The organism is Serratia sp. HMSC15F11 (assembly GCF_001808215.1).
GTDB lineage: Bacteria > Pseudomonadota > Gammaproteobacteria > Enterobacterales > Enterobacteriaceae > Serratia > Serratia nevei.
Genome location: NZ_KV792467.1, coordinates 67482 through 125152, shown reverse-complemented (window position 1 = coordinate 125152; position 57671 = coordinate 67482). Strand labels below are relative to the sequence as shown.

The window sequence follows — 57671 nt, the reverse complement described above, 5'->3', positions numbered from 1 at the left end:
GGCGCCACCAACCAGCTGCGCTTTGACTTCGATTACACCACGCTGCTGGCCAGCGGCGCGGAAGGGCGCTGCGAAACCTACTCCTTCACGCAAAACCACGCGGTGATCGACGGCGCGTCCACCATCGATTTCTCCGGCTACCGCCACTTTATGGCGATGCCGGACCTGCGCGCCTTCGCCAACGCCGGCTTCCCGTTCAGTCGCCTGGCGGATCTGTCGCAAACGCTGGTGTTGGTGAACCAGAAACCGCAGCCGGCGCAGGTCAGCGCGTTGCTGAACGCGCTAGGGGTAATCGGCGCGCAAACCGGCTACCCGGCACTGGCCTTCACGCTCAACGACGACTGGTCGCAGGCCAAGGATCGCGACGACGATATCCTGATGGTCGGCACCATCCCGCCGGAGCTGCGCGATGACAAGAAAATCAGCCTGCTGGTGGACGCGACCCAAAGCTGGGTGAAACAGCCGACGCGGCAGCCGCCGCTGCCCACTGCGGAAGTGCTGGCGGAAGATACCAAACCGGACAGCAAGACCACCGTCAGCTCCGAGGGGGCGATGTCGGCGATCATCGGCGTGCAGTCGCCGTTCAACGACCAGCGCAGCATCGTGGCGCTGCTGGCGGACAGCCCGCGCGGCTATGAGCTGCTGAACGACGCCCTGCTGGACAGCGGCAAACGCGCCGCAGTGTTCGGCTCGGTGGCGGTGATCCGCGAATCGGGGGTGAATAGCCTGCGCGTCGGCGATATTTACTATGTCGGCCACCTGCCGTGGTGGGAGCGGCTGTGGTATGCCCTCTCAACCCATCCGGTGCTGCTGGCGGTGATCGCGGTGGTGCTGGTGGTGATCCTGGGGCTGATGCTTTGGCGCGGCCTGAAGGCCTTCAGCCGGCGTCGTCTGGCGCCTGAAGATCGGGATTGACGGCGGTGAGCGCGATGCTGCAACGCCTGTCGCTCGGCATGCTGCTGCTGTGCGCGTTCAGCGCGGCGGCGGCCTGCGAGTGGCCGGGCTGGCAACAGTACAAGCAGTACTACATCAGCCCGCAGGGGCGGGTGATCGATCCGAGCAGCCCGAACAAAATCACCACCTCCGAGGGACAGAGTTACGGCCTGTTCTTCGCCCTGGTGGCCAACGACCGGCCGACCTTCGATCGGCTGTTGGCCTGGACGGAGAACAACCTGGCGGCGGGCGATCTCAGCGCCCGTTTGCCCGCCTGGCTGTGGGGCGAGAGCGACGACAAGCAGTGGAAGGTGCTGGACGCCAATTCGGCGTCGGATGCCGATCTGTGGATCGCTTACAACCTGCTCGAAGCCGGCCGCCTGTGGAAAAGCCGGCGTTATCAAACCCTGGGGACGCTGCTGCTGCAACGCATCGGCCGCGAGGAAGTGGCCGACATTCCCGGCCTGGGCCTGATGCTGTTGCCGGGCAAAGTCGGGTTCGTGGCGGAAGATCGCTGGCGGCTGAACCCCAGCTACCTGCCGCCGCAGCTGCTGGCGCGTTTTGCGGCGCTGAACGGCCCGTGGCGCGCGATGCGCCAGGTCAATCAGCGGCTGTGGCTGGACACTGCGCCGCACGGCTTCTCACCGGACTGGGTGGTGTGGCGGGTCGGTGCCGGCTGGCAGCCGGATACCGTCAAGCCGAACGTCGGCAGCTACGACGCCATTCGGGTTTATCTGTGGGCCGGCATGCTGGCGGACGACGATGAGCACAAGGCGGCGCTGCTCGAACGCTTCCAGCCGATGGCGCAGCTCACCGCCAAACAGGGCGTACCGCCGGAGAAAACCGATACCGCCAGCGGCAAAACCACCGGCACCGGCCCGGTCGGCTTTTCCGCCTCGATGCTGCCGATGTTGGCGACGCAGGCCGAGGCACTGACGACACAGCGGCAACGCATCAGCGAACATCCGCCGGGTGACGACGCCTATTTCAGCGCCTCGCTGACGCTGTTCGGTCAGGGGTGGGATCAACAACGTTATCGCTTTAATCGTCAGGGTGAATTGCAACCCTCGTGGGACGGCCAATGCACAACTTCAAAATAAACTGGCTGAATTTGATTCCGCTGAGTCTGGCGATGTTGCCGCAGGCACGCGCTGCGGAAGCCGTGGCGCCGGAACAGTGGTTGTTGGAACAGGTGCGTATTGGCGAGGCCGGCAACAAGGACGATCTGGTGCGCCAGTCGTTGTACCGGCTCGAGCTAATGGATCCGAACAACCCGGACGTGATCGCCGCGCGCATGCGTTTGGCGCTGCGGCAGGGCAATATGGCGCTGGCGCAGCAGCAGTTGGACAAGCTGAAAACCCTCGCGCCGCAGTCCAGCGCCTATCGCCAGGCGCAAATGAACATGCTGCTGACGCAGCCGGAAACCCGGCAAAAGCTGCAGCAGGCCCGCCTGATGGCGACCGCCGGCCGGTTGCCGGAGGCCAAGGCGCAGTACGATGCGCTGTTCCACGGCGAGCCGCCGACGCTCGATCTGGCGGTGGAATATTGGCGGCTGGTGGCGCGTTTGCCGGGGCAGGAGGCGAAGGCGTTGAAGCAGCTGCAGGCGCTGGATCAGCAATATTCCGGCAACGTGGCGCTGCGTATGTCGCTGGCGCGCATGCTGTTCAGTCAGAACCAGGACGCGCAGGCCTATGAGCTGCTGCAGAAGATTGCCGCCGATCCGGCCGGGCGCGGCGATGCCGCCGATCTGTGGCTGGACAAGGTCAAAGCGATGCCGGTCAGCGCGCAAAGCGTGGCGGCGCTCAACCGCTTCCTCGGCGTGTTCGACACCGGCGATCAGGCGACCAGCGCCCGCGAAGAGCTGGCCAGACAGCAGAAACTGTTGGCCGATCCGGCGTATCAGGCGCGGGTACGCGGCCTGGCACAGGTGGATAAAGGCGGCAGCCGGGCGGCCATTCCGGAGTTACAAAAGGCGTTGGCGGCGACGCCGAACGACGCCGAGGTGCTGGGCGCGCTCGGCCAGGCCTATTCGCGCGCCGGCAACCGCCCGCAGGCGCTGAAACTGTTCCGCCAGGCGCTGGCCGCCGACAAGAACGGCTACGACAGCGGCAAGTGGCAAAGCCTGATCAAGAGCACCGGCTACTGGCTGGCGATCGACGAAGGCGACAAGGCGCTGAAGGCCGGCAATCTCACGCTGGCCAGGCAGAAATACCAGCAGGCGCGCCAGCTCGACGACAGCAACGGCGATGCGTTTATCGGCCTGGGCGATGTGGCGGTGGCGAGCAAGGATGACGCCGCGGCGGAAGGGTTTTATCAGCAGGCGCTGCGGCGCGACCCCGGCAACGGCAGCGCGCTGCGTGGCCTGGTGAATCTCTATCAACGCCAGTCGCCGGAAAAAGCGCTGGCCTACCTCAACGGCCTGCCGCGCAGCCAACAGGCCAAACTGCGCAGCACTCTCGACGGGCTGCGGCTCGATATGTTGAAACAGCAGGCGGAGGCACTGGCGGCACAGCAGCAGTGGCAGCAGGCGGCGGAAATCTATCGCCGCGCTCAGCCGATGGATCCCGACGACGTCTGGCTGACCTATCGCTATGCGCAGGCGCTGCGTCAGGCCGGGCAGCCGCAGCAGGCGGACGCGCTGTTCCGGCAGCTGGCGCAGCGTCAGCGCGCCAATCCGCAGTTGGCCTATGCCTATGCGCTCTACCTTTCCGGCAGCGATCGCGACGACCAGGCGCTGGCGCAGCTCAATACGCTGCCTGCGGCGCAGTGGAACGACAACATGCGCGAACTGGCGCAGCGGCTGAAAATGCAGGCGGTGATCGCGCAGGCCGAACGGCTGCGGGCGGCCGGTGACGAACCGGCGGCGGAAGCCTATCTGCGCCGGCAGCCGGCGGACACCCGCATCGATTTGCTGCTGGCCGACTGGGCGCTGGCGCGCGGGGAGTATGCGGCGGCGCTGGAGGATTATCAGCGGGTGAAACGGCGCGAACCGAACAACCCGGATGCGCAACTGGGCGAGATCGAAGCCTATGTCGCGCAAGGGGATTTGGACGCGGCGCGCCAGCGGCTGAAAACCGAACCGCAGCCGCAAGACGCTTCGCTCAACAGCCAACGGCGGGTGGCCAACGCCTGGGGGGCGGTCGGCGATCCGCAGCAGGCCGAAGCGCTCTTCAGCCGGCTGAAAACGGCGGCGGCCTCGGAGCCCGTTGGGCAGACCAAGGCGCTGATCTACCGCGACGCCGCCCGTCTGGAACGGGCGCAGCGGCAACCGGAGCGGGCGCAGCAGGATTACCGCCAGGCGATGGTCGCCGGCGGCATCACGCCGACGCTGCCGCAGGGCAATGACAGCTACACCTATTTGACGCGCAATAACCCGAGTGATGATTGGTTGAAACGCGGCATCCGTTCCGACGCCGCGGATCTGTATCGGCAGCAAGACGTGAACGTCACGCTCGATCACGATTACTGGCGCTCGAGCGGCACCGGCGGCATTTCCGATTTCAACGCGCATGACACCATGCTGCAGATGGACATGCCGCTGTATGACGGGCGCGCCTTCTTGCGCACCGACACCGTGCAGCTGGACGCCGGCCGCTTCTCGACCGACGGCAGCGGCAAATACTACGAGACCTTCGGCACCTGCAATACGCAAGGGTGCCGCGGCGATGAACACCAGAAAACTACCGGCACCAGCGTGGCGGCCGGCTGGAAAAACGACCGCTGGGCCGCCGACATCGGCACGACGCCGATGGGCTTTGAGGTGGTCGACTGGACCGGCGGCCTGGCCTACAGCGGCGACTGGAACCACATCGGTTGGACGCTGGCGGCCTCGCGGCGGCCGATCTCCAGCTCGCTGCTGGCGTTCGGCGGTGCCAAAGATCCGAACACCGGCACCACCTGGGGCGGCGTGCGCGCCACCGGCGTCAGCCTGAGCGCGAGCTACGATCGCGGCGAGGCGAACGGCGTGTGGGCCGATCTCAGCGCGCACCAGATTACCGGCAAGAACGTGGCGGACAACCAGCGGCAGCGGTTGATGGCCGGCTACTACTACAAGCTGATCAACGAAGACAATCGCCGTCTGAGCGTCGGGCTCAATACCATGCTGTGGCACTACCAGAAGGATTTGAGCGGCTATTCGCTGGGGCAGGGCGGCTATTACAGCCCGCAGCAATATCTGTCGCTGTCGCTGCCGGTCAACTATCGCCAGCGCACCGAAAACTGGTCGTGGGAGCTGGGCGGTTCGGTTTCGCTGTCCCATTCGAAAACCGACAGCCAGCGCCGCTATCCGCTGCAGGGGCTGATCCCGGATTCACTGCCCGATAAGTTCGCCGTCGAGGACGGCAGCGCCTCGAGCGGCGTCGGTTATACGCTGCGGGCGATCGTCGAACGCCGCCTCAGTTCGCACTGGACGCTCGGTGCCGGCATCGACATTCAGCAGGCGAAGGACTATACGCCGAGCCATGCGTTGATTTATCTGCGTTATTCCCTGGCCGGCTGGCAGGGAGATCTCGATTTGCCGCCGCAACCGCTGACGCCTTACGCCGACTTCAAGTAACCGGGAGGGGAAAGATTCGGAGTGTCGGACACCGGGGAGTTTTGTTACCCTGTGTCCGGGTCGCGTTTGTTCGCTTTAGGAAAAGACTGAAACCCGCGATTTTCTTGGCTTTGCCTGCGGCATAGCCAGATTAAAACAGCCGATGATCGAGTATACTCAGCCCGGTTCGAGGGGGCGGGGTGAGAGTCAGCCCCCTTTTTGTTTCAGCCCGATTTCACGGAGAGCAGGTTTGCGGGTCAGGCGTTCGTTAACGATTAAGCAGATGGCGACGGTGTCCGGCGTGGCGCTGGTCACGATCTGTATCTTTATCGTGATCCAGTTATTCCACTTTGTGCAGCAGCGCAGGGATGACTACGCCCAGCAACTGGAGAATATCGCTCATTCCGTGCGTCAGCCGTTGGCGGAAGCGGTGCTGCGCATGGACGTGCCGGAAGCCAAAAAGGTGCTGAATACGCTGTTGCCGGTCGGCATTTTGAGCCGGGCGGATATCGTCTTGCCGAACGAGTTTCAGGCGCTGCACGCCAATTTCCCGCCTGAGAGGCCGGTGCCGACGCTGATCGCCCGGCTGTTTGAACTGCCGATCCAAATTTCCGTACCGCTCTATTCGCTGGAGCGGGTGCCGGCCAACCAGCAGCCGCTGGCCTATCTGGTGCTGCAGGCCGACTCGTTCCGCATGTATCAGTTTATCCTCAGCATTTTGTCGACCATGCTGTCGACCTACCTGCTGCTGGCGCTGATTCTGTCGGTGGCCATCACCTGGTGCATGAACCGGCTGATGGTGCATCCGCTGCGCGCGATGGCCAAGGAGCTGGAAAACATCTCGCAGGACGAAGCGCCCTATCACCAGCTGATGCTGCCGGCGCTGCACCAGGACGACGAGCTCGGGCTGTTGGTGCGCAACTACAACCGCAATCAACAGACGCTGGCCAAGGCGCATGCCGACATGAGCCGCCTCAGCACCCGCCATCCGGTGACCGAACTGCCAAATCCGGCGTTGCTGAACGCGTTGCTGGAACAGCATATCGCTTCCAGCCTGCGCCCCGAGCGTTTTAACCTGCTGGTGATCGGCATCGAGACGCTGCATGAGGCCTCGGGCGTGATGAGCCCGGCGATGCGTGAAGCGTTGCTGTTGGCGCTGGCGAAGAAGCTGCGCGGTTGCATCGACGAAAACGGCGTGCTGGCGCAGCTGAGCAATACCGAATTCGCCATCCTGGCCAAGGGCACCGAGCGGCCGTTCCACGCCATGCAGCTGGCGCGGCGCATCATGGCGGAGATCAACGCGCCGTTGACGCTGGAGGGGCTGGCGCTGCGGCCCAACGCCAGCATCGGCATCGCGCACTACCTCAATCAGGGGGAAAGTGCGGAACAGCTGCTGCGCAGCGCCACCTCGGCGATGATGTCCGCGCATCGTGAAGGGAAAAATCAGATCCTGTTCTTCGAACCCAGCCTGACGGAACGCACGCAGAAGCGGCTGACGCAGGAGAGCGAGATCTTGCACGGCATCGAACAGCGGCATTTTACGCTGTTCCTGCAGCCGCAGATCGACATGCAGTCCAACGAGGTGATTGGCGCCGAAGCGCTGCTGCGTTGGCAGCAGTATGACGGCAGCTATACCCTGCCGGCCGACGTTATCCCGCTCGCGGAAGAGCTGGGCGTGATCGTGCCCCTCGGCAACTGGGTGCTGGAAGAGTCCTGCCGTATCCTGGCGGACTGGCAGCAACGCGGCATTGAGCTGCCGCTGGCGGTCAACGTTTCCGGTATTCAGATGCAGGATGAGGCGTTCGTTCCACATCTGAAAAACCTGCTGGCGCAGTATCGGATCGATCCGCGCAAGCTGTTGCTGGAGATCACCGAGACGGTACGCATCGACGATCTCGACCGTGCGCTGGCGCTGCTGCGTGAGCTGCACGATCTGGGATTGTCGATCGCGCTGGACGACTTCGGCATGGGCTACTCCAGCCTGGAGTACCTGAACCGCTTGAAATCCCTGCCGATTGACTTGATTAAAATCGACCGCAGTTTCATTCAGGGGCTGCCGGCCGACGATGCGATGGTGCGCATCGTCAGCTCGATCTCTGAAGTGCTGGCGTTGCCGGTGATGGCCGAAGGCGTGGAAAACGCCGAGCAGCGCGACTGGCTGCTGAAGCACGGCATTCGCAGCGGGCAAGGATTCCTGTTTGCCCGGCCGCTGCCGCGCGAAGCGTTCGAAGCCGAGTTTTGCCGCGCGGCGCCGTGAGCGTCGCGTTACCTTTCCGGTACTTTTCCCCGTCCGAAAATCGCCATTCTTTCCCTACCTCTTTTGCGTTAGTGCAAACAAAGGCTTACGCAATTTTCAGCTTTGCACCCAGACTGACGCGTTTCAGCTCTTAAATTCACATCAACCCCGTGGGGCGGGTGCAACAAATTATTTCCATGTTGTTAAGTGGGTGTTATTTTCCGCGCAAGCGATGAACAGGCTGGATTTTTAGACTGCTGCCTGGTGCGTGTCTTCCCCCCCATAGGACGTTCATATGAAAACAACAATCTTTAAGAGCCTCTATTTTCAGGTGCTGACGGCGATCACGCTGGGTATCCTGCTTGGCCATTTCTACCCTGACCTCGGCGCCGAGATGAAACCTCTGGGCGATGGCTTCGTCAAACTGATCAAGATGATTATCGCCCCGGTGATCTTCTGCACCGTGGTGACCGGCATCGCCGGCATGGAAAGCATGAAGGCGGTGGGCCGCACCGGCGCCATCGCGCTGCTGTATTTTGAAATCGTCAGCACCATCGCACTGATTATCGGCCTGGTGATCGTCAACCTGGTGCAACCGGGCGCCGGTATGAACGTCGATCCCGGCACGCTGGACGCCAAAGCGGTAGCGGTCTACGCCGAGCAGGCCCAGCAGCAGGGCATCATTCCGTTCCTGCTGGATATCATTCCCGGCAGCGTGATCGGCGCGTTCGCCAGCGGCAACATTCTGCAGGTGCTGCTGTTCGCGGTGCTGTTCGGCTTCGCCCTGCATCGTCTGGGTGAGAAAGGGCAGCTGATCTTCAACGTGATCGACAGCTTCTCGCGGGTGATTTTCGGCATCATCAACATGATCATGCGCCTGGCGCCGCTGGGGGCCTTCGGCGCCATGGCGTTTACCATCGGTAAATACGGCGTCGGCACCCTGGTGCAACTCGGCCAGCTGATCGTGTGCTTCTACATTACCTGTATCCTGTTCGTGGTGGTGGTGTTGGGCAGCATCGCCCGCGCCAACGGCTTCAGCATCTTCAAATTCGTCAACTACATCAAAGAAGAACTGTTGATCGTGCTGGGGACCTCGTCGTCCGAGTCCGCGCTACCGCGCATGCTGGATAAAATGGAGAAGCTGGGCTGCAAGAAATCGGTGGTGGGTCTGGTGATCCCGACCGGGTACTCCTTTAACCTGGACGGCACGTCTATCTACTTGACCATGGCCGCGGTGTTTATCGCGCAGGCGACCAATACCCACATGGACATCATGCATCAGGTTACTCTGCTGGTGGTGCTGCTGCTTTCCTCCAAAGGGGCGGCGGGCGTGACCGGCAGCGGCTTTATCGTGCTGGCCGCCACCATCTCCGCCGTCGGCCATCTGCCGTTGGCCGGCCTGGCGCTGATCCTCGGCATCGATCGCTTCATGTCGGAAGCCCGCGCGCTGACCAACCTGGTGGGCAACGGGGTGGCGACCGTGGTGGTGGCGAAGTGGTGCGACCAACTGGATGAGAAACAGCTGAAAGACACGCTGAACAACAAAAACGCCGGCGCGGACAAAACGCAGCCTTCCGCCTGAATTGGCGGCGAATCACCGGCCGCAGCCGCGGCCGGTGAGGGAAACCCCCTGCCTCGTAACGATTTCTTGCATTAAAAACCCCGCTATCTATTATTTTTCACTCTAATGAGTGACATCCGCAAAGGCGCGCGGTCTAACACGATGGTACACTTTCTGCTTTCCGCCCCACTGTGAAACTCAGGGCGTATTTTTATGATTCCATTGAATGGAATACACGCATTTGCATAAGAAATTGGATAGTCATTAAGTAGGGGTTCACATGCAGGGCACCAGAATTCATCTTATAGTTGGTGGGCTGCTATTGGCTGCCGCCAGTAGCAGCGTGCAGGCTGAAGCACTACAACCCGATCCTGCCTGGCAGCAGGGGTCGCTGGCCAACGGGTTTTCATGGCAGATTCTCGACACGCCGCAGCGGCCAAGCGACCGCGTGGAACTGCGGCTGATCGTCAATACCGGCTCCCTGGTGGAGTCTTCGCAGCAGACCGGCTTCGCCCATCTGCTGCCGCGGCTGGCGTTGGCGCGCAGCGAAAGCTTTACCGCGCCGCAGCTGCGCGCCCTGTGGCAACAGAGCGTGGATAACGAGCGGCCGTTGCCGCCGGCGATCATCTCGTATGATTTCACCATGTATAACCTCAGCCTGCCGAACAACCGGCCCGACCTGCTGAAAGAAGCGCTGGCCTGGCTGGCGGACACCACCGGCAAACTGGCGATCGACGAGCATACGGTGCATGCGGTGATGAATTCCAACATCAATCCGGTCGGCACTTTCCCGCCCAATACCAAAGATGCCTGGTGGCGTTACCGCCTGAAAGGCTCGACGCTGCTGGCGCACGATCCGGCGCAGCCGGCGAAACGGCCGGTCAATCTCGAGCAGCTGAAGAAATTCTATCAACAGTGGTATACCCCGGACGCCATGACGCTGTTCGTGGTCGGCAAGGTGGACAGCCGCAGCCTGGGCGAACAGATCAACAAGGCGTTCTCGCCGCTGCAGGGCAAACGTGAAACCCCGGCCCCGATGCCGACGCTGACGCCGCTGCCGCAGCAGCCGGTAAGCCTGATCAGCGAGCAGGTGAAGCAGGATACGCTGTCTATCATGTGGGATTCGCCGTGGCATCCGATTCGCGATTCGCAGAGCCTGCTCCGCTACTGGCGTGGCGATCTTGCCCGAGAGGCGCTGTTCTGGCATCTCCAGCAGACGTTGGAAAAAAGCGACCAGAAGAACCTGCATCTGGGCTTTGACTGCCGCGTGCAGTACCAGCGCGGGCAGTGCGCCATCCATCTGGATACGCCGAACAACAACCTGAACGGCAGCCTGGGCTTTATCGCCCGCGAGTTGGCCAACGTGCGTGACAACGGCCTGTCCAAAGAGGAATTCGATGCGTTGCTGGCGCAGAAAAACGATCAGCTGAGCAAGCTGTTCGCGACCTACGCCCGCACCGATACCGACGTGCTGATGAGCCAGCGCCTGCGTTCGCAGCAGAGCGGGGTGGTGGATATCGCGCCGGAGCTGTATCAGAAGCTGCGCCAGGAGTTCCTGTCCAGCCTGACGCTGGAGACGCTGAATCAGGCGCTGAAGCTGCAGCTTTCTCAGGAGGCGACGCTGGTGCTGATGCAGCCGAAGGGCGAGCCGGAAATGAGCATGAAGCAGCTGCAGGAAACCTATGACGGCATCATGATGCCGGCGCCGGCGGTGGTGACGGAAGAAGCCAAACCGGCCGACACCGCGGTGGCTGCGCCGGCGACGGACGCCGGCGCGCAGTAATGCGCAGCAGGGGGCTCAGGCCCCCTCAGTTGCGGTACAGCACCTTGATGATGTGGTAACCGAACTGGGTTTTGACCGGGCCGTAAGGTTTGAGCAGTGGGATGCTGAACACCGCTTTATCGAACGCCGGCACCATCGCGCCCTTGTTGAATTCGCCCAGCGAGCCGCCGTTGCGTTTTGACGGGCAGCTCGAGTATTTGCGCGCCAGCGTGTCGAAGCTGACGCCGCGCTTCAGCTTGGCCAGCAGCTCGTTGGCCAGCTTTTCATTGTCTACCAGAATGTGCAGGGCGCACGCCGTTTTTGCCATGGTAATGCCTTTGTCGATGCGAAAATTGCGCTGATTATACCCGCTAAATCTCATCGGCGCTTTCTGCTACAATTCCCTTCCACGTTTTACAGTCGAGCAAGCCAGCACCATGCGATTAAACCCCAGCCAACAACAAGCCGTCGAATTCGTTACCGGGCCCTGCCTGGTGTTGGCCGGTGCCGGTTCCGGCAAGACGCGCGTTATCACCAACAAGATAGCCCACCTGATCCACCACTGCGGCTATCAGGCGCGGCACATCGCCGCCGTGACCTTTACCAACAAGGCCGCACGCGAGATGAAAGAGCGCGTGTCGCAAACCCTGGGGCGTAAAGAGGCGCGCGGGCTGATGATTTCCACCTTCCATACCCTGGGGCTGGAGATCATCAAACGGGAATACGTGGCGTTGGGGATGAAGTCCAACTTCTCGCTGTTCGATGACCAGGATCAGCTGGCGCTATTGAAAGAGTTGACCGAAAAGTGGCTGGAAAGCGACAAAACGCTGGTGGCGCAGCTGATCTCGACCATCTCCAACTGGAAAAACGACCTGATCGATCCTCAGCGGGCGGCGGAGTTGGCGCGCTCGGAGCGCGACAAGCTGTTCGCCCACTGCTACGGCCTGTACCACGCCCATATGCGGGCGTGCAACGTGCTGGACTTCGACGACCTGATCCTGTTGCCGACGCTGTTGCTGCAACGCAACGAAGAGGTGCGCGAACGCTGGCAGCAGCGTATTCGCTATCTGCTGGTAGATGAGTACCAGGATACCAACACCAGTCAGTACGAGCTGGTTAAGCTGCTGGTGGGCAACCGCGCGCGCTTTACCGTGGTGGGTGACGACGACCAGTCGATCTACTCCTGGCGCGGCGCGCGGCCGCAGAACCTGGTGCTGCTGAAGGAAGATTTCCCGGCGCTGCAGGTGATCAAGCTGGAGCAAAACTACCGTTCCAGCGAGCGTATCCTGAAGGCGGCTAACATTCTGATCGCCAATAACCCGCACGTATTTGAAAAACGGCTGTTTTCCGAGCTGGGGTATGGTGAAGAGCTGAAAGTGGTGACCGCCAACAACGAGGATCACGAAGCCGAGCGGGTGGTGGGGGAGCTGATCGCCCACCACTTCGTGAAAAAGACCAACTACGGCGACTATGCGATCCTGTACCGCGGTAACCACCAGTCGCGGGTGTTTGAAAAGATGCTGATGCAGAACCGCATCCCGTACAAGATTTCCGGCGGCACGTCGTTTTTCTCGCGCCCCGAGATCAAGGATCTGCTGGCCTACCTGCGCGTGCTGACCAACCCGGAGGACGACAGCGCCTTCCTGCGCATCGTCAATACCCCCAAGCGCGAGATCGGCCCGGCGACGCTGCAGAAGCTCGGCGAATGGGCCAACCAGCGCAACAAGAGTTTATTCCACGCCAGTTTCGATCTGGGGCTGAGCCAGCACTTGACCGGGCGCGGGCTGGAGTCATTGCAGCGCTTTACCCATTGGCTCGGCGGTATCGCCCAGCAGGCGGAACGTGAGCCGGTGGCGGCGGTGCGCGATCTGATCCGCGGCGTGGACTATGAGAGCTGGCTGTTTGAAACCTCGACCAGCCCGAAGGCCGCCGAAATGCGGATGAAGAACGTCAACACGCTGTTCGGCTGGATGACCGAGATGCTGGAAGGCAACGATCTGGACGAGCCGATGACGCTGACCCAGGTGGTGACACGCTTCACCCTGCGCGACATGATGGAGCGCGGTGAAAGCGAAGAAGAGCTGGATCAGGTACAGCTGATGACGCTGCACGCTTCCAAAGGGCTGGAGTTCCCCTACGTATTCCTGGTGGGCATGGAAGAGGGCCTGCTGCCGCACCAGAGCAGCATCGATGAAGATAATGTCGATGAAGAGCGGCGTCTGGCCTATGTGGGGATCACCCGCGCGCAAAAAGAGCTGATCTTCACCCTGTGTCGCGAGCGCCGTCAGTACGGCGAACTGGTGCGGCCGGAGCCGAGTCGCTTCCTGCTGGAACTGCCGCAGGACGATTTGGCGTGGGAAACCGAGCGCAAAGTGGTGAGCCCGCAGGAGCGGATGCAGAAGGGGCAGAGCCATCTGGCCAATATCCGCGCCCAGCTGGCCAAGGCCAAAGGCGGGAATTAAAAAGACAGGGCGCGAATCGCGCCCTGATCATTTCAACGCTGTTCTTCCAACCGCAGCGTCCAGTGGACGTAGCTCTGCCAGTGGCTTTCCTGCTCCAGCGCCTCGGCGCGCAGCGGATGCTGTTCCAGCCAACCCGGCGGTAAGATCACCGTCAGTTCATCGTCCTGATTGGCGCGTAACCGCACCGCCGGCAGCGTGTCATCGCGGCGGCGGCTGGCGAAGATGATCGCCAGGCGCAAAATGCGGCACAGACGCTGCGCAGTGCGCGGCGGCAGGGCGTTTTGCTGGTTCAACAGCGACAGGTCGAGGGTGTTGCTCTGGTTTTGCAGCAGGGTGGCCAGCAGTTTTTTCTGCGCCGGGGTAAAGCCGGGTAAGTCCAGGTGGCGGATCAGGTAAGCGGCGTGTTGCGGCGCCTGCTTGAAATCGACGCTGAGGCCGAGTTCGTGGATCAGACTGGCGCTGTGCAACAGTTCGCGACATCGCGCATCCAGCTGCCACTCGTTGGCGACCTGCTGCGAGAAGTTGGCGGCGAGTTGGCTGACGCGTTCGGCCTGCTCGGTGTCGATCAGGTAGCGACGCTGCAGGTTGCGGATGGTGCGGATGCGAATATCCTGCTCCACCGGCAGATGCAGCATGCCGTAAACCAGGCCTTCACGCAGCGCCCCGCCGGCCAGCATCATGCTCTCGATGCCCAGCTCCTGGAAGATGGCCAACAGAATGGACAGGCCGCTCGGGAAGACCAGCGCGCGCTCCAACGTCAACCCTTCGATCTCCAGCTCTTCCAGCTTGCCGCACTGAATAGCGCGCTGTTTCAGCTGGCGCAGCTTGGGCAGGGTGATGCGTTCATCCATGCCTTGCGCCACCATGATTTCCTGCAGCGCCTGCACGGTGCCGGAAGCGCCGACGCAGATCTGCCAACCTTGCTGGCGCAGCTGCGGTGCGATCGGCAGCACCATTTCGCGCGCGGCCTGTTCGGCGCGTTCGAAGTTTTCTTGCCCGAGGTTGCGATCGCTGAAATAGCGCTCCAGCCAGGTAACGCAGCCCATCGACAGGCTATACAGCTGCGATGCCTGTGCGCCGGTGCCGGTGACCAGTTCGGTGCTGCCGCCGCCGATGTCGACGACCAGCCGCCGATCCGGCCCGCCGGTGGTGTGCGCGACGCCGTGATAAATCAGCCGCGCCTCTTCTTCGCCGCTGATCACCTGCACCGGGCAGCCGAGGATTTGCTCGGCGACCTGCAGAAACTCATCGGCGTTGGACGCCAGGCGCAGCGTGGCGGTGGCGACGACGCGGATCTGCTCGCGCGGAATGTCCTGCAGGCGTTCGGAGAACAGCCGCAGGCACTGCCAGCCGCGTTGCATGGCCTCATGCGACAGGTGATTGTTCTGATCCAGCCCGGCCGCCAGGCGCACCTTGCGCTTGATCCGCGCCAGAGTCTGAATGCTGCCGGCTACCTCGCGCACCACCAACATGTGGAAGCTGTTGGAGCCGAGATCGATGGCAGCATAAAGCGTGCTGGAACTGAGCATGGCGATCAGCTCGAACGTTTACGGTTGCTGCGCGGCGCACCGCCGCGACGAGGCGCGGAGTTGCGACGTGGGCCGTTGCCGCCGCGCGGACGCGACAGGCGCTTCGGCGCCGGCAAATCGGTCAGCAGCGCATCGCTGTTGTACTTGCTCACCGGAATGCTGTGGTCGATATAGGTCTCGATCGCCGGCAGGTTGAGCGCGTACTCTTCACACGCCAGGCTGATGGAGTGGCCGCTGGCGCCTGCGCGGCCGGTACGGCCGATGCGGTGCACGTAGTCTTCGCAGTCGTCAGGCAGATCGTAGTTGAAAACGTGCGTGACGGAAGGGATGTGCAGACCGCGCGCGGCGACGTCGGTGGCGACCAGGATATCGAGGTTGCCTTTGGTGAAGTCGTCGAGGATACGCAGGCGTTTTTTCTGCGCCACGTCACCGGTCAGCAGGCCAACGCGGTGACCGTCGGCGGCCAGATGGCCCCAGATGTCTTCGCAGCGGTGCTTGGTGTTGGCGAAGATGATGGCACGATCCGGCCACTCTTCTTCGATCAGCGTCTGCAGCAGACGCATTTTTTCTTCGTTGGACGGGTAGAACAGCTCTTCTTTAATGCGGTGGCCGGTTTTCTGTTCCGGTTCCACTTCAACATATTCGGCGTTGTTCATCTGCTCGAAGGCCAGCTCGCGTACGCGATAGGACAGGGTGGCGGAGAACAGCATGTTCAGGCGTTGATCGGCCGCAGGCATGCGGCGGAACAGCCAACGGATGTCTTTGATAAAGCCGAGATCGTACATGCGATCGGCTTCATCCAGCACGACGACCTGCATCGCGCCGAGATCGACATAGTTCTGTTTGGTGTAATCGATTAAACGGCCGGTGGTGCCAATCAGAATGTCCACGCCGCTTTCCAGCACTTTCAGCTGCTTGTCGTAGCCGTCGCCGCCGTAGGCCAGGCCCAGTTTCAGGCCGGTGCTCTGGGAGAGCGCTTCTGCATCGGAGTGAATTTGCACCGCCAGTTCACGCGTAGGCGCCATGATCAAGGCGCGCGGCTGATTGGTCTGGCGATCCTGTTTCGCCGGGTGAGTCAGCAAATAGTGAAAAGTAGACGCCAAAAACGCCAGCGTCTTTCCGGTACCGGTTTGCGCCTGACCTGCAACGTCACGCCCGGAGAGCGTGAGCGGCAATGCTAACGCCTGGATGGGCGTGCAATTGTGAAACCCTTTTTTCTCAAGGGCTTCAAGGACTAACGGGTGCAGGGCGAAGTCGGAAAACTTCTGTTCGGTCAAGTGTGTTTTGCTCATAGTGTGGTAGAATATCAGCTAACTATTGCTTTACGAAAGCACATCCGTTGAAATAAACGCGGTGCAATAAAATCACCTTGAGTTGGTTAATGCTACACCAACAAGGTAGACATAATCCTGTGGAGTAGAACATGAGCGATAAAATTATTCACCTGACTGACAGCAGCTTCGAAGCCGATGTGCTGAAAGCGGAAGGGCCGATCCTGGTCGATTTCTGGGCTGAATGGTGTGGGCCGTGCAAGATGATTGCTCCGATTCTGGATGAGATTGCCGAAGAGTTCGAAGGCAAACTGACCATCACCAAGCTGAATATCGATCAGAACCCGGCTACCGCGCCTAAGTACGGTATCCGTGGTATCCCTACGCTGTTGCTGTTCAAGAACGGTGAAGTGGCCGCGACCAAGGTTGGCGCGTTGTCCAAAGGTCAGCTCAAAGATTTCCTGAACGCGAATCTGTAATCGGGCGGGAAGCCCAGTATCAGGCGCCTGGCGGTGATGTTCAATTCACCGCTAGACGCCTGCCAAGAAGCGTGTTAAGTTTAACCACACTGCATATAGAACTTGCCCGAAGTTTTAAATCTAAAGAGTTTGAATCTAAAGCTATACTCTGTGTCGAACCACTGGCGTTGAAAGTAAACTGAACTCAGCCCGTGTTTTGGCAATCAAACGGTTTTGCAAAAATCATTTTTAAGGTACCTTCGATCTTCAACCGTCAATGCGTGCGCCCGATGTAAGCCATTTCTTACCGCGACGGCTCTGCGCCCGGTGATCGAACGTCCAGTAAACAGGCACGCATCTCGCTGCCATACCATTCACGATACAAGTTCGAGACATACCCCGAGTTTAAGAACCCACCACTATGAATCTTACCGAATTAAAGAATACGCCGGTTTCTGAGCTGATTACTCTCGGCGAAAATATGGGGCTGGAAAACCTTGCCCGCATGCGCAAGCAGGACATTATCTTCTCCATTCTGAAGCAACATGCGAAAAGCGGAGAAGATATCTTCGGCGACGGCGTGCTCGAGATATTGCAGGATGGATTCGGTTTCCTCCGCTCTGGAGACAGTTCCTACCTCGCCGGTCCCGACGACATCTACGTATCCCCTAGCCAAATCCGCCGCTTCAACCTCCGCACAGGTGACACCATTTCCGGTAAGATTCGTCCGCCAAAAGAAGGCGAGCGCTATTTTGCCCTGTTGAAAGTCAACGAAGTCAACTACGACAAGCCGGAAAACGCCCGCAGCAAGATCCTGTTCGAGAACTTGACGCCGCTGCACGCCAATTCCCGTCTGCGGATGGAGCGCGGCAACGGTTCGACCGAAGACCTGACGGCGCGCGTACTGGATCTGGCGGCGCCGATTGGCCGCGGCCAGCGTGGCCTGATCGTGGCACCGCCGAAAGCCGGTAAAACCATGCTGCTGCAGAACATTGCGCAGAGCATCGCCTACAACCACCCTGACTGCGTGTTGATGGTACTGTTGATCGACGAACGTCCGGAAGAAGTGACCGAGATGCAGCGTCTGGTGAAAGGCGAAGTGATCGCATCGACCTTCGACGAACCGGCTTCGCGTCACGTGCAAGTGGCCGAAATGGTGATCGAGAAGGCCAAGCGCCTGGTTGAACACAAGAAAGACGTGATCATTCTGCTCGACTCCATCACCCGTCTGGCGCGTGCCTACAACACCGTGGTACCGGCCTCAGGCAAGGTGCTGACCGGTGGTGTGGACGCCAACGCCCTGCATCGTCCGAAGCGCTTCTTCGGTGCGGCACGTAACGTGGAAGAGGGCGGCAGCCTGACCATCATCGCGACCGCGCTGGTTGATACCGGTTCGAAGATGGACGAAGTGATCTACGAAGAATTTAAAGGTACCGGCAACATGGAATTGCACCTGGCGCGTAAAATCGCCGAGAAACGCGTATTCCCTGCGATCGATTACAACCGCTCCGGTACCCGTAAAGAAGAGCTGCTCACCACTTCCGAAGAGCTGCAAAAAATGTGGATCCTGCGCAAAATCATCCATCCGATGGGGGAGATTGACGCGATGGAGTTCCTCATTAATAAGTTGGCGATGACTAAAACCAACGATGAATTCTTCGATATGATGAAACGCTCATAATTCGTTAAAAAATTCGCTGAACGCCACGCCTAGTCGTGGCGTTTTTCGCTTTTGGCGGATACGATAAGTAGCAGTAATGGAAAAGTAAGTTGTTTCTTTGACTTATTGAGAATTCTTCTTACTTTCGATATCTGGGTGTGCGGCATGCTACAACCGGAATTGGCTGCGGTGTTGGGATGAATGAGAATGAATTCCGGCATCATAAGAAATGACTGAAAGGCAACGGGATCCCATCGCATAACCTGTCGCCCATGTTAAGCTGCCTTATCTTCTTACGAGATCTGTTAATTGTGAACTTACTCACTATGAGTACTGAAATCCTATTTGTTTTCCTATTCTCATTAGCTTTCCTCTTTGTTGCCCGTAAGGTAGCAAAACGCATTGGGTTGGTTGATAAGCCTAACTATCGCAAGCGTCACCAAGGATTAATCCCATTGGTTGGTGGGATTGCGGTCTATGCCGGTCTGTGTTTCGCTTTCTTTATATCGGAACAAAAGATTGTACACAGTACACTTTACCTTATCTGCGCAGGCATTTTAGTGTTTATCGGTGCTTTGGATGACCGTTTTGATATCAGCGTTAAGATTCGGGCATTCGTTCAGGCGTTGGTCGGCATCGCCATGATGGTGTTCGCCGGCCTCTATCTGCGCAGCTTCGGCCATGTATTGGGCGATTGGGAGATGGTGTTAGGACCGTTCGGCTATCTGGTGACGCTGTTCGCGGTATGGGCGGCGATCAACGCCTTCAACATGGTCGACGGCATCGATGGCCTACTGGGTGGGCTGTCGTGCGTCTCCTTCGGCGCGTTGGGCCTGCTGCTGTACTTGAGTGGACATAATGATCTGGCGTTCTGGTGCTTTGCGATGATCGCCGCCATCGTTCCCTATATTTTGCTCAACCTCGGCATCCTCGGCCGCCGTTATAAAGTGTTCATGGGGGACGCCGGCAGCACCCTGATCGGCTTTACCGCCATTTGGCTGCTGCTGCAAAGCTCGCAGGGAAAGGCACACTCGATTAACCCGGTGACCGCGCTGTGGATCATCGCTATTCCGCTGATGGACATGATAGCAATCATGTATCGTCGTTTACGCAAGGGGATGAGCCCCTTCTCTCCCGACCGTCAACATATACACCACCTGATCATGCGCGCCGGCTTTACGCCGCGACAGGCTTTCGTGCTGATCACCCTGGCGGCCGCATTGCTGGCGGCGGTTGGCGTGATCGGCGAACGCCTGACTTTTATCCCAGAGTGGGTTATGTTGGCATTATTCTTGCTTGCTTTCTTCCTGTACGGTTATTGCATCAAGCGCGCCTGGCGGGTTGCGCGGTACATTAAGCGTATCAAGCGTCGCCTGCGGCGTTCGAACGATAACAAGCAAGTATCTTAACCAGAGGCTTTTTGGCTGTGATTAATCCAGAAACAACGTCTGACAAGCATACCCCGGCGGTGGATAACGAACTCGATATCCGCGGCCTGTGCTGCACCTTGTGGCGCGGCAAACCGTGGATTATCGGCATTGCGGTGCTGTTCGCGGCGGTCGCGCTGATCGTCTCTTATCTGGTTAAGCAAGAGTGGAGTGCGACCGCCATCACGGATAGACCTACGGTGAATGCGCTGGGCGGTTACTACTCGCAGCAGCAGTTCCTGCGTAATCTGGACGTGCGCACGCTGCCGGCGACGGCCGGCGATCAGCCGAGCATCGCGGACGAAGCGTACAATGAGTTCATCATGCAGCTGGCGGCCTACGATACGCGTCGCGATTTCTGGCTGCAGAGCGATTACTACAAGCAGCGTCAGGAAGGGGATGCCCGCGCCGATGCGGCGTTGCTCGACGAGCTGATCAACAACATCCTGTTCACGCCGCGCGACGACAAGAAAGTGCCGAATGACGGCGTGAAGCTCACGGCGGAAACCGCCGCGGACGCCAACCGCCTACTGCGCCAATACGTGGCCTTCGCCAGCCACCGCGCAGCCCTGCACCTGAACGAAGAGATCCAGGGGGCGTGGGCCGCCCGTACCACTTCAATGAAGGCGCAAGTCAAGCGTCAGGAAGCGGTAGCGGAGTCGGTTTACAAGCGTGAGCTGAACACCACACAGCAGGCGTTGAAAATCGCCGAGAGCCAGGGGATAAGCCGTACGCAAACCGACACTCCGGCCGAGCAACTGCCGGATTCGGATCTGTTCCTGCTGGGCCGGCCAATGCTGCAGGCGCGTCTGGAAGGTCTGCAGGCTTCCGGCCCGACCTATGACCTGGATTACGAGCAGAACCGCGCGATGCTGGCGACGCTGAACGTTGGTCCGACGTTGGATGAGAAGTTCCAGACCTATCGCTACTTGCGTACGCCGGAAGAGCCGGTAAAACGCGACAGCCCACGCCGGGTCTTCTGGCTGATTCTGTGGGGCGCGATGGGCGCTTTGGTTGGCGCGGGTGTTGCCTTGGCGCGTCGGCCGCGTAGTTAAAAATAATATAATAATCTGATGCAGGGCGCGTGAGCGCCCCATTCGCAGGCGGGGCCTGCGATTAACCGACCAAAAGAGATTCGCTGTGAAAGTGTTGACTGTTTTCGGCACCAGGCCGGAAGCCATTAAAATGGCGCCGCTGGTACATGCACTGGCCCAGGATGAGGCCTTTGACGCAAGAGTCTGCGTAACGGCACAGCATCGTGAGATGTTGGATCAGGTATTGCGGTTGTTTGAGATTACGCCGGATTACGACCTGAACATCATGAAACCCGGTCAGGGGCTGACGGAAATCACCTGCCGCATCCTGGAAGGGCTGAAAGGGGTGCTGGAAGACTTCAAACCGGACGTGGTGCTGGTGCACGGCGATACCACCACTACGCTGGCGACCAGCCTGGCGGCGTTCTATCAACGCATCCCCGTCGGGCATGTCGAAGCCGGGCTGCGCACCGGCAATCTGTATTCTCCCTGGCCGGAAGAGGCCAACCGAAAACTGACCGGCCATCTGGCGATGTACCATTTTGCACCAACCGAGAACTCGCGCCAAAATCTGTTGCGCGAGCTGCTGCCGGACAACCGTATTTTCGTGACGGGCAATACGGTGATCGACGCGTTGTTCTGGGTGCGCGACCGCGTGATGAGCGATGCCGTGCTGCAGGCTGGCCTGGCGCAGCGTTACCCGTTCCTCGACGCTGACAAGAAACTGATTCTGGTCACCGGCCATCGGCGCGAAAGTTTTGGCGGCGGCTTTGAGCGAATTTGCAGCGCGCTGGCGGAGATTGCCCGCAACCACCCGGAAGTGCAGGTCGTGTATCCGGTGCATCTCAATCCGAACGTCAGTGAGCCGGTGAATCGCATCTTGAAAGGCATCGACAACGTCATGCTGATCGAGCCGCAGGATTATCTACCGTTTATTTATCTCATGACCAAAGCGCACCTGATCCTGACCGATTCCGGCGGTATTCAGGAAGAGGCGCCATCGTTAGGCAAACCGGTGCTGGTGATGCGCGACACCACCGAACGCCCGGAAGCGATAGATGCGGGCACGGTACGCCTGGTCGGTACCGATGTAGCCAAAATTGTTGAAGCGGTGACCCGGCTGTTGACGGACGAAAGCGAATATCACGCGATGAGTCGGGCGCACAACCCATACGGTGACGGGCATGCCTGCCAGCGTATCCTCGAAGCTTTAAAGAACCATCAGGTGACACTATGAGTTTTGACACTATTTCGGTTATCGGCCTGGGTTATATCGGCTTGCCAACGGCGGCGGCGTTCGCTTCCCGCAAGAAAAAAGTGGTGGGTGTAGATGTTAACCAACATGCGGTAGATACCATTAACCGCGGTGCGATCCACATCGTCGAGCCGGATCTGGACAAAGTGGTCAAGGACGCCGTCGACGGTGGTTTCCTGCAGGCGGTGACCAAACCGCTGGCGGCCGATGCATTCCTGATCGCGGTGCCTACGCCGTTCAAGGGCGATCACGAGCCGGATCTGGCCTATGTCGAAGCGGCGGCGAAATCGCTGGCACCGGTGCTGAAAAAGGGCGATCTGGTGATCCTTGAGTCCACCTCGCCGGTGGGTGCCACCGAACAGATGGCGGAATGGCTGGCGCAGGCGCGCAGCGATCTCAGCTTCCCGCAACAATCGGGCGAAGCGGCGGACGTGAATATCGCCTACTGCCCGGAGCGCGTGCTGCCGGGGCAGGTCATGGTGGAACTGATTCAAAACGACCGCGTGATCGGTGGCATGACGCCGAAGTGCTCGGAACGTGCCAGCGCGCTGTACAAGATTTTCCTCGAGGGCGAATGCGTGATCACCAACTCGCGCACTGCCGAGATGTGCAAGCTGACGGAAAACAGCTTCCGCGACGTGAATATCGCCTTTGCCAACGAATTGTCGTTGATCTGCGCCGAACAGGGGATCAACGTCTGGGAACTGATCCGCCTGGCGAACCGCCATCCGCGGGTGAATATTCTGCAGCCGGGGCCGGGCGTCGGCGGTCACTGCATCGCTGTCGATCCGTGGTTTATCGTGGCGCAGAACCCGCAGCAGGCGCGCCTGATCCACACCGCTCGCCTGGTGAACGACGGTAAACCGCTGTGGGTGGTCGACCGGGTGAAAGCGGCGGTGGCCGATTGCCTGGCCGCCACCGACAAGCGCGCGTCCGAGGTCAAAATTGCCTGCTTCGGCCTGGCCTTCAAGCCGAATATCGACGATCTGCGTGAAAGCCCGGCGGTAGAGGTCGCGCATCTGATTGCCGAATGGCACGTCGGCGAAACGCTGGCGGTGGAACCGAACGTTGAACAGCTGCCGAAGTCGCTGGCGGGTCACGTGACGTTGACGCCAATCGCTGAGGCGTTGCAGCAGGCCGATGTGATCGTGATGTTGGTCGATCACCAGCAGTTCAAGGCTATCAGACCGGAAGAAATCAAACAAAACTGGGTGGTCGATACCAAGGGGGTCTGGCGTTGAAATGTATTTTAGTTACCGGTGGTGCCGGTTTCATTGGCTCCGCAGTCGTGCGGCACATCATCGAGGCCACCGGCGATAGCGTGGTGGTGGTGGATAAGCTGACCTATGCCGGTAACCTCGAGTCTTTGGCGGTGGTGGCTGAGAGCGATCGCTATGCTTTCGAGCAGGTCGACATCTGCGATCGCGCCGAGCTGGATCGGGTATTTGCCCACTATCAGCCGGACGTAGTGATGCACCTGGCGGCGGAAAGCCACGTCGATCGCTCTATCGACGGCCCGGCGGCGTTTATCGAGACCAACGTGGTTGGCACTTACACTATGCTGGAAGCGGCGCGCCACTACTGGCAGCCGCTGGCGGCGGAGAAGAAACTGGCCTTCCGCTTCCATCATATCTCCACCGACGAAGTGTACGGCGACCTGCACGGCACCGACGATCTGTTCACCGAAACCACACCGTATGCGCCGAGCAGCCCCTATTCCGCCTCCAAGGCGTCGAGCGATCATCTGGTGCGCGCCTGGCTGCGCACCTACGGTTTGCCAACCCTCGTGACCAACTGCTCGAACAACTACGGCCCTTATCACTTCCCGGAGAAGCTGATCCCGCTGGTGATCCTGAATGCGGTGGCCGGCAAACCGCTGCCGGTATACGGCAACGGCGCGCAGGTGCGTGACTGGCTGTATGTCGAGGATCACGCGCGCGCGCTGTATCAGGTCGTGACCGAAGGCGTGGTGGGCGAAACTTACAATATCGGTGGTCATAACGAGCGCAAGAATATCGAAGTGGTGCAGACCATTTGCGATCTGCTGGAAGAGCTGGCACCGAACAAGCCGCAGGGCGTGGCGAACTACCGCGATCTGATCACTTATGTGAAGGATCGCCCGGGCCACGATATGCGTTACGCTATCGACGCCGGCAAAATCGATCGTGAGTTGGGCTGGCGGCCGCAGGAAACCTTCGAAAGCGGACTTCGCAAAACCGTGGTTTGGTACCTGAACAACGAAACCTGGTGGCGCCGGGTGCAAGACGGCTCTTATGCCGGTGAGCGTTTGGGGCTGTCAGATTAATTTAACGCCGTGCCGCTTTGCAACGGTACGGCGGGCTTTGGAGTCTGTATGAAAGGCATTATTCTGGCCGGCGGTTCCGGTACGCGTCTGCATCCGATTACTCGTGGCGTGTCCAAGCAACTGCTGCCGATCTATGACAAGCCGATGATCTATTACCCGTTGTCGGTACTGATGCTGGCGGGAATCAAAGACATTCTGATTATCTCCACGCCGGAAGATCTGCCTTCATTCAAGAGGCTTTTGGGCAGCGGCGAAGCATTCGGCATTAATCTCAGCTATGCCGAACAGCCAAGTCCCGATGGCCTGGCTCAGGCATTTTTGATCGGCGAAGAATTTTTGGCCGGTGAGCCGAGCTGTCTGGTATTGGGTGACAATATTTACTTTGGTCAGGGGTTCAGTCCCAAGCTGAAAAGCGTTGCAGCGCGCACCACCGGCGCGACCGTGTTTGGCTATCAGGTGATGGATCCCGAGCGCTTTGGCGTGGTGGAGTTTGACGACCACTTCCGCGCGCTGTCGATCGAAGAAAAGCCAGTTAAACCGAAGTCTAACTGGGCAGTGACCGGCCTGTACTTCTACGATAGCCAGGTGGTGGAGTTTGCCAAACAGGTGAAGCCTTCTGAGCGCGGCGAGCTGGAAATCACCAGCATCAACCAGATGTATCTGGAGCGCGGAGAGTTGGCTGTCGAGCTGCTGGGGCGTGGTTTCGCCTGGTTGGATACCGGCACGCACGACAGCTTACTGGAAGCCAGCAGCTTCGTACAGACGGTCGAGAAACGTCAAGGCTTTAAAATCGCCTGTCTTGAGGAGATCGCCTGGCGCAATGGCTGGCTGGACGATGAGGGCGTGAAACGTGCGGCTCAGACACTGGCCAAAACCGGTTACGGCAAATATTTACTGGATTTATTGCATGCGCGTCCACGCCAGTATTGAACCGCTGCAGTGGGAGAGCGACTTCTTCCACTTGGAAAGCGCCAAGTTACATTTCGATAACTCGGCGGCGTCTGTAGCTGAAGCTGATTTGAACGCTTATGCATTGGTGCAAGCCAAAATCCCCGCTTGCCGCCTGGAGTGGGCCGATGCGCTGTCGGCGCTGGGATTCCGGCTGGTCGAAGGGGAAGTGGACCTGGCAGTGAACGTTGCGCCGGAAAGCACGACGGCCGATGTCGCTTCGGCGGCTGCGGTGCGTCTGGCCGTTCCCGAGGATATCCCGTCATTGCGCGCTGCCGCCGGTGAGGTGTTCGCCGCCAGCCGGTTTCGTGCACCGTGGTACGATCGCGCCGATAGTGGGCGATTCTATGCGGCCTGGATCGAAAAAGCGGTGCTGGGTACCTTTGATCATCAATGCTTGTTGGTATTGAACAACCAGGGGCAACCCGAAGGCTTTGTCAGCCTGCGTGACATTGGCGGCCAGGAAATGCGTATCGGTCTGCTGGCGGCTTTTCCCGGCGTATCCGGCCGGGGCATTGGCACTCGGCTGATGACGGTGGCGATCGCCGAATGTCGGCGTCAAGGTATGCAGCGCCTGCGGGTCGCGACGCAGGTAGGCAATATCGCCGCATTACGACTCTATCAACGACAGGGTGCCGTGATTGAAAGCACCGCGTACTGGTTATACAGAGGTAGACATGATTCCATTTAACGCACCACCGGTTGTTGGCACTGAACTGGAATATATGCAGGCTGCTATGGGCAGCGGCAAGCTATGCGGCGACGGCGGCTTTACCCGCCGCTGCCAGCAGTGGATGGAACAGCGTTTCGGCAGTGCGAAGGTGTTGCTGACGCCTTCCTGCACCGCGTCGTTGGAAATGGCCGCCATCCTGCTGGATATACAGCCGGGTGACGAAGTGATCATGCCGAGTTTTACCTTCGTTTCCACCGCCAACGCCTTTGTGCTGCGCGGCGCCAAAGTGGTGTTCGTCGACCTGCGTCCGGATACCATGAACATCGACGAAACCAAAATCGAAGCGGCGATCACCGATAAAACCCGCGCGATTGTGCCGGTGCACTATGCCGGCGTTGCCTGCGAGATGGATACCATTATGGCGCTGGCGAAGAAATATAACCTGTTCGTGGTGGAAGACGCCGCGCAGGGCGTGATGTCGACCTACAAAGGCAAGGCATTGGGCACCATCGGCCATATCGGCTGCTTCAGCTTCCATGAAACCAAAAACTACACCGCCGGCGGCGAAGGCGGCGCGACGCTGGTGAACGATCCGGCTCTGATCGATCGGGCGGAAGTCATCCGCGAGAAGGGCACCAACCGCAGCCAGTTCTTCCGTGGTCAGGTGGACAAATATACCTGGCGCGACATCGGTTCCAGCTATCTGATGTCTGACCTGCAGGCCGCTTACCTGTGGGGCCAGCTGGAAGTGGCGGAACGCATCAACCAGCGCCGTTTGGCACTGTGGCAGAAGTACTATGACAGCTTCCTGCCGTTGGCGAAGGCCGGCCGCATCGAGTTGCCGGTAATCCCGGCCGACTGCGTGCATAACGCGCACATGTTCTATATCAAGCTGCGGGATATCGACGATCGCACGGCCTTTATCGACTACCTGAAGGAAGCCGAGATCATGGCGGTGTTCCACTATATCCCGCTGCATGACTGCCCGGCCGGCGAACGTTTTGGTCGCTTTGCCGGCGAAGACCGTTATACCTCGCAGGAAAGCGCGCGCCTGGTGCGCTTACCGCTGTTCTACAATATGTCCGATGTCAATCAGCGTACGGTAATCAATACCATCCTGAGCTTCTTTGCCTGATATGTCGCTGGCAAAAGCATCGATATGGACCGCCGGCTCCACGCTGATCAAAATCGGCGTGGGGTTGTTGGTGGTGAAGCTGCTGGCGGTGGCGTTTGGCCCCAGCGGGGTGGGGCAGGCGGGTAACTTCCGCCAGTTGATTACCGTGCTGGGCGTGCTGTCCGGCGCGGGCATTTTTAACGGCATCACCAAATACGTGGCGGAGTACCACCAGGATCCGCAGCGTCTGCGTCTGGCGGTAGGCACCGCATCGAGCATCGTGCTGGGTTTTTCGACCTTGCTGGCGCTGGTGTTTCTGTTCGCCGCCGAACCGATCAGCATCGGGCTGTTCGGGCATGCCGATTACGTCGATGTGGTGCGCGCCGTCGCCTTCATTCAGATGGGCATCGCCTACGCCAACCTGTTCATGGCGGTGCTGAAAGGCTACCGCGACGCGATGGGCAATGCGCTGGCGGTGATCGGCGGCAGCCTGATTGGCGTGGTGGCTTATTACCTGTGCTTCACGCTGGGTGGCTATGAAGGCGCGTTGGCGGGGCTGGCGCTGGTGCCGGCGTTGGTGGTGTTGCCTGCCGGGCTGATGCTGTGGCGGCGCAAAACGTTGCCGCTGCGCTATCTGGCGCCGCGTTGGGACAAACTCGTGGCCGGCAATCTCGGCAAATTCACCCTCATGGCGTTGATCACGTCGGTGACGCTGCCGGTGGCCTACGTGATGATGCGTAACCTGTTGGCCGCCCATTACGGCTGGGATGAGGTGGGGATTTGGCAGGGCGTCAGCAGCATTTCCGATGCCTATCTGCAGTTTATCACCGCTTCGTTTACCGTCTATTTGCTGCCGACGCTGTCGCGGCTGACGGACAAGGGCGCCATCTCACGGGAGATCGTGCGTTCGCTGAAATTCGTGCTGCCGGCGGTAGCGGCGGCGAGCTTTATGGTTTGGGTGCTGCGCGATTTCGCTATTTGGCTGCTGTTCTCGGACAAGTTTGTCGCCATGCGCGATCTGTTTGCCTGGCAGCTGGTGGGCGACGTGCTGAAAGTCGGGGCCTATGTGTTCGGCTATCTGGTGATCGCCAAAGCGTCGCTGCGCTTCTATATCCTGACGGAAGTCAGCCAGTTTCTGCTGCTGACGGTGTTCTCGCACTGGCTGATCCCGCTGCACGGCGCGTTGGGGGCGGCTCAGGCCTATATGGCAACCTACATCGTGTATTTCGCGCTCTGTAGCTGCGTGTTCCTTATTTATCGTAGACGAGTATGACCATACTGATTCACGTTCTGGGATCCGATATCCCGCATCATAACCAGACGGTGCTGCGCTTCTTCAACGACGTGCTGGCGCCGCGTTTGCCGGCTGAGCAGACGCGGCATTTTATGGTGGCGGCCAAGGATGTGGCGGCACTGGGTGATTTCCCCGCCCTGAACATTGAGCCCTACGCAGACAAGAAAAGCCTGGCGGAGGCGGTCATCGCCCGTGCCCAGGCCGATCGCGATGCGCGTTTCTTCCTGCACGGCCAGTTCAATCCGGGGCTGTGGTTGGCGCTGCTGAGCGGCAAGATCAAGGCGCGTCAGGTCAGTTGGCATATTTGGGGTGCCGATCTGTATGAAGACGCCACCAGCTGGAAATTCCGGCTGTTCTATCTGCTGCGCCGCATTGCGCAGGGGCGTGTAGGGAACGTGTTTGCCACTCGCGGCGACGTGATTCACTACCAGCAACGCCATGCGCGGGTGCCGGCCTCGCTGCTGTACTTCCCGACCCGCATGGATCCGGCGCTGACCGACGTTCACGTCGAGAAAAACCTGGCCGGGCCGATGACGATTCTGGTGGGCAACTCCGGCGATCGCAGCAATCGGCATATCGAAGCGCTGCAGGCGATCCATCAGCAGTTCGGCGCCGACGTGCGCGTGATCCTGCCGATGGGTTATCCGGCCAACAACGATGCCTACATCGAGCAGGTGCGCGCCGCCGGGTTGCCGCTGTTCGGCGAGAAAAACCTGCAGCTGCTCACGCAGCAGGTGGCGTTTGAGGACTACCTCAATATTTTACGCGCCTGCGATCTGGGCTATTTCATTTTCAATCGCCAGCAGGGGATTGGCACCCTGTGCCTGCTGATTCAGTTCGGCGTGCCTTTCGTGCTCAGCCGGCAAAACCCGTTCTGGCAGGATTTGGCGGAACAGCATCTGCCGGTGCTGTTCTACGGCGATTCGCTGGACGAGGCGGTGGTGCGCGAAGCGCAGCGTCAGCTGGCGGCGGTGGATAAACAGACGATCGCCTTCTTCAATCCGAACTATGTCGACGGCTGGCAGCAAGCCCTGGCGTTGGCGGCGGGAGATCACTCATGACGTTGGCGCAATTCGGCGGCCTGTTTGTCGTCTATCTGGTCAGCCTGACGTTTATTCTGACGCTAACCTACCAGGAGTTTCGGCGCGTGCGCTTTAACTTCAACGTCTTCTTTTCGCTGCTGTATTTGCTGACGTTCTATTTCGGTTTTCCTTTGACCTGCCTGCTGGTGTTCCAGTTTGACGTCGAGGTGGTGCCGGTGGAGTTTCTGCTGTACGCCCTGCTGTCGGCGACGGCGTTTTACGCCATCTATTACGTCACCTACAAGACCCGGCTGCGCAAGCGCCGCACAGAGCCGCGTGCGGCGCTGTTTACCATGAACCGGGTAGAGACTCATATGACCTGGGTGCTGCTGGCATTGGTGGCGATCGGTACCGTTGGGATCTTCTTCATGCAGAACGGCTTCCTGCTGTTCAAGCTCAATTCCTACAGCCAGATTTTCTCCAGCGACGTGTCCGGCGTGGCGCTCAAGCGGTTCTTCTACTTCTTCATTCCGGCGATGCTGGTGGTCTATTTCCTGCGGCAGGATCTGCGCGCCTGGTTCTTGTTCCTGGTGGCGACGGTGGCGTTCGGTATTCTGACCTACGTGATCGTCGGCGGCACCCGCGCCAACATCATCATCGCCTTCGCGCTGTTCCTGTTTATCGGCATCGTGCGCGGCTGGATCACGCTGTGGATGCTGGCGGCGGCGGGCATATTCGGCGTGGTCGGCATGTTCTGGCTGGCGTTGAAGCGCTACAGCCTGGATGTCAGCGGCGCGGAAGCGTTCTATACCTTCCTCTACCTGACCCGCGATACCTTCTCGCCGTGGGAAAACCTGGCGCTGCTGCTGCAAAATTACGACAAGATCGATTTCCAGGGCCTGGCGCCGATCGTGCGTGATTTCTACGTCTTTATTCCAACCTGGCTATGGCCGGGCCGGCCGGACGTGGTGCTGAACTCGGCCAACTATTTCACCTGGGAAGTGCTGAACAACCACTCCGGGCTGGCGATTTCGCCGACGCTGATCGGTTCGCTGGTGGTGATGGGCGGTGCGCTGTTTATTCCGCTCGGCGCGATTCTGGTGGGCATGATCATCAAGTGGTTCGACTGGCTGTATGAGTTGGGCAAAACCGAACCGAACCGCTATAAGGCGGCCATTCTGCAAGGCTTCTGCTTCGGTGCGGTGTTCAACATCATCGTGCTGGCGCGCGAAGGGGTGGACTCTTTCGTGTCGCGCGTGGTGTTCTTCTGCATTATTTTCGGCGCCTGTCTGGTGCTGGCGAAGTTGCTGTATTGGTTGTTCGATACCGCCGGGCTGATCAAGGCCAGAGTGACGCGCGCCCGCGCGCTGGCGTCTCCGCCTCGGGCCAACGGTCTTTTGTAAGGGTAATGAGAACGATGGAAGCAAAGATTTCGGTGCCGCAGTATGAGCTGCGCGGTTTCAGCCTGTGGGGCTTTCGCGATATGGCGCACTGCATGGACTTTTTGTTCGACGGCGGCCGGGTAAAACAGGGCACGCTGGTGGCCATGAACGCGGAAAAGATCCTGAAGGCGGAAGAGGACCCGGCGCTGCATGCGTTGCTGGATGAGGCGGAGTACAAGTACGCCGACGGCATCAGCATGGTGCGTTCGATTCGCCGCAAATACCCGGCGGCGGACGTTTCGCGCGTGGCGGGGGCCGATCTGTGGGAAGCCTTGATGCAGCGCGCCGGCCGTGAAGGCACGCCGGTCTTCCTGGTCGGCGGCAAGCCCGGGGTCTTGGCGGAAACCGAGCAAAAGCTGCGCAGCCAGTGGAATGTCAACCTGGTGGGCAGCCAGGACGGCTATTTCAAACCGGATCAGCGAGAGGCGCTGCTCGAGCGTATTCGTGCCAGCGGCGCCGCTATCGTGACGGTGGCGATGGGATCGCCGAAGCAGGAGATTCTGATGCGCGACTGTCGCAAGGTGCATCCGCAGGCGCTGTACATGGGCGTGGGCGGCACCTACGACGTCTTTACCGGCCATGTGAAGCGTGCGCCCAAGGTGTGGCAGAACCTCGGTCTGGAATGGCTCTACCGCCTGCTCAGCCAGCCCAGCCGCATCGGCCGGCAGTTGAAGCTGCTGAAGTTTGTCGGCTACTACTACAGCGGCAAGATGTAACCCCCTCATCCGGGGCGGAAAGGGTTGTTCCGCTCCGGTCTGCTGTACCAATAATCTGCTTTTGCACGTTTCTGCCGCATATCTATAACCCCCGGCCCTAAACGCCGCTGCATTTATTCCATAAAGTTTTAAATTGCGGTTTGCTTATAGCGGCGAAATGCGAAACGATACCGCCCGGAAATTATCCCTGGCCGCTGAAGCCTGATGCGACAGCGCTGAACGATGTCCCTCTCACGGTAACTTCGCTCCGACCACCCGTTGATGCCAACCCGACCGGCAGGGGATGATTTATTCTTTTAATAATGACAATAACGACCGGCAGCGGCCGGCAGGCAAACACAACCCGAGAAAAATTATTGAGGATTTATGGCACACAAAGAAAAACCGCAAGGGCTACACCGAGGCCTTGAGGCCCGGCATATCGAGCTTATCGCTCTGGGGGGCACCATCGGTGTCGGCCTGTTTATGGGGTCGGCCAGTACGCTGAAGTGGGCGGGGCCGTCGGTGCTGCTGGCTTACATCATCGCCGGGCTGTTCGTGTTCTTCATTATGCGTTCGATGGGAGAAATGCTGTTCCTCGAGCCGGTCGCGGGCTCGTTTGCCGTTTACGCGCATAAGTACATGAATCCCTATTTCGGTTACCTGACCGCCTGGGGCTACTGGTTTATGTGGATTGCCGTCGGCATTTCGGAGATCACCGCCATCGGGGTGTATGTGCAGTTCTGGTTCCCGGAAATACCGCAGTGGGTGCCGGCGCTGATCGCCGTGGCAATGGTGGCGCTGGCCAACCTGGCGGCGGTGCGCCTGTATGGGGAACTGGAGTTCTGGTTCGCCATGATCAAAGTCACCACCATCATCGTGATGATTCTGGTGGGGCTGGGGGTTATCTTCTTCGGCTTCGGCAACGGCGGTGAACCTATCGGTTTCGCCAATTTGACGGCGCACGGCGGTTTCTTTGCCGGCGGCTGGAAAGGCTTCCTGTTTGCGCTGTGCATCGTGGTGGCGTCCTATCAGGGGGTTGAGCTGGTGGGTATCACCGCCGGGGAAGCCAAGAACCCGCAGGTGACGCTGAAACGCGCGATCAACAATATCCTGTGGCGCATCCTGATCTTCTATGTTGGCGCAATCTTCGTCATCGTCACCATCTTCCCGTGGAATGGCATCGGCACCACCGGCAGCCCGTTCGTGCTGACCTTCGCCAAGATCGGCATCGTTGCCGCCGCCGGCATCATCAACTTCGTGGTGTTGACCGCCGCGCTCTCCGGCTGCAACAGCGGCATGTACAGCGGCGGCCGCATGCTGTACGCCCTGGCCAAGAATCGCCAGCTGCCGGCGGCGCTGACCAAGCTTTCCGCCAGCGGCGTGCCGGTGAACTGCATCGCCGTCACCATCGGCTGCCTGTTGGTGGGTTCCGCGCTGAACTACATCATCCCGAATCCGGAGCAGGTGTTCGTCTATGTCTACAGCGCGAGCGTGCTGCCGGGCATGGTGCCGTGGTTCGTGGTGCTGATAAGCCAGCTCTATTTCCGCCGCGCCCATAAGGAAGCGATCAAAAATCACAGCTTTAAGTCGATCATGTTCCCGTATGTGAACTATCTGACCATCGCTTTTCTGATTTGCGTGCTGGTCGGCATGGGAATCAACCCGGATACGCGGATTTCCCTGCTGGTCGGGGCGATTTTCTTGGCCGGCGTCAGCCTGTGCTACTTCGCTTTCGGCATGCACAAGAAACATCATCCGGCTGAAAATCGGGTAGAAACGCGCCAATAAATGGTGAAAAGGGGCTACGGAGTGCGCTTTTGTGCGCGGGAGTGAGCAAAGCGTAATCAAACGCAACATTTCTGCGAAAAAGCACTAGACAGAATTGGCGTAAATCCGTAGTATCCCCTCCCGCAACGGCGCTACGCGCCCGTAGCTCAGCTGGATAGAGCGCTGCCCTCCGGAGGCAGAGGTCTCAGGTTCGAATCCTGTCGGGCGCGCCATTAAGTTTGTGCGCAGGAGCTGCGGTGGTAATATTACCGCGTGAGTAAGAAGAAGTAGTAATGGTGGCTATAGCTCAGTTGGTAGAGCCCTGGATTGTGATTCCAGTTGTCGTGGGTTCGAGTCCCATTAGCCACCCCACTTCCTAACGAAGTGAAGATTTAGCAGTATTTTGTGACAGTGCGAAGGTGGCGGAATTGGTAGACGCGCTAGCTTCAGGTGTTAGTGTTCTTACGGACGTGAGGGTTCAAGTCCCTCTCTTCGCACCACGCAAAATATCTGATAAATATAAGATTTATATGGACAACGGTCTGATAAATCAGGTAGTATGAGCAACACAAATCGGCGAGTAGCGCAGCTTGGTAGCGCAACTGGTTTGGGACCAGTGGGTCGGAGGTTCGAATCCTCTCTCGCCGACCACATTCGAAAAACCTGCTTTTTAAAGCAGGTTTTTTTTCGTCTGTCGTTTATGAGGATGAGTACCTCCGCAGGAGGTTCGAGCCTCGCGAAGCGAGACAACGTTGCTTCAGCAACGGCCCGCAGGGCGCGCATCAAAGATGCGCGTAATCCTCTCTTGCCGACCACTCTCAAAGAAACCGACGCAAGTCGGTTTTTTTACGTCTGTCGTTTATGAAAGCAAGTTCTTCTCAGCATGACGAAGGGAACATCGACAAGCCCGTGCAGCACCGCACGGGCTTTTTGCCTTCCTGGGGAGCATCTGGTGTCGGCATGCAAACGTGTTGATTTTCAGCGACAATACCATCCTGCGTTGTCGTCAGGCTGAGACAAATAATTCATTGATTTTAAAAGATAAAGCTAGCTTTGACTTAAGTCGTCGTTTCGAGGCGACAACCTGATACAGGCCGCCGGCAAGGAACACCAGAGAGTGATTTGTGACGGGAAGGGAAGAGTTAAATAAAAAATCAATAATTTCAATATATTGAGCTATATTTTTCTATATGAGAGCCTCAATTTAAAAGTTGGCACGCCAAGTGCAATATCTCTTGCGTAGATGCTCATTCCACTTCTTATGTTCGCCTTAAGGCCTCATAAACCCTGGGAATGACGCAGAGCCGATTTAGGGTGCCTATCGCCCACGAGAACGATGACTAACCCGTCATCACGCTCAGGGCAGAACGTTGAGTGAGGCACCGCCCCTGTTGTCCTAGACCTGATTGCTTCTTTATACACTTGCCCTGCGGCAAGTGTTTTTTTTTGCGCTTCAGAAAGCCATTGGGCAAAAAAAAGCGCGGCATCGGCGCCGCGCTTTTCTCTCTCGGGCAGGGCGTTATTCGCCGCCGTTCTGTTTCAGCGTCAACATCAGCCCCTCACGCCGCATCTGCGCCGCTTCATCCGAACGATGCAGTTTTTCCAACGTATCGGCCAACCAGGCGTAGTCGTAGGCATCCGGGCGCTGTTTCAGCGCTTCGCGGAAGGCGTCGGCCGCTTGCTGCCACTCACCGTGCTTCATCAGCAACTGCCCCAGCGTGCTGTTCAGCAGCGGCGTCGCGCCGTGTTGTTTCATCTGCTGACGCAGCGCTCTTTCCAACTGCTCGGGGTTGCCGGATTTCAGCCGCGGCAGCAACAGCACCAGGCGCTCGTCGTATTGGCGCTTCAGGCTGTCGAGTACAATCTCCTGCGCCAGTTCGTGGTCGTTGCATTCGATCAGGTGTTCCACCATCGCGATTTGCAGCGGCACTTCGTGACGCGTCTTGCGGCTCTGATCTTTCCACCAGCGCTTCAGGCCTTCGCTGCCTTCGTCCGCCATCGCTTGATTCATCAGCCCGATATACGCCTGTTGCTGCAATGCCTGCAGCTGTTCTTCGCTGTGGAGTTCGATTTTTCGCATCGACGGCAGCACTTCCAGCAGCGACGCATAGGCGCCGGTGCGCAGATAGGCTTGTTCCGCCAGACGCAGCACTTCCGGATGACGCGGCGCCTGGTTCAGCAGGCGATCGACGCCGTGGCGCGCGGCGTGGTTCTCGCCCTGCGCCAACTGGATACGAACCCGGGTGATGTCCACCGGCAGCTGATCGTTGTCGGCCGCTTCGGCGGCGCGCTCCAGATACTGATTGGTACGGAAGTCGTCGCCGCGTTGCTGTGCGGCCTCGGCGGCCAGCAGGTAGTTCACGACCGGCTGTTCGGCGTGGTCGGCGTTGCGCGTCATCAGCTTCTCGACCTGCTTGTAGTCGCCTTCCGCCAGCTTGATCAGCGCGGCTTTGGTTTGCTGGCGCGCGCGGGTGCGCTTGCGGCCGATAAACCAACCGCGCGTGCGGGCGCCGGTACGGAAGAGACGGCGCAGGATCCACTCGATCGCCAGCAGCACCACAAACAGCAGCACCAGCATAATCACCAGGCCGGTGACGCTGGTTTCAATATTGTAATTGTCGGTCTGGATCAGCACATAGCCCTGATGCCCGGCCAGCATCGGCCCGAGCACCACGCTGGCGATCACCACCAGGAACAGAAATAGCACGCGTAACATGGCTTAACCCTCCTGGTGAGCGGCAGGGGACTGGGTCATCAGGTTGCGCACCCGGGTCTGCATCACTTTTTCCAGCAGCGGCTGGCTTTTCAGCTGATCCGGCACGTCCATCGAGATCGACTGTTGGCTCAGGCTGTCCAGCTCTTCCAGGAAAGCCTTGGTCGCCGGATCGGTCGTGTCGAAATAGGCGCGCACCCAGGTGGACACGGTTTCCAGCGATTGCTTGTAGGTCTCGTTCTGGTGACGCGGGATGGCCTGCGCGGCCACCAGCAGGCGCGAACGGATGTTTTCGCGCAGGTAGATGTCCTGGTTCGGTGCCAGCAGCGGCTCGGCGCTGGTGTCGCGGCGACGGATGGTGATGAAGTCGGCCATGAAATTGCGCCAGCTCTTGGCCAGGTTCTGCCGCCACTCGCCGATCGAGCTGGAGAGTTCGCTGCTGTTTTGATCCATCGGCGCTTCGTCGGTATCGTTATCCGCCAGACGCAGGTTATCCACCTGATTGGACAGCTGATTGACCTTGAGGATGATGCCGTCGTAATCGACCTGGGTCAGCGTAGAAAGCGTGCTGATGTCTTCGGTAATGGCGCGGCGCACGTCGAGCAGGCTCGGATCGTTCATGTCCGCCAGGCTGGCGTCGGCGCTTTTCAGCAGCGCGGCGGCGCTGGTGACGTCCTGATCGCTCCACAGCTTGCGGCCGGCCATTTTCACCAGGAAATCGGCCTGCGCCAGCAGCCAGGTTTTAGCGTCGCTGCCGGAGATGGTCGCCACTTTTTCCTGCAGTTCGCTCAGCTGGCGCGCCAGATTCGCCTGCTCGCGATCGGCGGCGTCCAGGGTTTTACCCTGCTGCTGCAACAGGCCCTCCAGCGCATTTCTTTCCTGCTGTTGGCTCTGCTTCACGCCTTCAAGCTGCTGCTGCAGCGCCTGATTGGCGGCGATCAGCTGTTGCGCCTGCTTGTGCGTGTGGTAATAGCCGCCCGCGCCGAGGGCGATGACCAGCACGATAGCGATCGCGCCGAGCACCGGGCCGGTGTTCTTTCCTTTGCGGCTGGCAGCGGCTGGCTGCTGGGAGCTCTCAACCGCGGTGGTTGGCTCTTCAACCGGGGCGGATGGGGTATTTTGTTCCGTCATAGTGGCACATCCCATAGTCAGATTATTGTAGCGCGCGGATCAGCGCGTCATTATCGGCGTTGTCAGCTACCCGAATCGTACGCCAGCCCAAGTCCCGGGCGAGGGTAGCCAGGCGTTCGCTCACTACTACCAGGCGGCAACGCAGCAGCCATGAAGAACGATAGTAATCAGGAACTAACGTATAGAGCTGTTGTAACATTTCACCGCTGGTCACCACCAACGTATCCACACCGGCGCGCTGCCAGTGGGCGCTTTGCTCGCTACCGTCGTAGTGCACCGGGCTGCGTTGATAGCATTCATAATAGCTGACGTCGGCGCCACGCTCGCTCAGCGTCGTGCCCAGCAGCTCGCGGCCGCCGTTGCCGCGCAAAATCAGCGCGCGTTTGCCTGCCAGCTTTTGCAGCGCCGGCAGCAGCAGCAGCGTTTCGCTGATCTCGCGTTCACGCGGGTATTCCACCGGCAAACTGCTGACGCAGTGCAGCGCCAGCCCGGTGGTGCGGCCGATGGCGTAATAAGTCAGGTGCGCGGGCCAGCTCAGCCCGGCGCGGCCGATGACCGAATCGGCATAGTTCACCGAATGCTGCGACAGCACGAACACCAGATCGCCGGCGCTAAGCTGCTGCAACGCTTGCGGCAGCTGCGGCAGATCGCTGCCGGGGGCGAAGTCGATCAGCGGTGCATGATAGGCAACCCGGCCGAGTGCGCGCAGCCGGCTTACTAACTGCTCGCCCGAAGGCGATGGGCGGGTTACCAGGATCGTCATGCCGGCGGATTTCCCTGGTAAACTTCGCGCAGGATCTCGCGTGCGCCGCGCGCCAGCAGCTCTTCCGCCAGCTCAACGCCCATCCGTTCGGCCTCGGCGGCCGGGCCGCGGCGTTCGCCGCGCACCATCTGGCTGCCGTCCGGCGCGCCGACCAGGGCACGCAGCCACAGGCTGTCGCCATCCAGTTCGGCATAGCTGCCGATCGGCACCTGGCAGCCGCCTTCCAGACGGGTGTTCATCGCCCGTTCGGCGCGTACGCGGGTTTCGGTGGCAGCATGGTTCAACGGCACCAGCAGAGCGCGGGTGACGCTGTCGTCGAGGCGGCATTCAATGCCGACCGCACCCTGGCCGACCGCCGGCAGGCACTCTTCGGCGCTCAGCGGGCTGCGGATGCGTTGCTCCAGCCCCAGGCGTTTCAGGCCGGCCACCGCCAGAATAATCGCGTCGTAATCGCCGTTGTCCAGCTTGGCCAAGCGAGTGCCGACGTTGCCGCGCAGGTCGCGCACGATCAGATCCGGGCGGCGTTCACGCAGCTGGCACTGGCGGCGCAGGCTGGAAGTGCCGACCACGCTGCCCTGCGGCAGCTGATCGAGCGAGGCGAAACGGTTGGAAACAAAAGCGTCGCGCGGATCTTCGCGTTCGCAAATGGTGGTCAAACCCAGGCCGGCAGGGAAATCGACCGGCACGTCTTTCATCGAGTGCACGGCGATGTCGGCGCGGCCTTCCAGCAGCGCCAGCTCGAGTTCTTTAACAAACAGGCCTTTACCGCCGACTTTCGCCAGCGGCGTATCCAGAATAACGTCGCCGCGGGTGACCATCGGCACCAACTCGACCTGCAGGCCGGGATGGCAGGCCATCAGACGTTGCTGCACATAATGTGCTTGCCAAAGTGCAAGCGGGCTTTGTCGGGTGGCAATTCGAATAATTTTGTCTAACATGCTTGTTACCGTTTTTATATTTCGCCATCCATCCTACCACTGAGAGCCAATACTGTCAGTGCAAGAAGCCGGAGGCGGAAAAAGGACAACGGAATCAAAGGGACGTGTGATGTGCTTTGGGGCAGTTAACACTGCGGGTAAATCGTTTAGGGAAGCGCTACAATAATTGTGAAGCGTTACCTCCTTTACGGTCAATCAGCAAGGTGTTAAATTGATCACGTTTCCAGCAATAAGTCGCCAAATATTCTTCTTACACTAACGGCGCTTATGGAATACGGGTTTTTTTCTAAACACCGGGATAATCAGGCGAGACGTCTTGTACCTCTACATCGAGACATTGAAGCAGAGACTGGATGCGATCAATCAGCTACGCGTCGATCGCGCCCTAGCGGCTATGAAGCCCGCATTTCAACGGGTATACAGTCTGCTGCCCACCTTACTGCACCACCACCACCCGCTGATGCCGGGTTACCTGAACGGTAACGTTCCCCACGGCATTTGCCTCTACACGCCTGATGAAACTCAACAAGATTACCTGAACGATTTAGAAGACAAATGGGGCAGCCCGTTTGACAAACCGGCCAGCGGCGAGCTGCCGATCACCGGCGTCTACTCGATGGGCAGCACCTCGTCTATCGGCCAAAGCTGCAGCTCGGATCTCGATATCTGGGTCTGCCACCAGTCCTGGCTGGACAACGAGGAACGCTCCCGCCTGCAGCAAAAATGCAGCCTGCTTGAGAAGTGGGCCGCCTCGATGGGGGTGGAAGTCAGCTTCTTCCTGATCGACGAAAACCGCTTCCGCCATAATGAAAGCGGTAGCCTGGGCGGCGAAGACTGCGGCTCGACGCAGCATATCCTGTTGCTCGACGAATTCTACCGCACAGCGGTGCGCCTGGCCGGCAAACGCATCCTGTGGAACATGGTGCCGGGCGAAGAAGAAGCGCACTACGATGAATACGTGCTGTCGCTGTACGCGCAGGGCGCGCTGACGCCGAACGAGTGGCTTGATCTCGGCGGCCTGAGTTCGCTGTCGGCGGAAGAGTACTTCGGCGCCAGCCTGTGGCAGCTGTACAAGAGCATCGATTCGCCTTACAAGGCAGTGCTGAAGACCCTGCTGCTGGAAGCCTATTCCTGGGAATACCCCAATACCCAGCTGCTGGCGACGGACATCAAACACCGCCTGCATCAGGGGGAGATCGTCAGCTTCGGGCTCGATGCCTATTGCATGATGCTCGAGCGCGTGACCCGTTACCTGACCGACATCAACGATACCACCCGCCTCGATCTGGCCCGCCGCTGTTTCTACCTGAAAGTGTGTGAAAAGCTGTCGCTGGCCAAGGCCTGCGTCGGCTGGCGGCGCGAGATCCTCAGCCAGCTGGTCAGCGAGTGGGGCTGGAGCGAAGAGCGTCTGGCGATGCTGGACAACCGCGCCAACTGGAAAATCGAACGGGTGCGTGAAGCGCATAACGAGTTGCTCGACGCGATGATGCAGAGCTACCGCAACCTGATCCGTTTCGCCCGCCGCAACAACCTCAGCGTCAGCGCCAGCCCGCAGGATATCGGCGTGCTGACCCGCAAACTGTACGCGGCGTTCGAGGCGCTGCCCGGCAAGGTGACGCTGGTGAACCCGCAGATTTCGCCGGACCTGTCGGAAAACGATTTAACCTTTATTCACGTGCCGGTAGGCCGCGCCAACCGCACCGGCTGGTACCTGTATAATCAGGCGCCGGCCATGGATTCGATCGTCAGCCATCAGCCGCTGGAATATAACCGCTACCTGAACAAGCTGGTGGCCTGGGCCTATTTCAACGGCCTGCTGACCCCGCAGACCCGCCTGCACATCAAGAGCGGCAACCTGTGCGACACCGCCAAGCTGCAGGAACTGGTGGCCGACGTTTCTCATCATTTCCCGCTGCGCCTGCCGGCGCCGACGCCGAAAGCGCTGTACAGCCCGTGCGAAATTCGCCATCTGGCGATCATCGTCAATCTGGAAAACGATCCGACCGCCGCCTTCCGCAATCAGGTGGTGCACTTCGATTTCCGCAAGCTGGACGTGTTCAGCTTCGGCCAGCAGCAGCAGTGCCTGGTGGGCAGCATCGATCTGCTGTATCGCAACTCTTGGAACGAAGTGCGCACCCTGCATTTCAGCGGCGAACAGTCGGTGCTGGAAGCGCTGAAAACCATTCTCGGCAAAATGCACCAGGACGCCGCGCCGCCGGAGTCGGTGGAAGTGTTCTGCTACAGCCAGCACCTGCGCGGCCTGATCCGCACCCGCATCCAGCAGTTGGTGTCGGAGTGCATTGAGCTGCGCCTGTCCAGCACCCGCCTGGAGCCCGGCCGCTTCAAGGCGGTACGCGTCGCCGGGCAGACCTGGGGGCTGTTCTTCGAGCGCCTGAGTGTGTCGGTGCAAAAGTTGGAGAACGCGGTGGAGTTTTACGGTGCGATCTCCAACAACAAGCTGCACGGCCTGTCTATCAAGGTGGAAACCGATCAGGTGCATCTGCCGCCGGTGGTGGATGGCTTCGCCAGCGAGGGGATCATCCAGTTCTTCTTCGAAGACACCTCGGACGACAAGGGCTTCAACATCTATATTCTGGACGAGTCGAATCGGGTGGAGGTGTATCACCACTGCGAGGGCAGTAAAGAGGAGCTGGTGCGCGACGTCAGCCGCTTCTACTCCTCATCGCACGATCGTTTTACCTACGGCTCCAGCTTCATCAACTTCAACCTGCCGCAGTTCTATCAGATCGTGCAGCTCGACGGGCGCACGCAGGTGATCCCATTCCGCAGCAACGTGCTGTCCAGCCTGTGCGTGACGGTGGCCGATGGCGCCGCGCAGCCGCTCAAACAGCAGTTCCAGCTGCATTGACGCCGCAAGGGCTCGGTTGCCGAGCCCTGCATCGCCTCAGGAAAAATGCAGTTCCTCACCGGCCTGTGCGCTGGCCGCTTCGCTGAGCAGCTGATAAAACGGCTGCCCGCTGCGATCGCATAGCCAGACGCCGTCGCGGTAGTTGAAGTGGTAACCGCCGGCCTTGGTGGCGAGCCAAACCTGGTGCAGCGGCTCCTGGCGGTTGATGACAATTTTGGTGCCGTTTTCGAAGCTCAGCGTCATCACCCCGCCATTGGTTTCGTAATCGATGTCCGCATCGCCGTCAAAATCGTCCAGTGTCTCTTCAATATTCAGCATCAGCTGGTCGGCCAACTGATGAAACTCGCTGTCGTTCATATTCAATTCCTATTGCTTTTCATGATCCACCTGCGATTATAGAGACCTTGGACGCATGAATTACAGGCATTAATGCAAATGAAAAAACAACTACGCTATGCGCTGATCGCAGTTCTGCTGACCGGCCTCGCCGGCTGTGGTCTGAAGGGCCCGCTTTACTTCCCACCTGCCGATTCCGCCGGCCAAAAACCGGCCAAGCCGCCGGTGCAAACGGGCGATCAGGTGCAAAAGAACCAGCAGGAGCAGTCTGGCTCTCAGCAAAAACCGTCGATGGTCGACCAGTAACACCCTGTTTGCGGTGGCGAGCGCCGCCGCAAAATCAAGACGGATAGCGCGTCCAGATAGCGGAGTATGATATGCAGTTCTCCAAAATGCACGGTCTGGGCAACGACTTTATGGTGGTCGATGCCGTTACACAGAATGTCTATTTTTCACCTGAGCTGATCCGCCGGCTGGCCGATCGGCACCTGGGCGTCGGCTTTGACCAGATGCTGGTGGTAGAACCGCCTTACGATCCCGAGCTGGATTTTCACTACCGAATTTTCAACGCCGATGGCAGCGAAGTGGCGCAGTGCGGCAACGGCGCGCGCTGCTTCGCGCGCTTTGTGCGGCTGAAAGGGCTGACCAACAAGCGCGATATCCGCGTCAGCACCCAAACCGGGCGCATGGTGCTCAGCGTCACCGACGACGATCTGGTGTGCGTCAACATGGGCGAGCCGAACTTCGATCCGCAGGCGGTGCCGTTCCGCGCCGCCAAGGCCGAAAAGACCTACATCATGCGCGTGGCGGAACAGACCGTGCTGTGCGGCGTGGTGTCGATGGGCAACCCGCATTGTGTTTTGCAGGTGGATGATGTAAAAACCGCCAAGGTGGAGCTGCTTGGGCCGGTGCTGGAAGGGCATGAGCGCTTCCCGGAACGGGCCAACATCGGCTTTATGCAGGTGGTCAGCCGCGATCACATCAAGCTGCGCGTTTACGAGCGCGGCGCCGGCGAAACGCAGGCCTGCGGCAGCGGCGCCTGTGCGGCGGTGGCGGTGGGGATCCAACAGGAATTGCTGTCAGAAGAGGTGCATGTAGAACTGCCGGGCGGCAGCCTGCATATTCGCTGGAAAGGGCCGGGCAACCCGCTGTTTATGACCGGCCCGGCAACCCATGTCTATGACGGATTTATTCATCTATGAAGAGCGTAGAAGAACAGAGCGTCGCCGGCCTGGCGCTGGATGACGACACCGTGATGCAGTATCTGCTGCAGAACCCGGATTTCTTTATTCGCAACGCACGCCAGGTTGAGCAGATGCGCGTGCCGCACCCGGTGCGCGGCACCGTTTCGCTGGTGGAATGGCATCTGGCCCGCCAGCGCAATCACATCGAACGGCTGGAAGAAGAGATCACGCTGTTGATGGAACAGGCCAGCGCCAACGAAGGGCTGTTCGCCCGGTTGCTGCACCTGCAGGCCGATTTGGCCACCGCCGACAGCCTGCAGGACATGCTCAACCGGCTGCAGCGCTGGGCGCGCGGCTTCGGTTTGGCCGGTGCTACGGTGCGCCTGTTTGCCGAACGCTGGAAGATCGGCGCGCCTTCCGACTTCACCCACCTGGCGCTGACGCGTTCGGCGTTCGAGCCGTTCCGCATTCAGCGGCTGGGCAGCGAACAACACTACCTCGGCGGCCTGAACGGCCCCGAACTGCTGCTGCTGTTGCCGCAGGCCAAACAGATTGGCCAGATTGGCTCGGTGGCGCTGTCGATGCTGGGCGACGACGGCGAACTGGGCATGGTGATCTTCAGCAGCCGCGATACGCAACACTATCAGCAGGGCATGGGCACGGTGATGCTCAATCAACTGGCGCGCATGCTGCCGGAACTGCTGGAACGCTGGGTCGAACGCGCATGACGCCGATTGCGCCCAGCTTGCAGCAGCCGGTGGACGCTTTTCTGCGTTATCTCAAGGTAGAACGGCAACTCAGCCCGCTGACGCAGCTCAGCTATTCGCGCCAGCTGGCGGCGCTGATGCGCCTGGCGCAGGAGATCGGCGTCACCGACTGGACGGCGCTGGACGCCGCCCGGGTGCGCATGCTGGCGGCGCGCAGCAAACGCGCCGGCCTGCAGTCCGCCAGCCTGGCGCTGCGGCTCTCTTCGTTGCGCAGTTTCCTCGACTGGCTGGTCAGCCAGGGCGTATTGCACGCCAACCCCGCCAAAGGCATCCGCACGCCGCGTAGCGGCCGCCATCTGCCGAAAAACATCGACGTCGATGAAATGAACCAGCTGCTGGAGATCGATCTCAACGATCCGCTGGCGGTGCGCGATCGCGCCATGCTGGAGGTGATGTACGGCGCCGGCCTGCGCCTCTCCGAGCTGGTGGGGCTGGATTGCCGCCATGTCGACATGGCCGCCGGCGAGGTGTGGGTGATGGGGAAAGGCAGCAAAGAGCGCAAATTGCCGATCGGGCGCACCGCCGTCACCTGGCTGGAACACTGGCTGGCGATGCGCGATCTGTTCGGGCCGGAAGATGACGCGATGTTCCTGTCCAATCAGGGGCGGCGCATTTCGACGCGCAACGTGCAAAAGCGCTTCGCCGAATGGGGTGTGAAACAGGGCGTCAACAGCCATATCCACCCGCACAAGCTGCGCCACTCCTTCGCTACCCACATGCTGGAGTCGAGCGGCGATCTGCGCGCGGTGCAGGAGCTGCTCGGCCACGCCAACCTGACCACCACGCAAATTTATACCCACCTCGACTTTCAACATCTGGCGAACGTGTACGATGCCGCGCATCCGCGCGCCAAACGGGGGAAATCCTGATGCATTTTTATCGCCCGCTGCGCCCGCTGGCGGCGTTGACTTTCGATCTGGACGACACGCTGTATGACAATCGCCCGGTGATTAGACAGACCGAACAACAGTCGGTGGCCTTCCTGCAGAGCTACCATCCCGGTCTGAACAGCTTCCAGTCGGCGGATTTCCACCGCCTGCGCCAGGAGCTGCGCGAACAGGATCCGGAGATCTACCACGACGTCACCCAGTGGCGCTGGCGCGCCATTCATCTGGCGCTGAGCCGGCAGGGGCTGCGCGATGCCGACGCGGCGATCGGGGCCGATGCGGCGATGCAAAACTTCGCGCTGTGGCGCAGCCGCATCGAGGTACCGGAAGCGACCCACGCCACGCTAAAGGCGCTGGCCGCGCGCTATCCGCTGGTGGCGATCACCAACGGCAACGCCGATCCGGCACAGTGTGGCCTGGACGGCTATTTCCAGTTCGTGCTGCGCTCCGGGCCGGACGGGCGCGCCAAACCGTACCAGGACATGTACCACCTGGCCGTCGAGCGGCTGGGCGTGGCGCCCGAGCAGATCCTGCACGTGGGCGACGATCTGACTACCGACGTCGCCGGTGCGCTGCGCGCGGGGCTGCAGGCCTGTTGGATCAACGATCGGCAACGCTGCTTGATGCAGGCTGCCGACAGCCGCCTGCTGCCGCATATTGAGATTTCGCAGTTGGCATCGCTGACAGCATTGTTATAATCCCTGCCAGAACTCTGTATAAATTTCCAGTGAAAAACCCGTCAGCGGCGGGTTTTCCCTTAACCATTAGTGGTGCCTATGGACGTCTCCGATCTGCTCGACAGCCTGAATGAAAAACAACGTGAAGCCGTGGCGGCGCCGCGCAGCAACCTGTTGGTTCTGGCCGGGGCGGGCAGCGGCAAGACCCGGGTACTGGTGCATCGCATCGCCTGGCTGCTGTCGGTGGAGAACTGTTCGCCGTATTCGATTATGGCGGTGACCTTCACCAATAAGGCGGCGGCGGAAATGCGCCACCGTATCGAACATCTGATCGGCACCAGCCAGGGCGGCATGTGGATCGGCACTTTCCACGGCCTGGCGCATCGTCTGTTGCGCGCCCACCACCTGGAAGCCAACCTGCCGCAGGATTTCCAGATCCTCGACAGCGACGACCAGCTGCGGCTGCTCAAGCGCATCATCAAGGCGCTGAACGTCGACGAGAAGCAGTGGCCGCCGCGTCAGGCGATGTGGTACATCAACGGCAAGAAAGACGAGGGCCTGCGGCCACAGCACGTCGAGACCTACAACAATCCGGTAGAGGCCACCTGGCTGCGCATCTATCAGGCCTATCAGGAAGCCTGCGATCGCGCGGGGCTGGTGGATTTCGCCGAGCTGCTGCTGCGCGCACACGAGCTGTGGTTGAACAAGCCGCATATCCTCAACCACTACCGCGAACGTTTCACCAACGTGCTGGTGGACGAATTCCAGGATACCAACAGCATCCAGTACGCCTGGATCCGTCTGCTGGCGGGCGGCAACAGCAACGTGATGATCGTCGGTGACGATGACCAGTCGATCTACGGCTGGCGCGGCGCGCAGGTGGAAAACATCCAGCGCTTCCTGAAAGATTTCCCCGGTGCGGAAACCATCCGCCTGGAGCAGAACTACCGTTCCACCAGCAACATCCTGAAAGCGGCCAACACCCTGATCGCCAACAACGACGGGCGCATGGGCAAAAACCTGTGGACCGAAGGCGGCGAAGGCGAACCGATCTCCATCTACTGTGCCTTCAACGAACTCGACGAAGCGCGCTTCGTGGTCAACCGCATCAAGACCTGGCAGGACAACGGCGGGGCGCTGAACGACTGCGCCATCCTGTACCGCAGCAACGCCCAGTCGCGCGTGCTGGAAGAGGCGCTGCTGCAGACGGCGATGCCGTACCGCATCTACGGCGGCCAGCGCTTCTTCGAACGCCAGGAAATCAAGGATGCGCTGGCTTACCTGCGCCTCATTTCCAACCGCAACGACGATGCGGCCTTCGAGCGCGTGGTCAACACCCCGACGCGCGGCATCGGCGATCGTACCCTCGACGTGGTGCGCCAGGCGGCGCGCGATCGTCAGCTGACGCTGTGGCAGGCGACGCGCGAGCTGATGCAGGACAAAGTGTTGGCCGGCCGCGCCGCGTCGGCGCTGCAGCGCTTTATCGAACTGGTGGAGTCGCTGGCGCATGAAACCGCCGACATGCCGCTCCACGTGCAGACCGACCGGGTGATCCGCGATTCCGGGCTGTTCATCATGTATGAGCAGGAGAAAGGCGAAAAGGGGCAGGCGCGCATCGAAAACCTTGAGGAATTGGTGACGGCAACGCGCCAGTTCAGCTATCAGGAAGAAGATCAGGATCTGATGCCGCTGCAGGCGTTCCTGTCGCATGCGGCGCTGGAGGCGGGCGAAGGCCAGGCCGACGCCTATCAGGACGCGGTGCAGCTGATGACCCTGCACTCCGCCAAGGGCCTGGAGTTCCCGCTGGTGTTTATCGTCGGCATGGAAGAAGGCATGTTCCCGAGCCAGATGTCGCTGGATGAAGGCGGCCGTCTGGAGGAGGAGCGCCGCCTGGCCTATGTGGGCGTAACGCGCGCCATGCAGAAGCTGACGCTGACCTATGCCGAAACGCGCCGTCTGTACGGCAAAGAGGTTTACCACCGGCCGTCGCGCTTTATCGGCGAGCTGCCGGAAGAGTGCGTGGAAGAAGTGCGCCTGCGCGCCAGCGTATCGCGCCCGGTCAATCACCGCCGCATGGGCACGCCGATCAGTGAGAACGATACCGGCTACAAGCTGGGCCAGCGCGTGCGCCACCCCAAGTTTGGCGAAGGCACCATCGTCAATCTGGAGGGCAGCGGCGAGCACAGCCGGCTGCAGATCGCTTTCCCGGGCGAGGGCATCAAGTGGCTGGTGGCGGCCTACGCTCGCCTGGAAACGGTATAAAGAGCGGGGAGAGTTGCAGGGGCACGCCCCTGCAATCGTTATCAGTGAGGGTAGCGATCGCCGACCTGCGCGGTGGCATACCAGCGCATCACCGCTTCGGTGCCTTCGCCGCCTTCCTGCGGCGCCCATTGCATGCAGTCCTCTTCGGTCAGCGCCTGATACGGGCCCTGCTTCACTTCGAACACCACGCCGCCGGCATCGACCGACAGCACCGCATGCCAGGTAAATGCCGGCATCTCCAGCACTTTGGTTTCTTCGCCGAGCAGGGTGCGCTGCGTCACGACGCCGTCATCGTTGAACTGCAGCACGACAAAACGGCCGCGCAGCGGCGTCAGCAATTCCCAGGTTTGCGGGTGACGGTGCGGGCGGATATAGGTGCCGGGTTCCATGGCGATCGCCAGGCGTTGCACCGGGTCGCTCAACTCTTCGTGTAAAGTGCGGTGCGCGCGCAGGCGGGCCACGCTGGCGGCCTGTTCGCTCATCGCGGTCAGTTCATGGGCGGTAATCTGTTTCATCATTTAAATCCGCATGCTTGTCGTACCATTAGGGTGATGTCATCTTAACAACATTCTTGGTGGTGGTAAGCGATCGCCGCGACTTTTTTCAGCACGGTTTAAGCGCCATTTTTACCATTGATCATCGTGATGATTTGTTGCGCAATTATCCCGCCTAACGTGTTGACAGGCTTTTTCCTCTCGGCGTAACATGCGCGCACTATTATCATTGAGGACAGACGCCTTGGACACACCCAGTAGATACTGGCTCACTGACCTGCGCCGCAGGTATAACTTCTAAGGCTCTCCGTTTTTGCTGATAGCCTTCGTGGTTGTCGGCGACCCCGCAAAGCGTCGCTATGAGTCAGATCTCTTCATGGTCTGAAACAAATCGGTGATACGCATCCCCTCTGTTTCTGTGCTTCAACGCGTTGTCCACACCCGTTACCTTCACGGAGTTTTGGCACATGCTGAGCGCTTTTAAATTAGATAACCGCCGCTTGTCCCGTCTGGAGCTGGACGACTCGGATGATCTCACGTCATCGCTGTGGGTTGACCTGGTCGAGCCGGAAGAGGGCGAGCGTGAGCGCGTGCAGAATGAGCTGGGACAAAGCCTGGCGACGCGTCCCGAGCTGGACGACATCGAAGCCTCCGCCCGTTTCTTCGAAGACGAAGACGGTCTGCATATCCACTCCTTCTTCTACTTTGAAGATGCGGAAGATCACGCCGGCAACTCCACGGTGGCGTTCACCATCCGCGATGGCCGCCTGTATACCCTGCGCGAGCGTGAACTGCCGGCGTTTCGCCTGTACCGCATGCGTGCCCGCAACCAGACCATGCTCGAAGGCAACGCCTACGAACTGCTGCTGGATCTGTTCGAAACCAAGATTGAGCAGTTGGCGGACGAGATAGAGAACATCTACAGCGATCTGGAACAGCTCAGCCGGGTGATCATGGAAGGGCATCAGGGCGACGAATACGACGCCGCGCTGTCGACGCTGGCGGAGCTGGAAGATATCGGCTGGAAGGTGCGTTTGTGTCTGATGGATACCCAGCGCGCGCTCAACTTCCTGGTGCGCAAGGCGCGTCTGCCGACCGGCCAGCTGGAGCAGGCGCGTGAAGTGCTGCGCGACATCGAATCCCTGCTGCCGCACAACGAATCGCTGTTCCAGAAGGTGAACTTCCTGATGCAGGCGGCGATGGGCTTCATCAACATTGAGCAGAACCGCATCATCAAGATCTTCTCGGTGGTGTCGGTGGTGTTCCTGCCGCCAACGCTGGTGGCCTCCAGCTACGGCATGAACTTCGAATTCATGCCGGAGCTGAAATGGTCGTTCGGCTACCCGGGTGCCATCACCTTGATGATCCTGGCCGGCCTGGCCCCTTACCTGTACTTCAAGCGCAAGAACTGGCTGTAACCCGGCGGCGCCGGGCTCAGCGCAGCTTGCGCTGGGTATAGAGCGCGTCGAGGGTGAACAGGATCAGCGCCGCCCAGATAAAGCCGAAGGTCACCAGCTTGTCCTGGCCGACGGTTTCGCCGTAGAAGGTGACCGCCAGCAGGAACATCAGCGTCGGGCCGAGATACTGGAAGAAACCGAGCGTCGACAGGCGCAGCCGGGTGGCCGCCGCGGTGAAGCACAGCAGCGGCACGGTGGTGACGATGCCGGCGGCGACCAGCAGCAGGTTCAGCGACCACGGGTTGGCGCTAAGGTGGCTGGTGGGGCTGTCGGTGAACAGGAACAGATAGCCCGCCGCCACCGGCAGCAGCCACAGCGTTTCGATCAGCATGCCGGTCTGGGCGTCGATGGCGATTTTCTTGCGCAGCAGGCCGTAGAAGGCGAAGCTGAACGCCAGCCCCAGACCGATGATCGGCAACGAGCCGAACTGCCAGAGCTGTACCAGCACCCCGGTGAACGCCAGCGCCACCGCCACCCACTGCATGCGGCGGAAGCGTTCGCCGAGAAACAGCATCCCCAACAGCACGTTAACCAGCGGGTTGATGAAGTAGCCCAGGCTGGCCTCGAGCATATGGTGGTTGTTCACCGCCCAGATGAACAGCAGCCAGTTGCCGCCGATCAACAGCGCGGTGACCGCCAGCAGCAGCAGCCGTTTGCGATTTTGACAGGCGGCCCGCACTTTCGGCCAGCTGCGGCCCAGCGAGATCAGCGCCAGCATGAAGAAAAACGACCAGATGATCCGGTGGGTGAGGATCTCATCGGCGGGCACTTGCTGAATCAGTTTGAAATAGGCCGGGGCGATGCCCCACATAAAATAGGCGGCCAGGGCGAAGAAAATACCCTGACGCGTTTGCTTTGCGTCCATGACGTCACTCGGGTGGGGAACGTAAGATGCGGTGAGTGTACTGAAGACGCTCACCGCACACAATCATCAGCCGACCAGATAGGTGGCGGTGGCGCTCGCGATATGCAGGCCGTCGTGGTTATGCAGCTCTACGCGCGCGACGGCGACCTTGTTGCCGCTGCGCAGCACGCTGGCGGAGGCGACGAAGTGCTCGCCGCGGCCGGGGCGCAGGTAGTCGACGCGCAGATCGATGGTGCCCATGCGCGACAGCTTGGCGGCGATCTCCTCTTCGATCAGCGGCTCCAGGCGCGTCAGCACGCCGCCGGCGCAGGCCAATCCGGCGGCGACGTCAAGCACTGCGGCGATCACGCCACCGTGCAGAATTTCCTGTGCCGCGTTGCCCACCAGCTTGCGTTGGTTGGTGAAGCTCAGCTCGACGTAATCATCGTCGAAGCGGCGCAGCTCCAGGCCAAGCTCGCGGTTGAACGGCATGTGGTAGACAAAGATTTCGCCGATCTTGCGGCGGGCGGCTTCCAGGGTCAGTGGTGTGGTCGACATAGCGGGTTTCCGTTTTTCTTTTGCGTTTTAAGGGAGCTAACTGGTCAGTCCAGGTTAATGGAGTGTTGATTTTATGCTTAACCTTTGTTGCTTACCAGACTATTCCAATAAAACCGACCTGCGCTGCGGTAAAGCCCCCTTTGTGTGTAAAATGGCCTGATTTTTTCCGGGCTTGCCCTTTTTCGTTGGAGTGAGGAGAGGTTATGCGCATTTTGTCAGGGATCGTTTCCGCCACGCTGCTGATGCCGGCGCTGGCATTGGCTGAGGAAGCCAAAGAGCAGCAGATTCACGATAAGCCGGCGGTGCGCGGCAGCATTATCGCCAACCTGCTGCAGGAGCACGATAATCCGTTCACGCTGTATCCTTACGATCCCAATTACCTGCTGTACACCGACACCAGCGATATCAACAAAGAGGCCATCAAGACGTACAACTGGGCCGACAAGGCGCGCAAGGACGAGGTGAAATACCAGCTTAGCCTGGCGTTTCCGCTGTGGCGGGGCATTGCCGGCGACAGCTCGGTGCTCGGCGCGTCTTATACTCAGCGCTCCTGGTGGCAATTGTCCAACCGCGGCGAGTCTTCGCCGTTCCGCGAAACCAACTACGAGCCGCAGCTGTTCGTGGGGTGGGCGACCGATTACCGCTTTGCCGGTTGGACGCTGCGCGATGTTGAAATCGGCGTTAATCATCAGTCTAACGGCCGCTCGGATCCGACGTCGCGCAGCTGGAATCGCGGCTATGCGCGGCTGATGGCGCAAAACGGCAACTGGCAGGTGGATCTCAAGCCCTGGTTCCGTTTCTCGGAGAGCTCGAGCAACGACGACAACCCGGACATCACCAAATACATGGGATACTACCGGCTGAAGGTCGGTTACGCCTGGGGCGACAGCGTGTTCAGCGTCGACAGCCACTACAACTGGAACAGCGGCTACGGCGGCGCGGAACTGGGCTGGAGCTATCCGATTACCCGCAACGTGCGCTTCTATACCCAGGTGTTCAGCGGCTACGGCGAATCGCTGATCGACTACAACTTCCGGCAGACACGGGTGGGCGTTGGTGTCATGCTGAACGATATTATGTAATCATACCCGGTGGGTGTGTACCGATGAAAAAATGGGGAAGTGTGTGTCAACCGCAGCAGTGATTAACAGAGAGTTGCTGGCCGAGCAGGTATTGCGCGATACCTTTGGCTACCAGCAATTCCGTCCGGGCCAACAAACGATTATCAACGCCGCGATCGGCGGGCAGGATTGCCTGGTGGTGATGCCGACCGGCGGCGGCAAGTCGCTGTGTTACCAAATCCCGGCGCTGGTGATGGACGGCCTGACGCTGGTCGTTTCCCCGTTGATCTCGCTGATGAAGGACCAGGTCGACCAACTGTTGGCCTACGGCGTTTCCGCCGCCTGCTACAACTCGACGCAAACCCGCGAGGAGCAGCTGGACGTTATGGCCGGCTGCCGCAACGGCACCATCAAGATGCTGTACATCGCGCCGGAACGGCTGATGATGGAAAGCTTCCTCAGCCTGCTCGATCACTGTCCGCCGGCGATGCTGGCGGTGGATGAGGCGCACTGTATTTCGCAGTGGGGCCATGACTTCCGGCCGGAATATCGCGCGCTGGGTCAGCTGAAACAGCGCTTCCCGTCGATGCCGGTGATCGCGCTGACCGCCACCGCCGACGAGTCCACCCGCGGCGATATCGTGCGCCTGCTGTCGCTGCAGAACCCGCTGGTGCAGGTCAGCAGCTTCGACCGGCCGAACATCCGCTACACGCTGGTGGAAAAATTCAAGCCGCTCGATCAGCTGTGGCGCTTCGTGCAGGATCAGCGCGGCAAGAGCGGCATTATCTATTGCAACAGCCGCGCCAAGGTGGAAGACACCGCCGCGCGCCTGCAAAGCCGTGGCCTGAGCGTCGGCGCTTACCACGCGGGGCTGGACAACGATCGCCGCGCCCAGGTGCAGGAAGCGTTCCAGCGTGACGATCTGCAGGTGGTGGTGGCCACCGTCGCCTTCGGCATGGGCATCAACAAACCCAACGTGCGTTTCGTGGTGCATTTCGACATCCCGCGCAATATCGAATCCTATTATCAGGAGACCGGCCGCGCCGGGCGCGACGGCCTGCCGGCCGAAGCCATCCTGCTGTACGATCCGGCCGACATGGCCTGGCTGCGCCGCTGTCTGGAGGAGAAACCCGCCGGGCAACAGCTGGACATCGAGCGTCACAAGCTGAACGCCATGGGCGCGTTCGCCGAGGCGCAAACCTGCCGTCGCCTGGTGCTGCTCAACTACTTCGGCGAAGGCAAGCACGAAAACTGCGGCAACTGCGATATCTGCCTCGATCCGCCCAAGCGCTACGACGGGCTGGAGGACGCGCGCAAGGCGCTGTCCTGCGTGTATCGCGTCGGCCAGCGCTTTGGCCTCGGGTACATCGTGGAAGTGCTGCGCGGCTCCAACAACCAACGCATTCGCGAATACGGTCACGACAAGCTGCCGGTGTACGGCATCGGCCGCGATCAGACCACCGAACACTGGACCAGCGTGCTGCGTCAGCTGATCCACCTGGGCTTTATCACCCAGAACATCGCCATGCACTCGGCGCTGCAATTGACCGAGGCGGCGCGTCCGGTGTTGCGCGGCGAGGTGGCGCTGCAGCTGGCGGTGCCGCGCATTCAGAGCCTGAAGTCGCGCAGCAGCGCCAACCAGAAATCCTACGGCGGCAATTACGATCGCAAGCTGTTCGCCAAGCTGCGCAAACTGCGCAAGTCGATCGCCGACGAAGAAAACATTCCACCCTACGTGGTGTTCAACGACGCCACGCTGCTGGAAATGGCCGAACAGATGCCGATCAAGGCCGGCGATCTGCTGAGCGTCAACGGCGTGGGGCAGCGCAAACTGGAGCGTTTCGGCGCGCCCTTTATGGCGATGATCCGCGATCATCTCGACAATGACGAAGACTGAGGGCGATAAATCATGCTGATGCTGTTTCTCACCGTGGCGCTGGTGCATCTGATTGCGCTGATGAGCCCGGGGCCGGACTTCTTTTTCGTGTCGCAGACCGCCGCCAGCCGCTCGCGCCGCGAGGCGATGATGGGCGTGGTCGGCATTTCGCTCGGCATCGTGGTATGGGCCGGCGTGGCGTTGATGGGGCTGCATCTGATCCTGCAGAAGATGGCCTGGCTGCATCAGATAATCATGGTCGGCGGCGGCATTTACCTGTGCTGGATGGGGTGGCAACTGCTGCGTTCCGCGCGGGCGCAGCAAGCGCAGCCGGCGGCGGAGGCCCAGGTGGCGTTGCCGAAGGCCGGGCGCAGCTTTATTCGCGGCTTCTTGACCAACCTGTCCAACCCGAAAGCGGTGATCTATTTCGGCAGCGTGTTCTCGCTGTTCGTCGGCGACAGCGTCGGCGCCGGGGCGCGTTGGGGGCTGTTCTTGCTGATCGTCGCCGAGACCTTCGTCTGGTTCAGCCTGGTGGCGGTGGTGTTCGCGCTGCCGGCGATGCGCCGCGGTTATCAGCGGTTGGCCAAGTGGATAGACGGGGTGGCTGGCGTGCTGTTTACCGGCTTCGGGTTACACCTGATCTTTACCCGCTAACCGGCAATGAAATGCCCAAGGCCGAGCAGCGATGCCCGGCCTTTTTTGTCAGGCTTTGCGGGCGGTCGCCAGCAGCCCCGCCACCAAAATGAACAGCGAACCGAACACCCGGTTGAGCAGCTGCATTTGACGCGGGGTCTTCAGCCAGCCGGCGATGCGCGTCGCCAGGGTGGCGTAACCGATCATCACTAGAATATCCACCACCACGGTGGTGACGCCGAGCACCAGATACTGTTCGGCCTGCGGCTGATGGGGCAAGATGAACTGCGGGAACAGCGCGGCGAGGAACACGATGCTTTTCGGGTTGGTCAGGTTGACCAGCACCGCGCGGCGGAACAGGCGGCGGCGCGGCATGCTGCCCGCCAGCGCATGCAGATCCAGCGCGCCGGCGGCGCGCCATTGCTGGATGCCGAGCCACACCAGGTAGGCGGCGCCCAGCCATTTCAGCAGCTCGAACGCCAGCAGCGATTGTGATATCAGCGCGCCGAGGCCGATGCCCACCAGCACGATGTGCGCGCTCAGCCCGACCTGCAGCCCGGCGATCGACGCGGCGGCGCCGCGATAGCCGTGGCTGATGCCGGTGCTCATGGTGTTGATGGCGCCGGATCCGGGGGAGAGGCTAAGGATAAGCGTGGTCAGCAGGTAGGTTAACCACCAGTCCAAGGTCATGGTTCTCGACTCCCTGAAAGTGTCGTTTTGTGCCACAATGCGCCGAGGCGGCGCCGTTTTTTGTCAGAATTGAATCACAATACGCTAGTATGATTTCTTGTGCCAGCGGTCACATTTTCCGCCGGCTCCACAGGGAAAACGCTCTCGATGACCTCGTTCACTCTCAGCTCCGATGACTGGTTAACGCGTGAAACGCAGTTCGCTGCCTTCGCCACCGGGCCGCTGCTGGATTTCTGGCGGCAGCGCGAAGAAGGCGAGTTCAGCGGCGTGGACGGCGTGCCGATCCGCTTTGTGCGTTTCCGTTCCGCGCGGCATCAGCGGGTGGTGGTGGTCAGCCCCGGCCGCATCGAAAGCTACGTGAAATACCCTGAGGTGGCCTACGACCTGTTCCACTGCGGTTACGACGTGGTGATCGTCGATCATCGCGGCCAGGGGCGCTCCGGGCGTTTACTGGCGGATACGCACCGCGGTCATGTGGTAAACTTTGCCGACTACGTGGACGATTTCGAGCAGCTGTGGCTGCGCGAGGTCGAGTCGCGCGGTTACCGGCAGCGTTTCGCGCTGGCGCATTCGATGGGCGGCGCGATCCTGGCGCAGTTCCTGCAGCGCCGGCCGCAGGCGTTCGACGCGGCGGCGTTTTGCGCGCCGATGTTCGGCATCCAGCTGCCGATGCCGGGCTGGCTGGCCGACCGCATTCTCGACTGGGTGGAGACACGCCCGGCGATCCGTGATTATTACGCGGTGGGCACCGGCCAGTGGCGTCCGCTGCCCTATGTGGTCAACGTGTTGACCCACAGCCGCGAGCGCTACCGGCGCAGCCTGCGTTATTACGCCGACTATCCCGAGCTGCAGGTGGGCGGGCCGACTTACCATTGGGTGCGTGAGAGCATCCGCGCCGGCCGGCAGATCATCGCGCAGGCCGGGAACATCACAACGCCGCTGTTGCTTTTGCAGGCCGGTGAAGAACGGGTGGTCGACAACCGTTCGCACCAGGCTTTTTGTCAGGCTCTGTCAGACGCGGGGCGCCCTTGCGAAGGGGGGCTTCCGTGGGTTATCAACGGCGCACGCCATGAGATCCTGTTCGAGCGGGACGCGATGCGCGCCGAAGCACTGAACGCAATCCTGCGCTTCTTTGCTCAACACTTAGGCGGCGCGCTGCCGCCGACAACTCCATCAGAGGTTAGAACATAACGCTATGTATCACGTCGTCGCTTCCGATTTAGATGGCACGCTGCTGTCTCCCGACCATACCCTGTCGCCGTACGCCAAAGAAACGCTGAAGTTGCTGACCCAGCGAGGCGTGCATTTCGTGTTCGCCACCGGCCGCCACCACATCGACGTGGCGCAGATCCGCGACAGCCTGGAAATCAGCGCCTTTATGATCACCTCCAACGGCGCGCGGGTGCACAACACGGCCGGCGAGCTGATCTTCAGCCATAACCTGGACGGGGATATCGCCCGCGATCTGTACGGCATGCTGCACGACGATCCGCAGATCACCACCAACGTCTACCGCAACGACGATTGGTTTACCAACCGCGAAAGCCCGGAGCAGGAAGAGTTCTTCCAGGAGTCGGTGTTCAAATATCAGCTGTTCGAGCCGGGCCTGCTGGAAACCGATGGCGTCTGCAAGGTTTACTTCACCTGTGAAGACCACGAGCGGTTGCTGCAGGTGGAAGACGCCATCAACGCCCGCTGGGGCGATCGGGTCAACGTCAGCTTCTCGTTCCCAACCTGCCTGGAAGTGATGGCGGGCGGCGTGTCGAAAGGGCATGCGCTGGAAGAAGTGGCCAAGATCATCGGTTATACGCTGCAAGAGTGCATCGCCTTCGGCGACGGCATGAACGATCTGGAGATGCTGTCGATGGCCGGCAAGGGCTGCATCATGCGCGATGCGCATCAGCGCCTGAAGGATATGCTGCCGGAGCTGGAGGTGATCGGTTCCAATGCCGACAACGCGGTGCCGCACTACCTGCGCAAGATGTTCCTCTGAAATAACAAGGGCGCCTTGCGGCGCCCTTAAAGTAAATGATAAACCGAATGACGTTGGCGAGCTTACAGCAGGCAATAGCTAAAAAATAAGGAAAATCAATTTATTGATTTTCGACTGATATCCACAAAGGAGGAAAAACCACGCTTTTTCCTC

Annotated in this window: 47 protein-coding genes, 4 tRNA genes and 1 other RNA gene (1 of these 52 only partly in view); 40 read left to right on the top strand and 12 right to left on the bottom strand. The window is 60.2% G+C overall.

Annotated features, from left to right (window positions below; genetic code table 11):
* From bcsB to HMPREF3138_RS15445, 6 genes are all read left to right on the top strand, one after another.
* Nucleotides 1-915 carry the 3' end of a cellulose biosynthesis cyclic di-GMP-binding regulatory protein BcsB gene (bcsB, locus tag HMPREF3138_RS15470; RefSeq protein WP_038874040.1) on the top strand. Its footprint begins 1392 nt before the window's first position, so the window shows 915 of its 2307 coding nt (coding positions 1393-2307); its start codon lies off the left edge, out of view; it ends in the stop codon at nucleotides 913-915.
* Between the two features lie 5 nt (nucleotides 916-920).
* Nucleotides 921-2033 (top strand): cellulose synthase complex periplasmic endoglucanase BcsZ, encoded by a 1113-nt coding sequence (gene bcsZ, locus HMPREF3138_RS15465; RefSeq protein ID WP_080213330.1) that lies wholly within the window; start codon nucleotides 921-923, stop codon nucleotides 2031-2033.
* Entirely contained in the window at nucleotides 2015-5488 is a 3474-nt protein-coding gene (bcsC, locus tag HMPREF3138_RS15460; protein ID WP_038874042.1) for a cellulose synthase complex outer membrane protein BcsC, read from the top strand. Before bcsZ ends, bcsC begins: the two co-directional genes overlap by 19 nt.
* Nucleotides 5489-5717: 229 nt before the next feature.
* Nucleotides 5718-7724 carry a biofilm formation regulator HmsP gene (hmsP, locus tag HMPREF3138_RS15455; RefSeq protein ID WP_038874045.1) on the top strand — a complete coding sequence of 669 codons (2007 nt, stop codon included), beginning with the start codon at nucleotides 5718-5720 and terminating at the stop codon, nucleotides 7722-7724.
* 274 nt (nucleotides 7725-7998) lie between these two features.
* On the top strand, nucleotides 7999-9285 hold the full coding sequence (locus HMPREF3138_RS15450) for a dicarboxylate/amino acid:cation symporter (RefSeq protein WP_038874048.1): 1287 nt from the start codon (nucleotides 7999-8001) through the stop codon (nucleotides 9283-9285).
* A 259-nt stretch (nucleotides 9286-9544) separates the two neighbouring features.
* The gene (locus HMPREF3138_RS15445; RefSeq protein WP_038874051.1) at nucleotides 9545-11047 is read left to right on the top strand and encodes a M16 family metallopeptidase; all 1503 of its coding nucleotides are present in this window, start codon (nucleotides 9545-9547) and stop codon (nucleotides 11045-11047) included.
* A gap of 25 nt (nucleotides 11048-11072) precedes the next feature.
* Here the strand turns inward: HMPREF3138_RS15445 and ppiC are convergent, their stop codons facing one another.
* Nucleotides 11073-11354: a peptidylprolyl isomerase PpiC gene (gene ppiC / locus HMPREF3138_RS15440; protein ID WP_004934175.1), complete on the bottom strand. Its 282-nt coding sequence runs from the start codon at nucleotides 11352-11354 to the stop codon at nucleotides 11073-11075.
* A 109-nt stretch (nucleotides 11355-11463) separates the two neighbouring features.
* Here ppiC and rep point away from each other — a divergent pair, with 109 nt between their 5' ends.
* Nucleotides 11464-13488 carry a DNA helicase Rep gene (rep, locus tag HMPREF3138_RS15435; RefSeq protein ID WP_004934177.1) on the top strand — a complete coding sequence of 675 codons (2025 nt, stop codon included), beginning with the start codon at nucleotides 11464-11466 and terminating at the stop codon, nucleotides 13486-13488.
* 32 nt (nucleotides 13489-13520) lie between these two features.
* Here the strand turns inward: rep and ppx are convergent, their stop codons facing one another.
* Both ppx and rhlB read right to left on the bottom strand, forming a co-directional pair.
* Nucleotides 13521-15017, bottom strand: a complete 1497-nt coding sequence (ppx, locus tag HMPREF3138_RS15430; protein ID WP_038874053.1) for an exopolyphosphatase — start codon at nucleotides 15015-15017, stop codon at nucleotides 13521-13523.
* A 5-nt stretch (nucleotides 15018-15022) separates the two neighbouring features.
* Nucleotides 15023-16309: an ATP-dependent RNA helicase RhlB gene (rhlB, locus tag HMPREF3138_RS15425; RefSeq protein WP_038874055.1), complete on the bottom strand. Its 1287-nt coding sequence runs from the start codon at nucleotides 16307-16309 to the stop codon at nucleotides 15023-15025.
* Nucleotides 16310-16440: 131 nt separating this feature from the next.
* Between rhlB and trxA the strand changes: the two genes are divergently transcribed.
* From trxA to HMPREF3138_RS15325, 20 genes are all read left to right on the top strand, one after another.
* Nucleotides 16441-16767 (top strand): thioredoxin TrxA, encoded by a 327-nt coding sequence (gene trxA / locus HMPREF3138_RS15420; RefSeq protein WP_004934187.1) that lies wholly within the window; start codon nucleotides 16441-16443, stop codon nucleotides 16765-16767.
* 400 nt (nucleotides 16768-17167) lie between these two features.
* Nucleotides 17168-18427 (top strand): transcription termination factor Rho, encoded by a 1260-nt coding sequence (gene rho, locus HMPREF3138_RS15415; protein WP_004934188.1) that lies wholly within the window; start codon nucleotides 17168-17170, stop codon nucleotides 18425-18427.
* A 290-nt stretch (nucleotides 18428-18717) separates the two neighbouring features.
* Nucleotides 18718-19815, top strand: coding sequence for a UDP-N-acetylglucosamine--undecaprenyl-phosphate N-acetylglucosaminephosphotransferase (gene wecA / locus HMPREF3138_RS15410; protein WP_094966291.1), 1098 nt, complete (start codon nucleotides 18718-18720; stop codon nucleotides 19813-19815).
* Nucleotides 19816-19832: 17 nt separating this feature from the next.
* Nucleotides 19833-20888 (top strand): ECA polysaccharide chain length modulation protein, encoded by a 1056-nt coding sequence (gene wzzE / locus HMPREF3138_RS15405; protein WP_038874057.1) that lies wholly within the window; start codon nucleotides 19833-19835, stop codon nucleotides 20886-20888.
* Between the two features lie 85 nt (nucleotides 20889-20973).
* Nucleotides 20974-22104, top strand: coding sequence for a non-hydrolyzing UDP-N-acetylglucosamine 2-epimerase (wecB, locus tag HMPREF3138_RS15400; protein ID WP_038874060.1), 1131 nt, complete (start codon nucleotides 20974-20976; stop codon nucleotides 22102-22104).
* On the top strand, nucleotides 22101-23363 hold the full coding sequence (wecC, locus tag HMPREF3138_RS15395; protein ID WP_038874063.1) for a UDP-N-acetyl-D-mannosamine dehydrogenase: 1263 nt from the start codon (nucleotides 22101-22103) through the stop codon (nucleotides 23361-23363). Before wecB ends, wecC begins: the two co-directional genes overlap by 4 nt.
* Nucleotides 23360-24427 carry a dTDP-glucose 4,6-dehydratase gene (gene rffG / locus HMPREF3138_RS15390; RefSeq protein WP_038874065.1) on the top strand — a complete coding sequence of 356 codons (1068 nt, stop codon included), beginning with the start codon at nucleotides 23360-23362 and terminating at the stop codon, nucleotides 24425-24427. The genes wecC and rffG overlap by 4 nt, the downstream gene beginning before the upstream one ends.
* A 48-nt stretch (nucleotides 24428-24475) precedes the next feature.
* Nucleotides 24476-25357, top strand: coding sequence for a glucose-1-phosphate thymidylyltransferase RfbA (gene rfbA / locus HMPREF3138_RS15385; protein ID WP_016929505.1), 882 nt, complete (start codon nucleotides 24476-24478; stop codon nucleotides 25355-25357).
* The gene (gene rffC / locus HMPREF3138_RS15380; protein WP_038874068.1) at nucleotides 25335-26066 is read left to right on the top strand and encodes a dTDP-4-amino-4,6-dideoxy-D-galactose acyltransferase; all 732 of its coding nucleotides are present in this window, start codon (nucleotides 25335-25337) and stop codon (nucleotides 26064-26066) included. Before rfbA ends, rffC begins: the two co-directional genes overlap by 23 nt.
* The gene (gene rffA / locus HMPREF3138_RS15375; RefSeq protein WP_038874070.1) at nucleotides 26053-27183 is read left to right on the top strand and encodes a dTDP-4-amino-4,6-dideoxygalactose transaminase; all 1131 of its coding nucleotides are present in this window, start codon (nucleotides 26053-26055) and stop codon (nucleotides 27181-27183) included. The genes rffC and rffA overlap by 14 nt, the downstream gene beginning before the upstream one ends.
* A gap of 1 nt (nucleotide 27184) precedes the next feature.
* Complete coding sequence (gene wzxE / locus HMPREF3138_RS15370; protein ID WP_038874071.1) at nucleotides 27185-28435, top strand: lipid III flippase WzxE; 1251 nt, start codon at nucleotides 27185-27187, stop codon at nucleotides 28433-28435.
* On the top strand, nucleotides 28432-29517 hold the full coding sequence (locus HMPREF3138_RS15365; protein WP_038874073.1) for a TDP-N-acetylfucosamine:lipid II N-acetylfucosaminyltransferase: 1086 nt from the start codon (nucleotides 28432-28434) through the stop codon (nucleotides 29515-29517). Before wzxE ends, HMPREF3138_RS15365 begins: the two co-directional genes overlap by 4 nt.
* On the top strand, nucleotides 29514-30881 hold the full coding sequence (gene wzyE, locus HMPREF3138_RS15360) for an ECA oligosaccharide polymerase (protein WP_038874075.1): 1368 nt from the start codon (nucleotides 29514-29516) through the stop codon (nucleotides 30879-30881). The genes HMPREF3138_RS15365 and wzyE overlap by 4 nt, the downstream gene beginning before the upstream one ends.
* A 14-nt stretch (nucleotides 30882-30895) precedes the next feature.
* On the top strand, nucleotides 30896-31636 hold the full coding sequence (gene wecG, locus HMPREF3138_RS15355; protein ID WP_038874077.1) for a lipopolysaccharide N-acetylmannosaminouronosyltransferase: 741 nt from the start codon (nucleotides 30896-30898) through the stop codon (nucleotides 31634-31636).
* A gap of 366 nt (nucleotides 31637-32002) precedes the next feature.
* Nucleotides 32003-33406, top strand: coding sequence for a bifunctional threonine/serine APC transporter ThrP (locus HMPREF3138_RS15350; protein ID WP_038874078.1), 1404 nt, complete (start codon nucleotides 32003-32005; stop codon nucleotides 33404-33406).
* Nucleotides 33407-33541: 135 nt separating this feature from the next.
* Nucleotides 33542-33618 (top strand) — tRNA-Arg (locus tag HMPREF3138_RS15345).
* Nucleotides 33619-33681: 63 nt separating this feature from the next.
* Nucleotides 33682-33757, top strand: a tRNA-His gene (locus HMPREF3138_RS15340).
* Between the two features lie 41 nt (nucleotides 33758-33798).
* Nucleotides 33799-33885 (top strand) — tRNA-Leu (locus tag HMPREF3138_RS15335).
* Nucleotides 33886-33959: 74 nt separating this feature from the next.
* Nucleotides 33960-34036 (top strand) — tRNA-Pro (locus tag HMPREF3138_RS15330).
* Between the two features lie 35 nt (nucleotides 34037-34071).
* A non-coding RNA gene (locus HMPREF3138_RS15325) (RtT sRNA) lies at nucleotides 34072-34200 on the top strand.
* 704 nt (nucleotides 34201-34904) lie between these two features.
* Here HMPREF3138_RS15325 and hemY read toward each other — a convergent pair.
* From hemY to hemC, 4 genes are read right to left on the bottom strand one after another with little or no spacing between them, the layout of a single operon-like run.
* Nucleotides 34905-36101, bottom strand: coding sequence for a protoheme IX biogenesis protein HemY (gene hemY, locus HMPREF3138_RS15320; RefSeq protein ID WP_038874082.1), 1197 nt, complete (start codon nucleotides 36099-36101; stop codon nucleotides 34905-34907).
* A 3-nt stretch (nucleotides 36102-36104) separates the two neighbouring features.
* A complete protein-coding gene (hemX, locus tag HMPREF3138_RS15315) occupies nucleotides 36105-37229 on the bottom strand; it encodes a uroporphyrinogen-III C-methyltransferase (RefSeq protein ID WP_038874084.1) in 1125 nt (374 codons plus the stop codon).
* Between the two features lie 22 nt (nucleotides 37230-37251).
* Nucleotides 37252-37992 carry a uroporphyrinogen-III synthase gene (gene hemD / locus HMPREF3138_RS15310; protein ID WP_038874086.1) on the bottom strand — a complete coding sequence of 247 codons (741 nt, stop codon included), beginning with the start codon at nucleotides 37990-37992 and terminating at the stop codon, nucleotides 37252-37254.
* Nucleotides 37989-38930: a hydroxymethylbilane synthase gene (gene hemC / locus HMPREF3138_RS15305; protein ID WP_038874089.1), complete on the bottom strand. Its 942-nt coding sequence runs from the start codon at nucleotides 38928-38930 to the stop codon at nucleotides 37989-37991. The genes hemD and hemC overlap by 4 nt, the downstream gene beginning before the upstream one ends.
* A 316-nt stretch (nucleotides 38931-39246) precedes the next feature.
* Between hemC and HMPREF3138_RS15300 the strand changes: the two genes are divergently transcribed.
* Nucleotides 39247-41799: a class I adenylate cyclase gene (locus tag HMPREF3138_RS15300; protein ID WP_038874091.1), complete on the top strand. Its 2553-nt coding sequence runs from the start codon at nucleotides 39247-39249 to the stop codon at nucleotides 41797-41799.
* A 36-nt stretch (nucleotides 41800-41835) separates the two neighbouring features.
* On the opposite strand, the gene cyaY is transcribed toward HMPREF3138_RS15300, so the two are convergent.
* On the bottom strand, nucleotides 41836-42156 hold the full coding sequence (cyaY, locus tag HMPREF3138_RS15295) for an iron donor protein CyaY (protein ID WP_004934237.1): 321 nt from the start codon (nucleotides 42154-42156) through the stop codon (nucleotides 41836-41838).
* A gap of 78 nt (nucleotides 42157-42234) precedes the next feature.
* Between cyaY and HMPREF3138_RS15290 the strand changes: the two genes are divergently transcribed.
* The 6 genes from HMPREF3138_RS15290 (at nucleotide 42235) to uvrD (ending at nucleotide 47912) form a co-directional block, all read left to right on the top strand.
* Complete coding sequence (locus HMPREF3138_RS15290; protein ID WP_080213369.1) at nucleotides 42235-42441, top strand: LPS translocon maturation chaperone LptM; 207 nt, start codon at nucleotides 42235-42237, stop codon at nucleotides 42439-42441.
* A gap of 71 nt (nucleotides 42442-42512) precedes the next feature.
* Nucleotides 42513-43337, top strand: coding sequence for a diaminopimelate epimerase (gene dapF / locus HMPREF3138_RS15285; RefSeq protein WP_038874096.1), 825 nt, complete (start codon nucleotides 42513-42515; stop codon nucleotides 43335-43337).
* Nucleotides 43334-44047, top strand: coding sequence for a DUF484 domain-containing protein (locus HMPREF3138_RS15280; protein ID WP_038874100.1), 714 nt, complete (start codon nucleotides 43334-43336; stop codon nucleotides 44045-44047). Before dapF ends, HMPREF3138_RS15280 begins: the two co-directional genes overlap by 4 nt.
* Nucleotides 44044-44955, top strand: coding sequence for a tyrosine recombinase XerC (gene xerC / locus HMPREF3138_RS15275; protein WP_033654013.1), 912 nt, complete (start codon nucleotides 44044-44046; stop codon nucleotides 44953-44955). The genes HMPREF3138_RS15280 and xerC overlap by 4 nt, the downstream gene beginning before the upstream one ends.
* The gene (gene yigB / locus HMPREF3138_RS15270) at nucleotides 44955-45671 is read left to right on the top strand and encodes a 5-amino-6-(5-phospho-D-ribitylamino)uracil phosphatase YigB (RefSeq protein WP_038874105.1); all 717 of its coding nucleotides are present in this window, start codon (nucleotides 44955-44957) and stop codon (nucleotides 45669-45671) included. The genes xerC and yigB overlap by 1 nt, the downstream gene beginning before the upstream one ends.
* Nucleotides 45672-45749: 78 nt before the next feature.
* Entirely contained in the window at nucleotides 45750-47912 is a 2163-nt protein-coding gene (uvrD, locus tag HMPREF3138_RS15265; RefSeq protein WP_038874108.1) for a DNA helicase II, read from the top strand.
* A gap of 41 nt (nucleotides 47913-47953) precedes the next feature.
* On the opposite strand, the gene HMPREF3138_RS15260 is transcribed toward uvrD, so the two are convergent.
* On the bottom strand, nucleotides 47954-48427 hold the full coding sequence (locus tag HMPREF3138_RS15260) for a WbuC family cupin fold metalloprotein (RefSeq protein ID WP_025160392.1): 474 nt from the start codon (nucleotides 48425-48427) through the stop codon (nucleotides 47954-47956).
* Nucleotides 48428-48873: 446 nt separating this feature from the next.
* Here HMPREF3138_RS15260 and corA point away from each other — a divergent pair, with 446 nt between their 5' ends.
* Complete coding sequence (corA, locus tag HMPREF3138_RS15255; protein ID WP_004934262.1) at nucleotides 48874-49824, top strand: magnesium/cobalt transporter CorA; 951 nt, start codon at nucleotides 48874-48876, stop codon at nucleotides 49822-49824.
* 16 nt (nucleotides 49825-49840) lie between these two features.
* Here the strand turns inward: corA and rarD are convergent, their stop codons facing one another.
* Both rarD and HMPREF3138_RS15245 read right to left on the bottom strand, forming a co-directional pair.
* Nucleotides 49841-50728 (bottom strand): EamA family transporter RarD, encoded by an 888-nt coding sequence (rarD, locus tag HMPREF3138_RS15250; protein ID WP_038874111.1) that lies wholly within the window; start codon nucleotides 50726-50728, stop codon nucleotides 49841-49843.
* Nucleotides 50729-50794: 66 nt separating this feature from the next.
* Nucleotides 50795-51265 (bottom strand): thioesterase family protein, encoded by a 471-nt coding sequence (locus HMPREF3138_RS15245; protein ID WP_033649641.1) that lies wholly within the window; start codon nucleotides 51263-51265, stop codon nucleotides 50795-50797.
* A gap of 203 nt (nucleotides 51266-51468) precedes the next feature.
* Here HMPREF3138_RS15245 and pldA point away from each other — a divergent pair, with 203 nt between their 5' ends.
* From pldA to rhtC, 3 genes are read left to right on the top strand one after another with little or no spacing between them, the layout of a single operon-like run.
* Nucleotides 51469-52347 (top strand): phospholipase A, encoded by an 879-nt coding sequence (gene pldA, locus HMPREF3138_RS15240; RefSeq protein ID WP_038874113.1) that lies wholly within the window; start codon nucleotides 51469-51471, stop codon nucleotides 52345-52347.
* 43 nt (nucleotides 52348-52390) lie between these two features.
* Nucleotides 52391-54223 (top strand): ATP-dependent DNA helicase RecQ, encoded by a 1833-nt coding sequence (gene recQ / locus HMPREF3138_RS15235; RefSeq protein ID WP_038874114.1) that lies wholly within the window; start codon nucleotides 52391-52393, stop codon nucleotides 54221-54223.
* A 12-nt stretch (nucleotides 54224-54235) separates the two neighbouring features.
* Complete coding sequence (rhtC, locus tag HMPREF3138_RS15230; protein WP_016929486.1) at nucleotides 54236-54856, top strand: threonine export protein RhtC; 621 nt, start codon at nucleotides 54236-54238, stop codon at nucleotides 54854-54856.
* A 48-nt stretch (nucleotides 54857-54904) separates the two neighbouring features.
* Here the strand turns inward: rhtC and rhtB are convergent, their stop codons facing one another.
* A complete protein-coding gene (gene rhtB / locus HMPREF3138_RS15225; RefSeq protein ID WP_033645013.1) occupies nucleotides 54905-55525 on the bottom strand; it encodes a homoserine/homoserine lactone efflux protein in 621 nt (206 codons plus the stop codon).
* A gap of 147 nt (nucleotides 55526-55672) precedes the next feature.
* Between rhtB and pldB the strand changes: the two genes are divergently transcribed.
* Complete coding sequence (gene pldB, locus HMPREF3138_RS15220; protein WP_038874116.1) at nucleotides 55673-56716, top strand: lysophospholipase L2; 1044 nt, start codon at nucleotides 55673-55675, stop codon at nucleotides 56714-56716.
* Nucleotides 56717-56720: 4 nt separating this feature from the next.
* A complete protein-coding gene (gene yigL / locus HMPREF3138_RS15215) occupies nucleotides 56721-57518 on the top strand; it encodes a sugar/pyridoxal phosphate phosphatase YigL (RefSeq protein WP_033652427.1) in 798 nt (265 codons plus the stop codon).
* Nucleotides 57519-57671: the final 153 nt, after the last annotated feature.

What these genes read in the sequence shown, in the direction of transcription:
- rep (WP_004934177.1), top strand. Translation starts at nt 11,464, where the DNA reads ATGCGATTAAACCCCAGCCAACAACAAGCCGTCGAATTCGTTACCGGG.
- rhtB (WP_033645013.1), bottom strand. Translation starts at nt 55,525, where the DNA reads ATGACCTTGGACTGGTGGTTAACCTACCTGCTGACCACGCTTATCCTT.
- HMPREF3138_RS15280 (WP_038874100.1), top strand. Translation starts at nt 43,334, where the DNA reads ATGAAGAGCGTAGAAGAACAGAGCGTCGCCGGCCTGGCGCTGGATGAC.
- hemD (WP_038874086.1), bottom strand. Translation starts at nt 37,992, where the DNA reads ATGACGATCCTGGTAACCCGCCCATCGCCTTCGGGCGAGCAGTTAGTA.
- rffC (WP_038874068.1), top strand. Translation starts at nt 25,335, where the DNA reads ATGCGCGTCCACGCCAGTATTGAACCGCTGCAGTGGGAGAGCGACTTC.
- ppx (WP_038874053.1), bottom strand. Translation starts at nt 15,017, where the DNA reads ATGCTCAGTTCCAGCACGCTTTATGCTGCCATCGATCTCGGCTCCAAC.
- yigB (WP_038874105.1), top strand. Translation starts at nt 44,955, where the DNA reads ATGCATTTTTATCGCCCGCTGCGCCCGCTGGCGGCGTTGACTTTCGAT.
- rffA (WP_038874070.1), top strand. Translation starts at nt 26,053, where the DNA reads ATGATTCCATTTAACGCACCACCGGTTGTTGGCACTGAACTGGAATAT.
- pldB (WP_038874116.1), top strand. Translation starts at nt 55,673, where the DNA reads ATGACCTCGTTCACTCTCAGCTCCGATGACTGGTTAACGCGTGAAACG.
- rarD (WP_038874111.1), bottom strand. Translation starts at nt 50,728, where the DNA reads ATGGACGCAAAGCAAACGCGTCAGGGTATTTTCTTCGCCCTGGCCGCC.
- rfbA (WP_016929505.1), top strand. Translation starts at nt 24,476, where the DNA reads ATGAAAGGCATTATTCTGGCCGGCGGTTCCGGTACGCGTCTGCATCCG.
- uvrD (WP_038874108.1), top strand. Translation starts at nt 45,750, where the DNA reads ATGGACGTCTCCGATCTGCTCGACAGCCTGAATGAAAAACAACGTGAA.
- corA (WP_004934262.1), top strand. Translation starts at nt 48,874, where the DNA reads ATGCTGAGCGCTTTTAAATTAGATAACCGCCGCTTGTCCCGTCTGGAG.
- rhtC (WP_016929486.1), top strand. Translation starts at nt 54,236, where the DNA reads ATGCTGATGCTGTTTCTCACCGTGGCGCTGGTGCATCTGATTGCGCTG.
- rhlB (WP_038874055.1), bottom strand. Translation starts at nt 16,309, where the DNA reads ATGAGCAAAACACACTTGACCGAACAGAAGTTTTCCGACTTCGCCCTG.
- rho (WP_004934188.1), top strand. Translation starts at nt 17,168, where the DNA reads ATGAATCTTACCGAATTAAAGAATACGCCGGTTTCTGAGCTGATTACT.
- HMPREF3138_RS15260 (WP_025160392.1), bottom strand. Translation starts at nt 48,427, where the DNA reads ATGAAACAGATTACCGCCCATGAACTGACCGCGATGAGCGAACAGGCC.
- yigL (WP_033652427.1), top strand. Translation starts at nt 56,721, where the DNA reads ATGTATCACGTCGTCGCTTCCGATTTAGATGGCACGCTGCTGTCTCCC.
- cyaY (WP_004934237.1), bottom strand. Translation starts at nt 42,156, where the DNA reads ATGAACGACAGCGAGTTTCATCAGTTGGCCGACCAGCTGATGCTGAAT.
- dapF (WP_038874096.1), top strand. Translation starts at nt 42,513, where the DNA reads ATGCAGTTCTCCAAAATGCACGGTCTGGGCAACGACTTTATGGTGGTC.
- xerC (WP_033654013.1), top strand. Translation starts at nt 44,044, where the DNA reads ATGACGCCGATTGCGCCCAGCTTGCAGCAGCCGGTGGACGCTTTTCTG.
- HMPREF3138_RS15245 (WP_033649641.1), bottom strand. Translation starts at nt 51,265, where the DNA reads ATGTCGACCACACCACTGACCCTGGAAGCCGCCCGCCGCAAGATCGGC.
- wecC (WP_038874063.1), top strand. Translation starts at nt 22,101, where the DNA reads ATGAGTTTTGACACTATTTCGGTTATCGGCCTGGGTTATATCGGCTTG.
- hemY (WP_038874082.1), bottom strand. Translation starts at nt 36,101, where the DNA reads ATGTTACGCGTGCTATTTCTGTTCCTGGTGGTGATCGCCAGCGTGGTG.
- HMPREF3138_RS15365 (WP_038874073.1), top strand. Translation starts at nt 28,432, where the DNA reads ATGACCATACTGATTCACGTTCTGGGATCCGATATCCCGCATCATAAC.
- ppiC (WP_004934175.1), bottom strand. Translation starts at nt 11,354, where the DNA reads ATGGCAAAAACGGCGTGCGCCCTGCACATTCTGGTAGACAATGAAAAG.
- pldA (WP_038874113.1), top strand. Translation starts at nt 51,469, where the DNA reads ATGCGCATTTTGTCAGGGATCGTTTCCGCCACGCTGCTGATGCCGGCG.
- HMPREF3138_RS15350 (WP_038874078.1), top strand. Translation starts at nt 32,003, where the DNA reads ATGGCACACAAAGAAAAACCGCAAGGGCTACACCGAGGCCTTGAGGCC.
- hemC (WP_038874089.1), bottom strand. Translation starts at nt 38,930, where the DNA reads ATGTTAGACAAAATTATTCGAATTGCCACCCGACAAAGCCCGCTTGCA.
- wzyE (WP_038874075.1), top strand. Translation starts at nt 29,514, where the DNA reads ATGACGTTGGCGCAATTCGGCGGCCTGTTTGTCGTCTATCTGGTCAGC.
- wzxE (WP_038874071.1), top strand. Translation starts at nt 27,185, where the DNA reads ATGTCGCTGGCAAAAGCATCGATATGGACCGCCGGCTCCACGCTGATC.
- HMPREF3138_RS15290 (WP_080213369.1), top strand. Translation starts at nt 42,235, where the DNA reads ATGAAAAAACAACTACGCTATGCGCTGATCGCAGTTCTGCTGACCGGC.
- wecG (WP_038874077.1), top strand. Translation starts at nt 30,896, where the DNA reads ATGGAAGCAAAGATTTCGGTGCCGCAGTATGAGCTGCGCGGTTTCAGC.
- hemX (WP_038874084.1), bottom strand. Translation starts at nt 37,229, where the DNA reads ATGACGGAACAAAATACCCCATCCGCCCCGGTTGAAGAGCCAACCACC.
- HMPREF3138_RS15445 (WP_038874051.1), top strand. Translation starts at nt 9,545, where the DNA reads ATGCAGGGCACCAGAATTCATCTTATAGTTGGTGGGCTGCTATTGGCT.
- trxA (WP_004934187.1), top strand. Translation starts at nt 16,441, where the DNA reads ATGAGCGATAAAATTATTCACCTGACTGACAGCAGCTTCGAAGCCGAT.
- bcsC (WP_038874042.1), top strand. Translation starts at nt 2,015, where the DNA reads ATGCACAACTTCAAAATAAACTGGCTGAATTTGATTCCGCTGAGTCTG.
- HMPREF3138_RS15450 (WP_038874048.1), top strand. Translation starts at nt 7,999, where the DNA reads ATGAAAACAACAATCTTTAAGAGCCTCTATTTTCAGGTGCTGACGGCG.